At 64.4% G+C, this 56,198-nt stretch carries 56 protein-coding genes and 2 pseudogenes (2 of these 58 only partly in view); 30 read left to right on the forward strand and 28 right to left on the reverse strand.

Going from position 1 to position 56,198, the window contains the following annotated elements; all coding sequences use genetic code 11:
- Positions 1-366: pseudogene (locus IVA74_RS17340) on the forward strand (TetR/AcrR family transcriptional regulator); its annotated part reaches 177 nt to the left of the window's first position; the annotation flags it as partial.
- 37 nt (positions 367-403) lie between these two features.
- Here IVA74_RS17340 and rplI read toward each other — a convergent pair.
- The 4 genes from rplI to rpsF form a co-directional block, all read right to left on the reverse strand.
- Positions 404-1,009: a 50S ribosomal protein L9 gene (gene rplI, locus IVA74_RS17345; RefSeq protein WP_247346287.1), complete on the reverse strand. Its 606-nt coding sequence runs from the start codon at positions 1,007-1,009 to the stop codon at positions 404-406.
- Between the two features lie 49 nt (positions 1,010-1,058).
- Positions 1,059-2,036, reverse strand: a complete 978-nt coding sequence (locus IVA74_RS17350) for a DUF2232 domain-containing protein (protein WP_247346290.1) — start codon at positions 2,034-2,036, stop codon at positions 1,059-1,061.
- A 129-nt stretch (positions 2,037-2,165) separates the two neighbouring features.
- Positions 2,166-2,405, reverse strand: coding sequence for a 30S ribosomal protein S18 (gene rpsR / locus IVA74_RS17355; RefSeq protein WP_007592020.1), 240 nt, complete (start codon positions 2,403-2,405; stop codon positions 2,166-2,168).
- A gap of 5 nt (positions 2,406-2,410) precedes the next feature.
- Complete coding sequence (rpsF, locus tag IVA74_RS17360) at positions 2,411-2,941, reverse strand: 30S ribosomal protein S6 (RefSeq protein ID WP_247346293.1); 531 nt, start codon at positions 2,939-2,941, stop codon at positions 2,411-2,413.
- Between the two features lie 344 nt (positions 2,942-3,285).
- Here rpsF and IVA74_RS17365 point away from each other — a divergent pair, with 344 nt between their 5' ends.
- The 9 genes from IVA74_RS17365 to gmk all read left to right on the forward strand — a co-directional run bounded on the left by IVA74_RS17365 (position 3,286) and on the right by gmk (position 11,984).
- Positions 3,286-3,990 carry a TetR/AcrR family transcriptional regulator C-terminal domain-containing protein gene (locus tag IVA74_RS17365; RefSeq protein WP_247346295.1) on the forward strand — a complete coding sequence of 235 codons (705 nt, stop codon included), beginning with the start codon at positions 3,286-3,288 and terminating at the stop codon, positions 3,988-3,990.
- Between the two features lie 3 nt (positions 3,991-3,993).
- Entirely contained in the window at positions 3,994-5,019 is a 1,026-nt protein-coding gene (locus IVA74_RS17370; protein WP_247346297.1) for a fatty acid desaturase family protein, read from the forward strand.
- 172 nt (positions 5,020-5,191) lie between these two features.
- Entirely contained in the window at positions 5,192-6,151 is a 960-nt protein-coding gene (gene fabD, locus IVA74_RS17375; RefSeq protein WP_247346300.1) for an ACP S-malonyltransferase, read from the forward strand.
- Positions 6,152-6,253: 102 nt separating this feature from the next.
- The gene (gene fabG, locus IVA74_RS17380; protein WP_247346302.1) at positions 6,254-6,991 is read left to right on the forward strand and encodes a 3-oxoacyl-[acyl-carrier-protein] reductase; all 738 of its coding nucleotides are present in this window, start codon (positions 6,254-6,256) and stop codon (positions 6,989-6,991) included.
- Between the two features lie 311 nt (positions 6,992-7,302).
- Entirely contained in the window at positions 7,303-7,542 is a 240-nt protein-coding gene (locus IVA74_RS17385; protein ID WP_006020277.1) for an acyl carrier protein, read from the forward strand.
- A 108-nt stretch (positions 7,543-7,650) separates the two neighbouring features.
- The gene (fabF, locus tag IVA74_RS17390) at positions 7,651-8,916 is read left to right on the forward strand and encodes a beta-ketoacyl-ACP synthase II (protein ID WP_247346305.1); all 1,266 of its coding nucleotides are present in this window, start codon (positions 7,651-7,653) and stop codon (positions 8,914-8,916) included.
- Between the two features lie 125 nt (positions 8,917-9,041).
- Complete coding sequence (mltG, locus tag IVA74_RS17395; RefSeq protein WP_247346308.1) at positions 9,042-10,316, forward strand: endolytic transglycosylase MltG; 1,275 nt, start codon at positions 9,042-9,044, stop codon at positions 10,314-10,316.
- Positions 10,317-10,433: 117 nt separating this feature from the next.
- A complete protein-coding gene (locus IVA74_RS17400) occupies positions 10,434-11,321 on the forward strand; it encodes a YicC/YloC family endoribonuclease (protein WP_247346310.1) in 888 nt (295 codons plus the stop codon).
- A gap of 3 nt (positions 11,322-11,324) precedes the next feature.
- Entirely contained in the window at positions 11,325-11,984 is a 660-nt protein-coding gene (gene gmk / locus IVA74_RS17405; RefSeq protein ID WP_247346312.1) for a guanylate kinase, read from the forward strand.
- On the opposite strand, the gene IVA74_RS17410 is transcribed toward gmk, so the two are convergent.
- The 3 genes from IVA74_RS17410 to IVA74_RS17420 all read right to left on the reverse strand — a co-directional run bounded on the left by IVA74_RS17410 (position 11,917) and on the right by IVA74_RS17420 (position 15,640).
- Positions 11,917-13,110, reverse strand: a complete 1,194-nt coding sequence (locus IVA74_RS17410) for a hypothetical protein (RefSeq protein WP_247346314.1) — start codon at positions 13,108-13,110, stop codon at positions 11,917-11,919. The genes gmk and IVA74_RS17410 overlap by 68 nt on opposite strands.
- A gap of 938 nt (positions 13,111-14,048) precedes the next feature.
- Positions 14,049-14,660, reverse strand: coding sequence for a protocatechuate 3,4-dioxygenase (locus tag IVA74_RS17415; protein WP_247346317.1), 612 nt, complete (start codon positions 14,658-14,660; stop codon positions 14,049-14,051).
- Positions 14,660-15,640, reverse strand: a complete 981-nt coding sequence (locus tag IVA74_RS17420) for a tripartite tricarboxylate transporter substrate-binding protein (protein ID WP_247346319.1) — start codon at positions 15,638-15,640, stop codon at positions 14,660-14,662. Before IVA74_RS17420 ends, IVA74_RS17415 begins: the two co-directional genes overlap by 1 nt.
- A 113-nt stretch (positions 15,641-15,753) precedes the next feature.
- Here IVA74_RS17420 and IVA74_RS17425 point away from each other — a divergent pair, with 113 nt between their 5' ends.
- Positions 15,754-16,722, forward strand: a complete 969-nt coding sequence (locus IVA74_RS17425) for a LysR family transcriptional regulator (protein WP_247346321.1) — start codon at positions 15,754-15,756, stop codon at positions 16,720-16,722.
- Positions 16,719-16,982, forward strand: coding sequence for a low affinity iron permease family protein (locus IVA74_RS40970; protein WP_256467597.1), 264 nt, complete (start codon positions 16,719-16,721; stop codon positions 16,980-16,982). Before IVA74_RS17425 ends, IVA74_RS40970 begins: the two co-directional genes overlap by 4 nt.
- A 42-nt stretch (positions 16,983-17,024) precedes the next feature.
- Here IVA74_RS40970 and IVA74_RS17435 read toward each other — a convergent pair whose 3' ends face one another.
- Entirely contained in the window at positions 17,025-17,276 is a 252-nt protein-coding gene (locus IVA74_RS17435; protein ID WP_247346325.1) for a helix-turn-helix domain-containing protein, read from the reverse strand.
- A gap of 480 nt (positions 17,277-17,756) precedes the next feature.
- Here IVA74_RS17435 and IVA74_RS17440 point away from each other — a divergent pair, with 480 nt between their 5' ends.
- Complete coding sequence (locus IVA74_RS17440) at positions 17,757-18,494, forward strand: Crp/Fnr family transcriptional regulator (RefSeq protein ID WP_247346327.1); 738 nt, start codon at positions 17,757-17,759, stop codon at positions 18,492-18,494.
- Here the strand turns inward: IVA74_RS17440 and IVA74_RS17445 are convergent.
- From IVA74_RS17445 to lptF, 10 genes are all read right to left on the reverse strand, one after another.
- Positions 18,473-19,225: a Crp/Fnr family transcriptional regulator gene (locus IVA74_RS17445; protein ID WP_247346329.1), complete on the reverse strand. Its 753-nt coding sequence runs from the start codon at positions 19,223-19,225 to the stop codon at positions 18,473-18,475. The genes IVA74_RS17440 and IVA74_RS17445 overlap by 22 nt on opposite strands.
- A gap of 333 nt (positions 19,226-19,558) precedes the next feature.
- Positions 19,559-19,795: a hypothetical protein gene (locus IVA74_RS17450; protein ID WP_247346331.1), complete on the reverse strand. Its 237-nt coding sequence runs from the start codon at positions 19,793-19,795 to the stop codon at positions 19,559-19,561.
- Between the two features lie 75 nt (positions 19,796-19,870).
- On the reverse strand, positions 19,871-19,984 hold the full coding sequence (locus IVA74_RS17455) for a Flp family type IVb pilin (RefSeq protein WP_247346784.1): 114 nt from the start codon (positions 19,982-19,984) through the stop codon (positions 19,871-19,873).
- 214 nt (positions 19,985-20,198) lie between these two features.
- On the reverse strand, positions 20,199-21,257 hold the full coding sequence (locus IVA74_RS17460) for an alcohol dehydrogenase (RefSeq protein WP_247346333.1): 1,059 nt from the start codon (positions 21,255-21,257) through the stop codon (positions 20,199-20,201).
- 24 nt (positions 21,258-21,281) lie between these two features.
- Complete coding sequence (gene rsmA, locus IVA74_RS17465; RefSeq protein WP_247346335.1) at positions 21,282-22,136, reverse strand: 16S rRNA (adenine(1518)-N(6)/adenine(1519)-N(6))-dimethyltransferase RsmA; 855 nt, start codon at positions 22,134-22,136, stop codon at positions 21,282-21,284.
- Positions 22,133-23,149, reverse strand: coding sequence for a 4-hydroxythreonine-4-phosphate dehydrogenase PdxA (pdxA, locus tag IVA74_RS17470; protein WP_247346337.1), 1,017 nt, complete (start codon positions 23,147-23,149; stop codon positions 22,133-22,135). The genes rsmA and pdxA overlap by 4 nt, the downstream gene beginning before the upstream one ends.
- Complete coding sequence (locus tag IVA74_RS17475; RefSeq protein ID WP_247346339.1) at positions 23,149-24,075, reverse strand: SurA N-terminal domain-containing protein; 927 nt, start codon at positions 24,073-24,075, stop codon at positions 23,149-23,151. Before IVA74_RS17475 ends, pdxA begins: the two co-directional genes overlap by 1 nt.
- Before the next feature lie 68 nt (positions 24,076-24,143).
- Positions 24,144-26,633 (reverse strand): LPS-assembly protein LptD, encoded by a 2,490-nt coding sequence (locus tag IVA74_RS17480; RefSeq protein ID WP_247346341.1) that lies wholly within the window; start codon positions 26,631-26,633, stop codon positions 24,144-24,146.
- Positions 26,633-27,730: an LPS export ABC transporter permease LptG gene (lptG, locus tag IVA74_RS17485; protein WP_247346343.1), complete on the reverse strand. Its 1,098-nt coding sequence runs from the start codon at positions 27,728-27,730 to the stop codon at positions 26,633-26,635. The genes IVA74_RS17480 and lptG overlap by 1 nt, the downstream gene beginning before the upstream one ends.
- Complete coding sequence (lptF, locus tag IVA74_RS17490) at positions 27,727-28,896, reverse strand: LPS export ABC transporter permease LptF (RefSeq protein WP_247346345.1); 1,170 nt, start codon at positions 28,894-28,896, stop codon at positions 27,727-27,729. Before lptF ends, lptG begins: the two co-directional genes overlap by 4 nt.
- Before the next feature lie 339 nt (positions 28,897-29,235).
- Between lptF and IVA74_RS17495 the strand changes: the two genes are divergently transcribed.
- From IVA74_RS17495 to IVA74_RS40975, 4 genes are all read left to right on the forward strand, one after another.
- Entirely contained in the window at positions 29,236-30,735 is a 1,500-nt protein-coding gene (locus IVA74_RS17495) for a leucyl aminopeptidase (RefSeq protein ID WP_247346347.1), read from the forward strand.
- Between the two features lie 6 nt (positions 30,736-30,741).
- A complete protein-coding gene (locus tag IVA74_RS17500; RefSeq protein ID WP_247346350.1) occupies positions 30,742-31,194 on the forward strand; it encodes a DNA polymerase III subunit chi in 453 nt (150 codons plus the stop codon).
- Between the two features lie 166 nt (positions 31,195-31,360).
- Entirely contained in the window at positions 31,361-31,852 is a 492-nt protein-coding gene (locus IVA74_RS17505; protein ID WP_247346352.1) for a hypothetical protein, read from the forward strand.
- A 119-nt stretch (positions 31,853-31,971) separates the two neighbouring features.
- Positions 31,972-32,097: a hypothetical protein gene (locus tag IVA74_RS40975; protein WP_256467596.1), complete on the forward strand. Its 126-nt coding sequence runs from the start codon at positions 31,972-31,974 to the stop codon at positions 32,095-32,097.
- 247 nt (positions 32,098-32,344) lie between these two features.
- Here the strand turns inward: IVA74_RS40975 and IVA74_RS41175 are convergent.
- A pseudogene (locus IVA74_RS41175) lies at positions 32,345-32,647 on the reverse strand (class I SAM-dependent methyltransferase); the annotation flags it as partial.
- A 198-nt stretch (positions 32,648-32,845) separates the two neighbouring features.
- Between IVA74_RS41175 and IVA74_RS17515 the strand changes: the two are divergent.
- Genes IVA74_RS17515 through IVA74_RS17525 form a run of 3 tightly spaced genes read left to right on the forward strand, consistent with a single transcriptional unit; the run spans position 32,846 to position 39,298 of the window.
- Complete coding sequence (locus tag IVA74_RS17515) at positions 32,846-35,695, forward strand: calcium-binding protein (RefSeq protein WP_247346354.1); 2,850 nt, start codon at positions 32,846-32,848, stop codon at positions 35,693-35,695.
- 29 nt (positions 35,696-35,724) lie between these two features.
- Positions 35,725-37,857, forward strand: a complete 2,133-nt coding sequence (locus tag IVA74_RS17520) for a type I secretion system permease/ATPase (RefSeq protein WP_247346357.1) — start codon at positions 35,725-35,727, stop codon at positions 37,855-37,857.
- Positions 37,844-39,298, forward strand: a complete 1,455-nt coding sequence (locus IVA74_RS17525) for an HlyD family type I secretion periplasmic adaptor subunit (RefSeq protein WP_247346359.1) — start codon at positions 37,844-37,846, stop codon at positions 39,296-39,298. Before IVA74_RS17520 ends, IVA74_RS17525 begins: the two co-directional genes overlap by 14 nt.
- A 100-nt stretch (positions 39,299-39,398) precedes the next feature.
- On the opposite strand, the gene IVA74_RS17530 is transcribed toward IVA74_RS17525, so the two are convergent.
- The 3 genes from IVA74_RS17530 to IVA74_RS17540 all read right to left on the reverse strand — a co-directional run bounded on the left by IVA74_RS17530 (position 39,399) and on the right by IVA74_RS17540 (position 41,972).
- Positions 39,399-41,264, reverse strand: coding sequence for an ABC-F family ATP-binding cassette domain-containing protein (locus IVA74_RS17530; RefSeq protein ID WP_247346361.1), 1,866 nt, complete (start codon positions 41,262-41,264; stop codon positions 39,399-39,401).
- Between the two features lie 57 nt (positions 41,265-41,321).
- Positions 41,322-41,495, reverse strand: a complete 174-nt coding sequence (locus IVA74_RS17535) for a hypothetical protein (protein WP_247346363.1) — start codon at positions 41,493-41,495, stop codon at positions 41,322-41,324.
- Between the two features lie 219 nt (positions 41,496-41,714).
- On the reverse strand, positions 41,715-41,972 hold the full coding sequence (locus IVA74_RS17540) for a sulfur globule protein precursor (RefSeq protein WP_247346365.1): 258 nt from the start codon (positions 41,970-41,972) through the stop codon (positions 41,715-41,717).
- A gap of 310 nt (positions 41,973-42,282) precedes the next feature.
- Between IVA74_RS17540 and ndk the strand changes: the two genes are divergently transcribed.
- Positions 42,283-42,705, forward strand: a complete 423-nt coding sequence (gene ndk, locus IVA74_RS17545; RefSeq protein WP_106943663.1) for a nucleoside-diphosphate kinase — start codon at positions 42,283-42,285, stop codon at positions 42,703-42,705.
- 44 nt (positions 42,706-42,749) lie between these two features.
- A complete protein-coding gene (locus IVA74_RS17550; protein ID WP_247346367.1) occupies positions 42,750-43,610 on the forward strand; it encodes a TerC family protein in 861 nt (286 codons plus the stop codon).
- Positions 43,611-43,670: 60 nt separating this feature from the next.
- On the opposite strand, the gene ppx is transcribed toward IVA74_RS17550, so the two are convergent.
- The 4 genes from ppx to IVA74_RS17570 all read right to left on the reverse strand — a co-directional run bounded on the left by ppx (position 43,671) and on the right by IVA74_RS17570 (position 48,854).
- Entirely contained in the window at positions 43,671-45,173 is a 1,503-nt protein-coding gene (ppx, locus tag IVA74_RS17555; RefSeq protein ID WP_247346370.1) for an exopolyphosphatase, read from the reverse strand.
- A 15-nt stretch (positions 45,174-45,188) separates the two neighbouring features.
- Positions 45,189-47,381 carry an RNA degradosome polyphosphate kinase gene (locus IVA74_RS17560; protein WP_247346786.1) on the reverse strand — a complete coding sequence of 731 codons (2,193 nt, stop codon included), beginning with the start codon at positions 47,379-47,381 and terminating at the stop codon, positions 45,189-45,191.
- Between the two features lie 128 nt (positions 47,382-47,509).
- Entirely contained in the window at positions 47,510-48,187 is a 678-nt protein-coding gene (locus tag IVA74_RS17565) for a DnaA/Hda family protein (RefSeq protein WP_247346372.1), read from the reverse strand.
- A 124-nt stretch (positions 48,188-48,311) separates the two neighbouring features.
- Positions 48,312-48,854: a CDP-alcohol phosphatidyltransferase family protein gene (locus IVA74_RS17570; RefSeq protein ID WP_247346374.1), complete on the reverse strand. Its 543-nt coding sequence runs from the start codon at positions 48,852-48,854 to the stop codon at positions 48,312-48,314.
- Between the two features lie 155 nt (positions 48,855-49,009).
- On the opposite strand from IVA74_RS17570, the gene purM reads away from it, so the two are divergent.
- Together purM and purN are read left to right on the forward strand one after the other, a co-directional pair.
- On the forward strand, positions 49,010-50,083 hold the full coding sequence (purM, locus tag IVA74_RS17575) for a phosphoribosylformylglycinamidine cyclo-ligase (RefSeq protein ID WP_247346376.1): 1,074 nt from the start codon (positions 49,010-49,012) through the stop codon (positions 50,081-50,083).
- Positions 50,083-50,736: a phosphoribosylglycinamide formyltransferase gene (gene purN, locus IVA74_RS17580; protein ID WP_247346379.1), complete on the forward strand. Its 654-nt coding sequence runs from the start codon at positions 50,083-50,085 to the stop codon at positions 50,734-50,736. The genes purM and purN overlap by 1 nt, the downstream gene beginning before the upstream one ends.
- Before the next feature lie 87 nt (positions 50,737-50,823).
- On the opposite strand, the gene IVA74_RS17585 is transcribed toward purN, so the two are convergent.
- Positions 50,824-51,030: a cold-shock protein gene (locus tag IVA74_RS17585; RefSeq protein ID WP_148752975.1), complete on the reverse strand. Its 207-nt coding sequence runs from the start codon at positions 51,028-51,030 to the stop codon at positions 50,824-50,826.
- Between the two features lie 378 nt (positions 51,031-51,408).
- On the opposite strand from IVA74_RS17585, the gene IVA74_RS17590 reads away from it, so the two are divergent.
- Entirely contained in the window at positions 51,409-52,560 is a 1,152-nt protein-coding gene (locus IVA74_RS17590; RefSeq protein ID WP_247346382.1) for an autotransporter outer membrane beta-barrel domain-containing protein, read from the forward strand.
- A 77-nt stretch (positions 52,561-52,637) separates the two neighbouring features.
- Here IVA74_RS17590 and IVA74_RS17595 read toward each other — a convergent pair whose 3' ends face one another.
- A complete protein-coding gene (locus tag IVA74_RS17595) occupies positions 52,638-53,678 on the reverse strand; it encodes a LysR family transcriptional regulator (protein ID WP_247346384.1) in 1,041 nt (346 codons plus the stop codon).
- A gap of 71 nt (positions 53,679-53,749) precedes the next feature.
- Between IVA74_RS17595 and IVA74_RS17600 the strand changes: the two genes are divergently transcribed.
- The 5 genes from IVA74_RS17600 to IVA74_RS17620 form a co-directional block, all read left to right on the forward strand.
- Positions 53,750-54,367 carry a hypothetical protein gene (locus tag IVA74_RS17600; RefSeq protein ID WP_247346386.1) on the forward strand — a complete coding sequence of 206 codons (618 nt, stop codon included), beginning with the start codon at positions 53,750-53,752 and terminating at the stop codon, positions 54,365-54,367.
- A complete protein-coding gene (locus IVA74_RS17605) occupies positions 54,354-54,974 on the forward strand; it encodes a GNAT family N-acetyltransferase (protein ID WP_247346388.1) in 621 nt (206 codons plus the stop codon). The genes IVA74_RS17600 and IVA74_RS17605 overlap by 14 nt, the downstream gene beginning before the upstream one ends.
- A gap of 25 nt (positions 54,975-54,999) precedes the next feature.
- Positions 55,000-55,563, forward strand: a complete 564-nt coding sequence (locus IVA74_RS17610) for an isochorismatase family protein (protein WP_247346391.1) — start codon at positions 55,000-55,002, stop codon at positions 55,561-55,563.
- A gap of 30 nt (positions 55,564-55,593) precedes the next feature.
- The gene (locus IVA74_RS17615) at positions 55,594-55,764 is read left to right on the forward strand and encodes a hypothetical protein (RefSeq protein ID WP_247346393.1); all 171 of its coding nucleotides are present in this window, start codon (positions 55,594-55,596) and stop codon (positions 55,762-55,764) included.
- 171 nt (positions 55,765-55,935) lie between these two features.
- Positions 55,936-56,198 carry the start of an aspartate aminotransferase family protein gene (locus IVA74_RS17620; protein WP_247346405.1) on the forward strand. It continues 1,120 nt past the right edge of the window, so 263 of the gene's 1,383 nt are visible here — the first part of the coding sequence; its start codon is at positions 55,936-55,938; its stop codon lies off the right edge, out of view.

Raw genomic sequence — 56,198 nt, forward strand, 5'->3', positions numbered from 1 at the left:
ATCAGCCGCCGCGAGGCGCGCTATCTTTTGGAGATCTCGCGCAGCGAATGGGGCGGGAGCGTTCGCGACGCCCAGCGCGCGCAGAATGCGCGCCTTGCCGAAGGCATCGAGTGCTGGCGCGCACCGCTGGTCACGCGCGGAGAGCTTTTGCCGATGACGCCGGTGATGTTCGTCAGCCAGCTCATCGGTCCGGCGCAGATTCTTTGCCGCGCCTTCCTGTCGGGACGCGACCGCGCCGATCCGCGCGCCGAGACCGATACGTTGATCGCTTGCAATGGCGTCGAGAAGCATACGGCAACGGCGCTCGCCTCGATCGCGATGCTGAGCGAGGACGTCGTCGCGAAAACGAAAAGCCCGGCCGACTGAGGCGGCCGGGCTTCGAAAGCCTGCGCGAACGCGAGGCTTACTTTTCGGTCTCTTCCGCTGCCGGCGCCGGCTCGGCGTCGTCCTGCTGGGCTTCCGGATCGAAGAACTCGCCGGCGGCGGCGATCGCTTCGGCGGCAGCATCCCGGTCTTCGTTGCGGGTCGAGATGTCTTCGCCGCGGTTGATGCGCTCGGCCTCGTCCTGGCTGCGCGCCACAGTGACACTGATCTCGACCTCGACCTCGGGGTGGACGGCAACTTTGATGGTGTGCTTGCCGATGGTCTTGATCGGCGCGTCGAGCTGAACCTGCGGGCGGGACAGCGAAACGCCGTCGGCTTCGAACGCCACGACGATGTCGCGCACGTTGACCGAGCCGAACAGTTGGCCGGCTTCCGAAGCCTGACGGATCACGATGATGTTCTTGCCCTGGATCTTCTCGGCGACCTTGGACGCCTCGCCCTTGGACTCAAGGTTGCGAGCCTCGAGGTCGGCCTTCATGCCGTCGTACTTGGCGCGGTTGTCGGCAGTGGCGCGCAGCGCCTTGCCGCGCTTGAGCAGGAAGTTGCGGCCATAGCCGTCGCGAACCTTCACGACTTCGCCCATGTGACCGAGCTTGTTGACGCGTTCCAGCAAAATGACTTCCATATTCGTTCTCCTTCGAAGTGTTGAGTGGGTTGGATTTTCGGACTTGAACTTAAGGGACCGGCAGCGGCGGTGGCTGGCGCGTACGCAGGAAGCGTTCGCGGAGGCCGAACACGGCATCCGCAAGGCCGAGGATCACCATCGCGATGACGGGCCATCCGAACACGACGACGACGGCGTAGGTCGAGCCGAGCCAGAAAGTGCGGCTCTTCAGCGCCAGCGTCAGCGTATGCAGCACCGCAAAGCCGGTCAGCGCATATCCCATCATTAGCGCCGCCGTGGCGATCTGCGCCACGATCGCAAGCAGTCCGCCGGTGAAGCTGAAGGCAAGCGCGATGCAGAGCGCCACGAGCGTCATCGGCGGCAGCTCCGCCGTCATCAGGTCCGGCCAGGGGCGCCGCAGCCGGCCCGACGTCGCCGTCACCTTGGTGCTGAGCCAGAGATTGAGGGTCAGCGTCATCATCGCGACGATGGTGGCGCCGGCCGGCGCGATCCGCACCAGCGCGTCGACAAATTGGTCGGTCTCGCCGGAGGTCTGCGGGTCGGCGGCGCGGAGGAGGCGCATCAGGCCACGACGCAGCGTGCCGATGATGGTTTCGGCGTCGGTGCCGAGGGTGAGCAGGGCGGCGATCGTGGTCAGCGTGGCGAAGCCCGCGATCCATAGCAGGATGCGGCCGACCGGATACCACTCGAGCGCAGGTTCGGCCGACGGCTCGGCGGCGGCTCCCGGGGCGACGGGTTCCCCCTGCCGGCTGAGCAGGACAAGGTGGCCGAGCCACCAGGCCGGCAGTGCGACGGTGACGGCGAAGGCGATGCCGTAGGGCAGGCCGAACAGGGCGCCGAGACCAAGCGCGGCGGCGATGCCGCCGAGGGTCGCGCAAAGCGGTCCCCAGCCGATCGAGGCGACCATCAGCGGCAGCGGTGCGAGATAGAACAGGACGAGCGAGATCAGCGCGCCCGAGACGATCGAGGCGAACATTACGGCCGACGCAGCGCCGGCGATCAGGGCTATCAGTCCAAAGGCCATCATCAGCTGTCCCGCTCCCTTCGAGCGGTTAGAGGCATCTCGCCCCAACCATCGGCGACCGGACGACCCGGAAGCCTTATGAGAAACTAGGTAATACGGCCGGCGGCGATGTCACCGCCGGCCGAATTCGTCTTAGCGAATGACGTAGGGCAGCAGGCCCAGGAACCGCGCGCGCTTGATGGCGCGGGCGAGCTCACGCTGCTTCTTCGCGGACACCGCGGTGATGCGGCTCGGCACGATCTTGCCGCGCTCGGAGACGTAACGCATCAGCAGCTTGGAGTCCTTGTAGTCGATCTTCGGAGCATTCGCGCCCGTGAACGGGCAGCTCTTGCGACGACGGAAAAACGGGCGGCGTGCACCAGCTTCAGCCATTGTTCTTACTCCCCATCCGTCGTGGTGGTGGTGGTGGTGGCAGTAGTCGTGGTTTCAGCGTCGTCGCGCGGACGGCGCGGACCGCGGTCACCGCGGAAGCCGCCACCTTCACGATCGCCGCCACGGAAACCACCCTCGCGGTCGCCACGGAAGCCACCGCCTTCGCGATCGCCACGGAAGCCGCCGCCACGGTCGTCACGCTCGCGGTCACGGTCGGCCTTGCGCATCATCGCGGACGGACCTTCCTCGAGCTCCTCGACGCGGACGCTGAGATAGCGGATCACGTCTTCGCTGATGCGCTCCTGGCGCTCGATCTCGGCGATCGCCGCGGACGGCGCGTCGATGTTGAGCAGCACGAAGTGCGCCTTGCGATTCTTGTTCATGCGGTAGGTGAGGGAGCGCACGCCCCAATTCTCGGTCTTGACAACCTTGCCGCCGAGACCCTCGACAATGCCGGTCATCTGCGCAGTCAGTTCTTCGACCTGCTGCGTGCTCGCGTCTTGGCGCGCGAGAAAAACATGCTCATAGAGAGCCATGGAAGTCCTTTCCTCATGTTGGCGCATCGCCCGGCGTCAAGCCCTTAAGAGGCCTTCGGAAAGGACTCTGGGATTAAGCTCAGAAGGCGGAAACACGGGACGACGGGCCGACTGGCCCTGCCACACCAAGATCACGAATGATTTGCTGAGACCGTCCGTTCAGCTCCCGGCCGGGGTCTGCGGATGCGCGCCTTATACGGATTTTGGCTGACTTGGCAAGGTTGAGGGCGGCATTTTCGGCGCGGATGGTCCCGATGCGGGCGGCCTGACCCACCGCAGAGTAACATGCCGGCTTGATTTATTTGTTTGTATGTCATACAAATAAATCAACGGAGCGGACCCCAATGGCAGAAAACTTGTCCCAGGAGCCGTTTGAGGCGGCTGGCGACCCCAAGCACGCCGCCCGCGCTACGCGCTCGGCCGGCCGCAGAATGCGCTCGCTGCTGCTGGATGCCGCGAGCCCGCTATTTCGGGAGCGGGGGCTATCGGGCACGGCAATCACCGACATCGCAGCCGCCGCGAACGCGTTCCCGAGCCAGATCACTTACTATTTCCGCACCAAAGAGGCGCTGTTCGTCGAATGCGCCTGCCGCGAGCTGCTGTATCTGGCGCGGGCGACCGAGCGGGCGGCGCTGCAGGCGCGCACGGCACGGGACTACACCCATGCGCTGGCCGAGACCGTGACGGCAAACGATTCGGTGGCCTTCTTCGCCGAGGCGCTGACGCTGACGCGGCGGCGCCAGGATCTCGCACCGCTGGTGGAGCGCACCATCGAGCGCCTGCACAGCGAAGGCGCGCGGGCCTATGCAAGCCAGGTTGAGCGGCACGGCTGGCGCTCCCTGCGCGCGCCCGACGAAAGCTCGCGGCGATTCTGGGCCGTCGCCATCGGCGTCATTCTCGAAGGCTACGCCATGGGCCGTTCGCCCGAGGCTCTGTGCGCCGAGATGCTGCGCGTGCTCGGCGAGCAGGCGAAATCCACGGGCGACACGGCGCGCCTTCGTCTCGTCGACGAGCGGGACGCATCAAGCAATTCGAATGAGGAGGGTTAGGCCATGACCGCGCTTCGCATGCGTGCCCGCGATTTCCTGACCGACGATCAACTCGCCGACGTGCGCCAGCGCGTGACCTGGAAAGGCGTCGCGCTGATCGCGCACGCCTGGGCGCTCATCATCGCCGCAATCGCCTTGGTCGCGTGGTGGCCCAATCCGATCACCTATATCTTCGCCGTCGCCATCATCGGCTCGCGCCAACTCGGGCTCGCGATCCTCATGCATGACGGCGCACATGGCTGCCTGTCCGCCGACGAGAAAGCCAATCTGACCCTGAGCCAGTGGTTCTGCGCCTATCCTCTGTTCGCAGAGACGCGTAGCTACCGGCGCTATCACCTTCAGCATCATGCGCGTACCCAGCAGGAGGATGATCCTGACCTCGTGCTGTCGGCGCCGTTTCCGATCACGAAGCTGAGCTATCGCCGCAAGTTCATTCGCGACATCACCGGACAGACCGGCTTCCAACAGCGCAAGGCGCAACTGCTCAACGCGCTCGGGCCGAAGGACTGGCCGTTGCGGCAGCGCGCAGCGCATTTTTGGGAGAAGCTCGGCCCGCAATGCCTCGTCAATGGCGCGATGTTCGCAGCGCTCACCGTGGCCGGCGTGTGGTGGGCCTATCCGCTGCTATGGCTGGTGCCGCTCGTAAGCTGGATGATGGTCATCACCCGCATCCGCAATATCGCCGAGCACGCGGTCGTGCCTGACAGCAGCGATCCCTTGCGCAACACCCGCACCACCTACGCCAATTTTCTCGAGCGCCTGTTCATCGCGCCGTACTACGTGAACTATCATCTCGAACATCATCTCTTGTTCTACGTGCCCTGCTACAATCTGCCGAAGGTTCATCGCCTGCTGAGCGAAAGCCGGCACGCGGGCCGCATGGAGGTGCAACCGAGTTACGCCGCGGTACTGCGGCTTGCGACCGCGAAGCCGAACCGCGACGACCGGCCGGGTCAACTGGTGAACAGCGCGCGCCGCGCGCAGGCGGGGTCGGAGGTCGACGCCAACCAGACCGCCGGCGGATTCTAGGGACCCGCATCTCCGGTTGAATGCCGGCCGATGCTCCCCCTGGCTTGACATTCCGGCCTCGGACAGTGTCTACGGCCCCCTTTGGGGCATGATCGGGAACCAAGGCTCGGGCCGGACGTAGTCGGCTGCCGGTTCTCGAAGACAACTGCTCGAGCGATCCAGGGGAGCGCCGATGACGGCAGCATTCACATTTCCGGGGCAGGGTTCCCAGGCGGTCGGTATGGGCAAGGCTCTGGCTGACGCCTTTCCGGTGGCACGCGCCGTGTTCGACGAGGTCGATGCCGCGCTGGGAGAGAAGCTGACGGCAATCATCTGGGATGGTCCGGCCGAAACCCTCCAGCTCACCCAAAACGCCCAGCCGGCCCTGATGGCTGTGTCCATCGCCACTCTGCGCGTGCTGGAGGTCGAAGCCGGGTTTTCCGTGGGGCGGGATGCTGCCTTCGTCGCCGGCCATTCCCTCGGTGAATATTCAGCGCTCGCTGCGGCCGGCAGCCTGACGATTTCCGACACCGCGCGGCTGCTTCGCACCCGCGGTCTCGCAATGCAAAAAGCCGTGCCGGTTGGCGCCGGCGCGATGGCCGCTCTGCTTGGCCTCGACTACGAGGCCGCCCTGGAGGTCGCCAAGGAGGCGGCGCAGGGGCAGGTCTGCCAGGCTGCGAACGACAATGGCGGCGGACAAGTGGTCGTCTCCGGCGACAAGGCCGCGGTCGATCGCGCCGTCGAGATCGCCAAAACCAAGGGCGCCAAGCGCGCGATGTTGCTGCCAGTGTCGGCGCCGTTCCATTGCACGCTGATGCAGCCGGCTGCGGAGGCGATGGCGGCGGCGCTGGCCACGGTCACGATCAAGGCGCCGGCGGCGGCGCTGGTGTCGAACGTGCTGGCGAGCGCGATTACCGACCCTGATGAGATCCGACGCCGCCTTGTCGAGCAGGTCACCGGCACCGTGCGCTGGCGCGAGTCGGTTGCCTATATGGCAGGGCAGGGCGTCAACTGTTTCTTCGAGATCGGCGCCGGCAAGGTGCTGACCGGCCTCGTCAAGCGTATTGCTGACGGTGCGGTCGGCGTTGCGGTCAGCGGGCCCAACGACATTGCTGCCGCCAGGGATGCATTGGCCGCTTCGAAGCAGGCCTGAAGCGCGATGATTCCTGGTCGCGCTTGCGTTCTTTAGTTTACGCTCGATCTTTTCGGAAAACCGCTGCGCACTTTTCCGGATCGTGCTTTGGAGGAGTTATCGATGTTCGATCTGACTGGCAAAAAGGCGCTCGTCACCGGCGCAACCGGCGGCATCGGCGGTGCGATCGCACAGGCGCTGCACGCGCAGGGCGCCACCGTCGCGATATCAGGGACGCGCAAGGAAGCGCTGGATGAGCTTGCCGGCAAGCTCGGCGAGCGCACCCATGTGCTGCCCTGCAATCTCTCCAAGGCCGACGAGGTCGAGGCGCTGGTGCCCGCGGCGGAAGCGGCAATGGGACAGGTCGACATCCTCGTCGCCAATGCCGGCATCACCCGCGACAATCTCTTCGTGCAGCTCCGTGACGAGGACTGGGAGGAGGTCATCAACATCAATTTGACCTCGACCTTCCGGCTTGCCCGCGCCGCCACGAAATTGATGATGCGCAAGCGCTTCGGCCGCATCATCGCCATCACCTCGGTGGTCGGCGTCACCGGCAATCCGGGGCAGGGCAATTATACCGCGTCGAAGGCGGGCCTGATCGGCATGATCAAGACGTTGGGTGCCGAATACGCCAAACGCGGCGTCACTGCGAACTGCATTGCGCCCGGCTTCATCAAGACGCCGATGACCGATGCGCTCAACGACAAGCAGCGCGAAACGATTCTGACCAAGGTTCCGGCCAATCGCCTGGGGACGCCAGAGGACATCGCGGCGGCTGCCGTCTACCTGAGTTCGAACGAAGCGGCCTACGTGACCGGCCAAACCATCCACGTCAACGGCGGCATGGCCATGATCTGACGCCTGATGCCGCTCCGCCCCCCTCAGGCGGCGCCGGATACGGCAAACGGCCGTTTCCGGAGCGAAATGAGGCTTGTAGTCAAGGCAATTGAAGTATGATAACCGGACCTTCAACGGATGGGCAAAGAACGCCATTGCAGGTTTTTGAAACCCTGTATATTGGCGATGCGGAGCCTTGGCCGTCATTCGCCGGGCCTGCATCGGTTAGGATGGGGCCAAATCAAAGTTTGTAAGCGAAGGCAGTCAACGACCACGACGGCTCGTATCGTCCCGGGGGGTCGGGTCTACAGGGAACAACACGAGGTTATGCAATGAGTGAGATTGGCGAGCGGGTTAAGAAGATCGTGGTCGAACACCTTGGTGTTGAACCCGAGAAGGTTGTCGACGCTGCGAGCTTCATCGACGACCTCGGCGCCGACAGTCTGGACACCGTCGAGCTGGTGATGGCATTCGAAGAAGAATTCGGCTGCGAGATTCCGGACGACGCCGCGGAGACGATTCTCACCGTCGGCGACGCCACGAAGTTTCTCGAGAAGAACGCGAAGAGCTAAGGCTCTTCATTTTCGCGGGGAAAACATTGAAACCGGACGGGCCGCCCAACAGCGGTCAGCCGGTTTCTTGTTATTGGCCGTGAATGTTTCGATGCGGAGTTTTCGGATATGAGGCGGGTTGTCGTCACGGGTCTTGGCATGGTTTCGCCACTCGGCTGCGGTGTCGAGCCGACCTGGAAGCGCATCCTCAACGGCGAAAGCGGCGCACGCAGGATCGAGAGCTTCGATGTCTCCGATCTTCAGACCAAATACGCCTGCACCGTCGTGCGCGGCGACGGGACGAACGACACTTTCGATCCCGATATCTGGATGGAGCCGAAGGACCAGCGCAAGGTCGACGACTTCATCATCTTCGGCATGGCCGCGGCCGGCCAGGCGCTCGACGATGCCAATTGGCATCCCGCGACCGAAGAGGACAAATGCGCGACCGGCACAATGATCGGTTCCGGCATCGGCGGCCTCAACGGCATCGCGGACACCGCGATCCTCCTGAATGAGCGCGGGCCGCGCCGGGTGTCGCCATTCTTCATTCCGGGCCGCCTGATCAATCTCGCCTCCGGCTATGTCTCGATCAAGCACGGGCTGAAGGGGCCGAACCACTCGGTGGTCACGGCCTGCTCGACCGGTGCACATGCGGTCGGCGATGCCGCCCGCCTGATTGCGCTCGGCGATGCCGACGTCATGGTCGCCGGCGGTGCCGAATCGCCGATCGGCCGCATCGGCATTGCCGGCTTCAACGCCGCGCGCGCGCTCTCCACCGGCTTCAACGAGACACCCGAGAAGGCCTCGCGTCCCTATGACAAGGACCGCGACGGCTTTGTGATGGGCGAGGGCGCCGGCGTCCTGGTCCTGGAAGAGCTCGAGCACGCCCGGCGCCGCGGCGCGAAGATCTATGCCGAGGTGGTCGGCTACGGTCTCTCCGGCGACGCCTATCATATCACCTCGCCGTCGCCCGATGGCGATGGCGCCTTTCGCAGCATGGCGGCAGCGCTCAAGCGCGCCGGCCTCACGGCGTCCGATCTCGATTACATCAACGCGCACGGCACCTCGACACCGCTCGGCGACGAGATCGAGCTCGGTGCGGTGGAGCGCCTGCTCGGCAACGCCGCCTCCAAGGTCGCGATGTCCTCGACCAAATCGTCGACCGGCCATCTCCTCGGTGCAGCCGGCGCGATCGAGGCGATCTTCGCCATTCTCGCGATTCGCGATAATGTCGTGCCGCCGACCATCAATCTGGACAATCCGTCGGTCGAGACTGCGATCGATCTCGTGCCGCATAAGTCGAAGAAGCGCGAGGTCAACGTCGCGTTGTCGAATTCTTTCGGTTTTGGCGGTACCAACGCGTCGGTAATCTTCCGGCGTCCGGTCCAATAGTTTGTGTTTTCGACGAATCCACCGATTTGCCGTATTCGGCGATAGTCATACAAGTGGGCGCGTGTACTTGGCCGGACAAGCGTTTGTCAGGCTGCAATTGAACCGGCAGGATTCAGGTTGCTTCGATGAGTGAAAGGCCGCCCATTTCGCCCCGGAGTCCGCGGGCAGCGCTCGAGCCCGAGCAGGTCCCGCCGCCGCCGAAGCGATCGGACCGCGCGCGCAATCCCTTCGTGATCGTCGGCAACGCCATCATCACCCTGCTGCTGATCGCGATGATCGGTGCGGGCGGCGTGTACTATTACGGCCGGCAAGTGCTCGAGGCGCCGGGACCGCTGAAGGACGACAAGATCGTCAACATCCCGCAGCGCGCCGGCAAGCGCGACATCGCCGAGACGTTGAACCGGGAAGGCGTGACCGACGTCAATCCGTGGGTATTCATCGCCAGTGTCGCTGCGCTGAAGGCGAGTTCGGATCTCAAGCCCGGTGAGTATTCGTTCCAGAAAAACGCATCCTTGCGCGACGTCGTCGCCACCATCGTCGAAGGCAAGGTGGTGCAGCATGCCGTGACGGTACCGGAGGGCCTGACCTCCGAGCAGATCGTGGCGCGGCTGTCCGACAACGACATCTTCACCGGCAGCGTGCGTGAGCTGCCGCGCGAAGGCACGCTGTTGCCCGAGACCTACAAATTCCCGCGCGGGACGCCACGTGATCAGGTGGTCCAGCGTATGCAGCAGGCGCACAAGCGCGTGCTGACCGAGATCTGGGAGCGCCGCAATCAGGACATTCCGGTCAAGAGTCCGGAGCAACTGGTGACGCTGGCCTCGATCGTCGAAAAGGAAACCGGCAAGCCCGACGAGCGCAGCCGCGTCGCCGCGGTGTTCGTCAACCGCCTGAAGCAGCGGATCAAGCTGCAGTCCGATCCCACGATCATCTATGGCCTCGTCGGCGGCAAGGGCACGCTCGGCCGTCCGATCAAGCGCAGCGAGATCACGCAGCCCTCGCCCTACAACACCTATGTGATCGAGGGCCTGCCGCCGGGGCCGATCTCCAATCCCGGCCGGGCCTCGCTCGAGGCCGCCGCCAACCCGGCCCGCACCCGCGACCTCTATTTCGTCGCCGACGGGACCGGCGGCCATGCGTTCACCGAGACTTACGACGCGCATCAGAAGAACGTCGCCAAGCTGCGTGCGATGGAAAAGCAAATCCAGAACGACACGGTCGAGCCGGCCGAGGACGCGCAGCCGCCGGCCGCCGCCGCGCCCGGCGCCGCCGATACGCCGACGGCGACCACGCCGGCGCGCCCCAACCAGCAGAAAAAGCCGCCGGCGGTTCGTCCCGCCAGTCCAGCGCCGGCCCGGCAAGGCGCGGTGCAGCCCTCGCCCCCGGTGGTCCAGCGCTAGGCCTGCGCGCAGACCTGCCCACGGGACTTTGCGCATTCCACTTTCCTGCAAAATAGTCTTAAGATTCGCGTGGCTTGATGGCCCCGCGAATCCCGTGCTTCTGGAGAAATTGACCTGATGGCGTTGTCGTCCATGACCGGCTTTGCCCGAAGCCACGGCGCGAGCGGGCCGTATACGTTCGAATGGGAATTGAAGTCGGTCAACGCCAAGGGCTTTGACCTGCGCGTGCGGCTGCCGCAGGGGTTTGACGAGCTGGAGGCCCACGCCAAGAAACGCGCCGCCGAGCTGCTCTCGCGCGGCACCGTCTACGCCAATCTGACCGTCAAGCGCGCCAATGCCGCCACCACGGTCCGCGTCAACGACGACGTGCTGAACGCCGTCCTGAAGGCCGCCGCCGTGATCGCCGGCAAGGTCGATGCAGTCGCACCAAGCGTCGACGGGCTTTTGTCCATCAAGGGTGTCATTGAGGTCGCCGAGCCCGAGGGCGACGAGGAGGAGGACAAGGCCGCGCGCGCCGCGGCCGCCGACGCCTTCGACAAGGCGCTCGCCGAACTTGTCGGGATGCGCAAGCGCGAAGGGACTTCGCTGGGGCAGATCCTGATCCAGCGGGTGGACGAGGTCGAGCAGCTTGCGAAAAAAGCCGAGGCCGCGCCCGGCCGCAAGCCCGAGGCGATCAAGGCCAGGCTCGCCGAGCAGATCGCGACGCTGCTCGACACTTCAGACCGTTTCGATTCCGACCGCCTGATGCAGGAGGCGATCCTGATCGCGACCAGGGCCGACATCCGCGAGGAGCTCGACCGCATCGCCTCGCACATCGCGCAGGCGCGCGAGCTGATCGGCAAGGGCGGCCCGGTGGGGCGCAAGCTCGACTTCCTGGCGCAGGAGTTTCACCGCGAGGTCAACACCTGCTGCTCGAAGTCGAACGACATCGAACTGACCAATACGGGGCTCGCCATGAAGAACGTGGTCGAGCAGTTCCGCGAGCAGGTCCAGAATCTGGAGTGATCGATGACGATTGGCGGTCACGGAACTGACGGTGTCGAGCGGCGTGGATTGATGTTCGTGCTGTCCTCGCCGTCGGGCGCGGGCAAGACGACGCTGTCGCGCATGCTGATTGCGGAGACTCCAGGTCTCCAGATGTCGGTGTCCGCAACAACACGGCCGATGCGGCCGGGCGAGGTCGATGGGAAGGACTATTTCTTCGTCGATCAAAAACGCTTCGAAACGATGGTGCAGGCTGGTGAGCTACTGGAATCGGCTCACGTCTTCGGGAATCGTTATGGCACCCCGCGAGGTCCGGTCGATGCTGCGCTAGCGTCTGGGAACGATGTGTTGTTTGACATCGATTGGCAAGGGACCCAGCAACTCCGCGATCGTTCAGGAAAGGATGTCGTTAGCGTTTTTATCCTTCCGCCGTCGGTTGCTGCACTTGAGCAGCGCCTGCATACGCGTGCGCAGGATTCAGATGAGGTCATTCGCGGCCGCATGAAAAAAGCGGGCGACGAAATGAGCCACTTCGACGCTTACGACTATATCGTTGTCAACGACAACATTGGCCTCGCATTCGAGGCTGTGCGTTCGATCCTTCGCGCCGAGCAGCTTAAGCGCGAACGCCAGGTCGGACTTGAAGGCTTCGTGCGGGGTCTACGTAATCAGCTCGAGAAATAGCTGGCTGCCTCAGCCGCGGCCCTTCCTGCGCCAGCCGTTCCAGCATCGCCGTGATCACGTCGACGTCGACAGCGTCCTCGATTTGCACACCATCATCGCGAACGGCCGGCTCTTCGTCAGTGACGTCGTTGGCCGCGAGCCGCGGCGTTGCGGCCTCGATCTCGAATTCTCCGTTGAACATGTCGGCGTCGTCGAACGCTGCGGCCTCGTCGCGGGCCTGCGGTGCTCGTGCGTGGATCACATCGATCTCGCGATCGATCGCGGCGAGCTGTACCGTCTTGAGCGGCGCGGCCTGCGGACGCACGGCATCGAAATCGACCGGGCGCGGCTGCTGCGCGCGCGGCGCGCCGGCCGGCGCTGCGTTGAGCCAGGGCGCGCGGCCGTCGTCGTGATCGTGCGGCTCAAAATTGTCCCAGTTGACGCGGCGATGGTCGGCGGCCTGGACGCGTCCGCGTCCGCCGGCGAACCGATAGATGATGCTGGCGAGGATGCCGGCAAGTGCCAGCGCGCCGCCGATCGCGAGCAGAAGCATCTGAAGTGAGCCGGTCGGCTTGTCGGCGGAGCTGTCGGCCGCAGCCAGAGCCATCGGAGCAGGGGATTTCGCCGGCTTCGCGCTCGGCTGCGCGGCAGCCGCGACAGGGGCGGGCGATGGCTGCACTGCGGGCGTGACGGACGCCGCGGAGGCATCGGGCCAGCGCGCGTCGACGGCGGGCTGCTGCGCGTTGGTGTCAGCGGAGGGGCTCGCAGCTTGTTGCATCGGCGCCGCCGGCGTCTTCGGCGCGGCAATGCTCTGCGGCGTCAGATATTCGGCGCGCGCATCCTGCACCGGGTGTTGCTGCGGCGCGGCTGAATCTGCTGTCGGCGTATCGGCCGCAACCCGTGCGGTTTGTGTGGCCTTGCCGCCTTCGGCGCGCAGATACCAGCACTGCCGCTTGGTCCCGCGCTCGCGGCGATAATGCCAATGCTGGCCCTGCGGCGCGGCGCCCTTTGGCGAGGCAAGGCAGTCGCTCGCGGCATTTGCCGTGCTCGGTGCCGTCGGTGCATTCTGCGATACGGCGGCCAGAGGCGCGCCGGCAATGATGCTGCCCGCGAGGGCGGATATGAACTTTGCGGTGCGGTTGCCCATCCTGGTCTCCCGATTACGCCTGACGCAACTCGTTACCTTCCCTTTGTCGTCAAAGACTTGGGTGGCAATGAGCCGCGAATCCGGAGAGGATGTGGCTTGAATCGGGCCTGCGCGGCATTCGTTCCGCCGCGGAATCACACTTTTTCGCTGCGACTGCTTGCTCAAGGTCTCGGTTCCGCCGCAGCCGTCCGAGCGGCGGACGGTTCCAGAGCCGCTGCAGGCACCGAGGGGGCGGGAGCCCGGGAAGGGAGCATGGTTGCACGTTCCCGCGGCAGGTTTTGCCCGAGTCTTGCTTTTGTTCATCGCCCAATGGAGGCCAAAGGGCGCAGGGAAGGCCGGGCGCCGGCGGCACCCGTTGGTCCGTGCGCGACAAGAGTGCACACGGGGTGGACCGATGGGTGGCCGATCGCCCGGCCTTCCCTGCGCGGATGGTTTTAACGGTGTCCTTCGTGCTCTCCCCGGGGAGCGATGCACTATTGCCCCCGTCGCCCTGCGGATGACTGATGCGCACGCCCGGTCGGGCCGCGACATCACCGCTGGACTTGACGCACAGACCCCGGGCGTCAGGACCACACGACTTCTCCGTCCGCGGACGGTCCCGCCTGATCGTCAAGGGCTTGCGTGTGCTCACCCCTGACAATCGACCAGCCCGCTCTCCAGCGCCGTGTCGTACCGCGTCGCGTGAGGACTCACGGTTGCCCGCCCTGTCATCACGCCGCCCGCGCCGACGCTGCCGCGTCCACCGCCATCCGGCCCGCATGTCGTGACGATCGCGAACGCCCCTTTGGCAGGGCCAGGATCAGTGCTGTATGCCACAAATCCGAAATTCGGAAAAGTGAAATCTTTTTACGCGGAGGGCTTGACCGGGTGTTTTGCCCGACGCGTCAGCCCGGTCGCGAATGACCCAAATCGGGCTTGGAGCCACCTGAAACCGCTTGTCATCCGCTGGCAAGAACAATGTCAAAATGCGCGACCAACGCATGCCTCTCAAGGCGTGATGGCGAATCTTGCAGAGTAACGATCAACCTTTCCGGATGCGGAGCCGCATTGAGCCAGCGGTCGGTCACGTTTTCTCCTTCGCCAGCGAAATACAGCTGGGTTACCAGGCAATCGAACCGCCCCTCGACGGCGAGGTGAATGTGCGGTGGCCTGACGTCGCCTTCTGCCGTCGGATAGCGACCCGGTTTGACCGTACGAAAGCTGTAGTGCCCGGCCGCATCCGTTGTGAGACGCGCGAAGCCTTTGAAATTGGGATCGAGCGGCGCCGGGTTGATGTCACTCGGATGACGATATTTCCCCGCTGCGTTGGCTTGCCAGATGTCGATGCGTACATGCGGCACCGGCGCCCCCCAACGCGTGAGCACACGTCCGCTGACATGGATGAGCTGGCCCAGTGCCTCAGCGGTGCTGCCGCTTGGACGCGCCAGATCGGTTGCCAGATCGGGGCACTGCGAGACCGGATAGAACGGGCCGACAATCTGCGGCGGCGTGATCGCCAATGCTGCTGCATCGCGGCCACTCGTTTGGGTTTTGGATGTGGTCTGGCTCATCAAGGTAGCTTGATATCCGCATCCTTCACGACCTTCGCCCAGTGGGCGATGTCAGTCCGGATTCCCTCACCAAATTCTGCAGCGGTGCCACCCACGGCTACGGCTCCTATTTTGTCGAGCGCGGCGTGGATCTTCGGTTCGACAAGGACCTTGTTAATTGCCTTGTTGAGCTGCGACGTTATTTCTGCAGCCGTACCACGCTTGGCTGCAAAGCCGATCCAATCGGCTGTCACCAGATCGGGAAGGCCTGCCTCGACCACAGTGGGAACGTTGCCCAGGGCAGCGATCCTGGTGGGGGCTGTGACGGCAAGCGCTCGCAACTTGCCGGTCGCAATGAGGTCAATAACTGGAAGCGTGGTGACAAACATGTATTGGACGTTGCCGCTCATCAGATCGGTGATTGCTTGGGAGAACTGCTGGTAGGGCACGTGGGTGGCGTGCACGCCCGCCTGCAATGCAAACATTTCGCCGATGAGATGCGACGGAGTGCCGAAGCCGGCGGAACAGAAATTGAGCTTCCCCGGCTTGCTCTTGAGCAGCGCCACCAGATCGGACAGCGAGCCGACCGGCAAGGAAGGCGTTGTAACGAGCACAGTGTAGGATTTCGATATCTTGATCACCGGATCGAAATCCACATCCGGCCGTACATCCGCCTTCGGAAGCAGAGACGGAGTGACTGTCATCGGAAGGCTCATGGTCAGCAGTGCATAGCCGTCCGCCGGACGGCCGCTCACGTCGTTCATGGCAATGGTCTGCAACCCACCCGGGCGATCTTCCACCACAAGCCGCCAGCCTTCATTGGCCGCGAGCTCGTCGGCGACCATGCGGCTGATAATGTCGGGCGGTGTGCCCGCACCGGTAGGAACGACAATCCGTATGAGATTGGACGGATAAGGTTGCGCGACGACCTTCCCGGGCAGCAACAATCCCGCGAGGCTGCCGAGCAAGAAGGTGCGACGGGCTACATAAATGTTCGACATGGCTGCTCCAAACCTTGGCGGTGGAGGTGACCGCGGATTGGAGCTTGTCCTGCAGACCTATATATGAAAAGTTCTATTTTCCGATACTTCTATTCCATTTTAGAAAGGATCGCATGCTCAATGCATCCCAGATTAGCCATCGGATCAAGCTGCGGCAGCTGAACGTGTTTATCGCCGTCGTGGAATACGGGAGCATGGCGAAAGCGGCCGAGCACCTTGCCATTTCACAGCCTGTCATATCCAAGATGATCGCGAGCCTGGAGCAAACGATCGGCCTTCCTCTTCTAGAGCGCAGCCGGCTCGGTGTTGAGCCGACGCTTTATGGCAAGGCCTTACTCAAGCGTAGCATTGCGTTGTGCAACGATTTGCGGAGCGGTGTGGACGAGCTGCAATCGCTCGCTGATCCCGCGATGGGTGAATTGCGCATTGGCAGCACCGAGCCCGTCATGGCTGGATTACTGCCCGCCATTATTGACCGGCTGTCCCGGCAATACCCGAGGCTCGCGCTTCACATCATCGAGGGCGAACCGCCTGAGCTTCAGGATCGCCATCTGCGCAATCACGACATCGACCTCATGATAGGGCGCCTGCCGAGCTCGACGCCGGCTGCCGATACCGATGTTGAGGTGCTGCTGCACGAAAGCGGTGTCGTTGTTGCAGGCTTGCACAGTCCGTGGGTGCGGCGGCGCAAGATCCGCCTCGACGAGCTGGTCAACGAGCGTTGGTGCCTGCCGCCGCGCGAAAGTTTTCCGGGCGGTTGGATTGCCCGCGCATTTCACGCCTCCGGACTGGAGGTGCCACGTGCCAGCGTAACCGTGTATTCGATCCTTATGCAGTCAGCGTTGCTTTCGTCGGAACGATTCCTGAGTTTCCTTCCGGCATCGATGTTGCACTTCAGCGCGAAGCGGCTGTCGATGAAGGTCTTACCCGTCGAAATGCCTATTCAGATGTGGCCGGTAGGGATCGTTGCGCTTAATGGCAGAACGCCAAACCCTGCTCAGCGGCTGCTCGTCGAGTGCGCTCGAGAGGTAGCGAAGCCGCTCGCAGGTAAGCGAAACGCCTCGCCCAATCGACGAAATTGACCGATTGTTCTTCTGCTTCTGCCACATCGCGTCGCCTGGGCGCGCTGGGCAACGGGCTTGAATGGCACTCGTTCGCGACGCTGGCGACATGGGGCATGACGCTGGTGATCCAGCGGACCGAGCACCGCGATACCCAGGCGACTCACGCCAAGCTCGACGAGCTGCTCAAGGCCAGCGGCCGCGCCGATCTGATGAAGGTCGATGACAAAGACGCCGAGCGGGTCGAGAAGGAGCGGGAGGAGATTCGACGGAGCGGGTAGCGCGTGCGGCGCCCCAGCTGGCGGCGCATTCACCCGCCTCGGTCAGGCCAGATAATCCGGCGTGAAATCCGCGAGCGTGCGGAGTTGGTCGGGTTGCAGCAGCTCGATCTCGCTTCCCTCCCAGGCAATCAATCGGCGCTGTCTCAGTTCCTGGATGGTACGATTGACGTGGACGATCGACAATCCGCTGGCATCGGCAACGTGCCGCTGCGTCATCGGTATCTGGAAGCAGCCTTCCGCCGCAAGCCCAACCGTCTCCAGTCGTGTCGCCAGTTCGCAGATCAGGTGCGCCACCCTTGAGAGCGCCGCCTGCCCGCCGAGACGCGCGACCCACTGCCGCGAGATCGCCGTCAGAGAGGTCCGCGATCGCCTGGAGCCGCTGGATGAATTTGGCGTGGCGTGTGTTGGCCGTGGGTGCAGTCATTCGTCCTTCGATGCTGGCGCGGAACGGAACTCGCGGATGGCGCGGGCCAATTCCCAGTCCGACATCGGCCGGCTCGGCTCCTCGTGCGCGGCCTCCCGCGAGATGTCCCTGATCCTGCCCGAAGCTTTGCTTGGGCCCCAGCTGAGCAATCCGCAAATGCGCTCCAGTACGGTCGTGTAACTCATGAGAGGAGGCGGCCCATTCCGCATTCGGGATTGATGAGAGTCAGGATCCAGACCGTTGCCGACGCACTTAGCAACCAGTCCCGTCGATGCGAGTTCTAGTCCGCGAGATTCTTGCCAGATGTATCAATTGATACAGTGGGCACCTTTTTTTCGCGGACCCTGTGCATGGAAAAAGCATATGACGTGCTGATCCGGAACCTGTGCGAGCACACCGCGCTCGCGCTGGAGGACATCGCCGAGATCCGCGCGCTCACCTTCATGCTGCGCGAGGTCGCGCCGAACGAGGATTTCATCCGTCAGGGCGATGAGCCCGAACATTCGGCACTGGTCGTCACAGGCATGATCGCGCGCTACCATCTGCTCGGCAGCGGGCGGCGGCAATATCTTGCGTTCCATCTGGCCGGCGACCTGCCCGATGCGCAGGGTCTGTTCATCGACCAGATGGATCACGGCTTGAGTGCGTTGGGGCCAGCCTCGATCGCCTTTATTCCGCATCGCCAATTGTTCGCTGCCTTCCGGCGGCGGCCGACCTTTGCTCTGGCGGTCTGGCGCGAAACGCTGCGCGATGCCTCGATATTTCGCGAGGCCATCACCAACAACAGTGCGCGGCCGATGCAGGCGCGCATGGCGCACCTGTTCTGCGAGCTGTTCTACCGCGCCCGCGCCGCGCAGCTCGTCCGCGGGAATCGCTGCCGCCTGCCGATCAGCTTGGCGCAGCTCGGCGAGACGCTGGGCATGGCGATCGCGACGGTGAACCGGACGCTCGCCGACCTCAGGCGGAGTGGGACCGTGGACTTGCGCGACAGCGAGCTGATCGTCCTGAAATGGCGCGAATTGCAGCGGCTCGGAGACTTCAGTCCGATCTATCTGCACCTCAAGCGTCAGTCGCCGCCGTTAGCGTGAGGCCGCAAAGTGTCAGCCGTCGGCAGATGCCGCCCGCCCAGCACTTCGTCGAAATGCTTCTTCACCCAATCGTTGCAACGGCAGGCTCTGGCTTCGAGCGCCGGCGCGTCGAGGATCAGGATGGCGCCACGGCGGGTCGCGAGGATCCGCCTCGCCTTGAACATCTGGATGACGCGGCTGGCATAGCTGCGGGACACGCCGAGCATGCCGGCGAGCTGCTCGTGGGTGAGGGGGATCTCGGGGCCGCCGATGTGCTCCTGCGCCGAGATGATCCACTTGGCGGCACGCTGCTCGATCGAATGGGCGGCGTTGCAGGCCGCGGTCTGGAGCAGCTGCGCGAACTGGCAGTCGGCATAGCGCGAGAACACCTGATGGAGCGTGGCCGACCTCTGCTGGGCCTGCTCGAGCCCGCGCAGCGGCAGCCGCATCAGGGTGCCGCCCAGCTTCACGACGATGCGCGAATAGGCGAGCGAGGCGCTGCGGCCGGCGGCAATGCCCACCGCGCCCTCGTGCCCCACCAGCAGGCTTTCGACCTCGCGATCGTCCTCGACCGGCACCGCGAACGACACCAGAGTGGAGCCGCAAGGAAAATGAACCGCCGTCATCTCGTCGCCGGCGTGATGCAGGATGTGGCTTGCCTCGAGTTCGACCGGCTGGAGGTGAGGCGCGAGCAGCTCGAAATCCGGATAACTGAGCCGCTGGAGAAGATCGTTCTGGGGCCAACCGGTCACATGACTTGCTCTGGCCGGGAATCGGCACCAGCCAGAACCCTACGTTTCCGTAACGAGGCCGACGGTTCCAAAGTGCACACAAAGCGTTTTTCGGGCGTTGAAAAGTTGGCCTCTCACTTGCGGAATCCGGAAGTCGGTAGGGCCGCGTGGCGCGGCCGAACCGGAGGCATTCAACTTCATGAACTCTGTGCAGGAGTGCACACAGCAGGCACGCGGATCGGCGTAGCGTCCTCGTCGCGGGAGCGACGCACCCCGCGCGCTCCGCCCGACGGACCGCCGGCCTATACCTGTACGCCGCGGAGCCGGCGGTCCCGAGTGCGGCGGCGACGTTCGTCACCCGAAGCGGGCTTCGCAGTCGTGCGCGGACCGCACTTTGGCTGCATGCGCGCGATAGGCATCGATCGCCTTGTTGGCGAGCATCAACTGCCGGCGTTCGCCGGTCCTGAGCTGGGCTTCGATGGCGTCGAGAAGGACGTTCGCGGACTCGTCCGGAGGGCCGAGCTCTCCGCTCTGCTCCAGGAAGCTCCAGGCGATGAAGAATGCGCTTTCGACGGTGCAACGAATGGACATGCGCTGCCAACGCAAGGCGGCCGCCGACGTTCCGCGCCCAAGGCGAGGTGCCGCGAACTAACGCGGGTGTCCGCGCTAGTTCAGCGAGGTGCTGATCGCGCTGAACTTCTTGTTCAGTGTCGAGCCAAGGTTGTTGACGACGGCGATGATCGCGAGCGCGATGCCGGCGGCGATCAGGCCGTACTCGATCGCGGTGGCGCCGGATTCGCCGGCGAGAGGTGGCGAATGGTCTGCATGGTCTTGCGAGAATTGTCTTGCGAGAATTCCAGGAAGGAGCTGGCGAGGACCATATCCGCGGGCGGTGGGTTCCCCAATTCGGAACCGCACCTTGCGTCAATCGCGATCATCGAAGCGGGCGGCGGGAGATCGATCCCGCCGCCACGACCGCTCGATCCTTGCGTCGCTAATTCTTCAGCACTATGCGGCCGACGACCTTGCCGGCGCGCAATTCGTCGATCCATGTCTGGACGTCGCCCATCGGCTCCTCGCGCATCGGCGTCGGCTTGATCTTGCCGGCGCGGGCGAGCGCCATCAGCTCCTGGGCCTCGGTGAGCGTGCCGACCATGAAGCCCTCGATGGTCATGCGCTTGTAGACCCACTGCACCATCGGCAGCGTGAACTGGCCGCCCATAAGGCCGGAGACTACAATCTTGCCGCCGCGCGCCGCGACGGCGACCGCGAAGGCCATCGACTTCTCGTTGCCGGCGAAATCGACGATCTCGTCGAAGCCGCCCTCGGTCTCCTTGAGGATGCGCTTGACCACGTCGGGCTCGGCCGGATCGTAAGCCACCGCCGCGCCGTTCTTCAGCGCGGTCTCGCGCGCGGCGCTGCTGAGGTCGGCGACCGAGATCGGCTGCTTGAACATGGCCTCCGCAAAGGAAAGGCCCATCATGCCGACACCGCCGAGGCCGATCAGCAGGAGGTTGCGCTGGCGCGGACGGTCGACCAGGCGCTTGAGCGCACCGTAGGCGGTGACGCCGGAGCACATCAGGGTCGCAGCCTGGTTGACGGGCAGGGGGTCGTAGTCGAGCAGATATTTCGCGTCGGGCACCAGCACGTGGGTGGCGAAGCCACCGTCGATGGAGACGCCGAGAAAGCGCTGTTTGGCGCAGAGGTTCTCGTCGCCATTGGCGCAGTCGCGGCACTGGCCGCAGCCGATCCACGGAAACACCGCCTTCTTCTGACCTAGGAGGCCGGTCGCTACCTCCGGACCAACTTCGTCGACCACGCCGGCGATCTCGTGGCCGAGCGTGAAGGGCAGCGTCATGCCGCGCGTGGTATCGAGCTTCTTGCCGCCGCCGAGATCGGCATAACCGTCCTGGATGTGCAGATCGGAGTGGCAGAGGCCGCAGCGCTCGATCCGCACCAGCACCTCGCGCCCTGTCGGCTTTGGCGTGTCAACGATGGTCTCGCACAGCGGCGCATCGAACTTGACCAGGGACTGCCGACGCATCAACGCCATATTTCTTCCTCCGGAATTTCTGTCTTAGTTTTCGTTTCGTATATCCGCCAATTCACGCGCCATGGCAACAAAGCCGGAAATCGGAATGGTCTCCGCGCGCCGCGTCGCATCGACGCCGGCCGCTGCGGCGAGCCGCGCGGGATCGGCGCCGAGCGACTTCAGGCTCTGGCGCAGCATCTTGCGGCGCTGGCCGAAGGCGGCGGCCGCGACCTGTTCGAGCAGCTTGCGGTCGCAGGCGAGAGGCTGTTCGCGCGGTGTCAGTCGTACGACCGAAGACGTGACCTTCGGCGGCGGCACGAAGGCGGTCGGCGCGATGTCGAACAGGATCTTGGTCTCGCAGCGCCAGTTGGCGAGCACGCCAAGGCGGCCAAAGGCCTCCTCGTCCTCGCGCGCCACGATGCGTTCGCCGACCTCGCGCTGGAACATCAAGACCATCATGTCGTACCAGGGCGGCCAGGGCTCGGTGGTGAGCCAGCCGATCAGAAGGTGGGTCGCGATGTTGTAGGGCAGGTTGGCGATAATCTTTGCTCGTTCGCCTGATAGCAGCGGGCGCGGGTCGAAGGTTGTGGCGTCGCCATGCACGATCTCCAGACGGCCGGGATAGCGCGCGGAAATATCCTGCAAGGCAGGAATAGCACGCTCGTCATGCTCGATGGCGATGACGCGTCTGGCGCCGAGCGCGAGCAGCGCGCGCGTCAGTCCGCCCGGGCCGGGACCGATCTCGACGACGGTGGAGTCCTCGAGCGGAGCCGCCGCACGGGCGATGCGCGCGGTGAGATTGAGGTCGAGGAGGAAATTCTGGCCGAGCGATTTGCGTGCCGACAGATCGTGCTGGCGAATGACCTCGCGAAGCGGCGGGAGGTCGTCGATCGCGCTCATCGGATTTTCGCAGCCGCCATCCGGCTCGCAAGCCTCAACGCCGCGATCAGGCTTGCCGGATTGGCTTTGCCGGTGCCGGCGATGTCGAAGGCGGTGCCGTGGTCGGGCGAGGTGCGGATGAAGGGCAGGCCGAGCGTGACGTTGACCGCGTCGTCGAATGCCACCGTCTTGATCGGGATCAGCGCCTGGTCGTGGTACATGCAGACGGCGCAGTCATAGCTGTTTCGCGCGGCTTCGTGAAACATGGTGTCGGCAGGAAGCGGTCCCTTCGCCTCGATGCCCTCGCTGCGCAACGCCTTGAGCGCCGGCGCGATCACGGTCTGCTCCTCGTGGCCGAGCGAACCGTCCTCGCCCGCATGCGGATTGAGGCCGGAGATCGCGATGCGCGGATTCGAGATGCCGAAGCGGGATTTCAGTTCGGTTGCGACGATGCGCACGGTCGAGACGATCAGCTCGCTGGTGAGCTGGGCCAGCGCATCGCGCAAGGAGACGTGGATGGTCACGGGCACCACGGCGAGCCGCGGCGACCACAGCATCATCACCGGCTGCGGCACGCGGCCGTCTTCCGCGGCGAGTTCGGCGAGGAATTCGGTGTGGCCGGGATGGCGGAATCCGGCGCGGTAGAGCACGCTCTTGGCGATCGGGTTGGTGACGACGGCGCCGGCGCGACCCTCGCGGACGTCAGTGACCGCCTGGCGGATCGAGGCGAGCGCGGCCGGGGCGCTCGATGCGTCGGGCTTGCCGGGCTCGGCGCTCGCGGGCTCGCCGGTCGCAACCACGGGCAGGGCCTCGGCGAAGACGGATAAGGCCCCGCTGGCGCTCACCGAGGCGATCCTGACGTCGGCGCCGAGCGCCTTGGCGCGGCGGGCGATCAGCGCCTCGTCGCCGAGTAGGTAGAAGGCGGGCAGGTCCAGTTCGCGGCGCTTGAGCCAGGCTGCGATGGTGATGTCGGGGCCGATGCCGGCAGGCTCTCCCAGCGTCAGGGCGAGGGGCTTGGCTGGCTGCCTGGCCATCAGCGGTTGCGATATTCGATCATTGCGGCCCTGCGGAGGTCATCGAGATAGGTCTTCTGGGTCTTCTCGTACTTCTCCTGATACATCTTCTCGCGGACCTCGCGCTTCTTCGGCGTGTCGATCATGGTCGGCTTGCGCGAGCACAGCACCACCATCTCGATGCCCGCCTTGGTCGCCTCGGGCGCGGTCAGGTGGCCGATCGGCGTGTCGTCGAGCACCTTGCGTAGCGCCTCGGGCAGTTCCGCCGTGGTCTTGGTGACGGTGTCGCGGATGGTGGCGTTCGGCGTGGAACGGAACAAGGAATTGGCTTCTTCGCAGCTTCCGACGCGCAAGCGATATTGCTCTGCTTCCTTGTGCCGCGTCTCCAGGAATGCCGGCGACGAGCCGCGCGGCACGATCAGCACGATCGGCTGCATCTTGTATTCGGTGCCCTCGATCTGAAGCTTGTCGCCGGTCTGGGCCTGCACGGCCTGCGCGACGTCCTTCTCGCCGACCATCAGCTTCTCCTTGAAGCGGCCGCGCACGAGGCTTGTCCAGACCATCTCGGCCTTCATGCGGGTCTTCAGGGTTTCGGGGCGGACGCCCTTGATTTCGAGCGATTTGGTGAGCTGGTCCGGCGAGATGCGCATGCGCTGCGCCATGCCCTCGTAGGACTGGTTGATGTCGGAGACGCCGGGGTCGACGCCGTATTTCTTGCCTTCCTTCAGCTTCACCCGGTCGTCGATCAGCTCGTTGATGACGTCCTGACGGGCCGGCATCTTCTGCGTCGTCAGCTGGTCGAGCTTGGAGCGCTGCTCGATGTCGAAGTCGGTGATCGGATCGCCGTTGACCATCACGACGATGTTCTGCGCGCCCGAGGGCGTGCCGGCCAGGAGCAGGGCGGCGAGAACGAGGAGCAGGCGGAAGACAGGCAATGGCATCGTCATATTTGTCGCTCGCATGTCAGCCGCGGTGATCCTGCGATCGGGAACACGCGGCCGTCACTTCAAACCGTTCACTGGAGGCCGCCGCCGGAACTGCTGGCCGTCGATGTATTCGCCAGCGTGCGCAGGCCGATCTGGAACATGATCGCGTGGTTCAGCACGGGCGGCGTCGAGCCCGCGGAATAGCTATACGCAGTTACGTAGTTCAAGCCGAGCACAAAACAATCGTCGACATAGCCGGCACCGAGCACATACTGGTTGATCTTGTTGGCCTCCAGGTCCCAGCGCGCCGAGCCCGTGACCACCCAATTGGCCGCGACCTTGATCGAGCCCGACGTCAGGATGCCCTCGCGGCGGGTCAGATAGCCGAGTTCCGGCTGCGCCGCGTAATTGCCGTACAGCATGCTGATCGACCAGCGATTGAAGTTGGCGCGGCCTTCCGCCTCGAAGCGCTGGACGTTCCAGGTCTGCTCGTCCATGCGGGAGCGGACGCTGAACGTATAGGTGCTGTTGGGCGAGTAGGCGGCGCTCGCCACATAGTCGGAGCGCGGCCTTTGCAGGCCGGAATCCACGCCGGTATTGATGGAGTCCTGGACCGCGAAGGAGTTCATGCCGAACAGCTGGTAGGACTGGCCGAACAGCACCTTGACGGCGCCGCCCTTGTCGAACTGCGTGGTGGACTGCACGCCGACATTGGCGCGGCCGCCGCCCTCGACGCGGTCATAGCCGGAAAACTTGTCGACGCTGAACAGGTTCGAGGCGTCGAACACCATGCTCTGGGCGTCCTCGTTGGGGAGCTTGCCGGCATAGGTCTCGTTCGGCCGGATGATGACCTGCGCGATCGGTTCGATGGTGGTCGAGCCCCAGGGCTGAATGTTGATGAAGGGGTAGCGGTATTCGAGACCGACAGTCGGCATCAGGCGGAATGCCTGAGTGTCGCCGACGGGAAGATAGTTCGACACGCCCGGCTGGTTGGAGACCGAGGAGTTGATCGCATCGGCGCGGAGAATGGCGAACGGAGTCCAGATTTCACCGAACGGATCGGTGTAGGATTTGCGCCACTGCGCTTCGGCCGTCAGGCGGGTGTAGGTGCCCGGGAAGCCGCGTAGCAGGCACTGCGACGGCGTGCGCGCGAGCGGATCGGCCGACGTCGTCGTGCACAGGCTGTTGGTGTTGGCGAGCGTCGTGATCGGATCGAACACCGCGGTGTCACGCGACAGGTTCACGAAATTGGTCTTGTAGCTGAACTCGCCGCCGAACACCGGATAGTTCAGCACGTTCGAGTAATCGATCACGGGGTAGACGACCGGGACCTGGCTCTGGTTGCCCGAGTAACTCAGCCAGTACATCGTGCGCGCGTCGAAGAAGCTGCGATTGCCGACACCGGTCAGATAAAGCTGCGAGAGCGCATCCGTCGGCAGATACAGGAACGAGCCCAACGGATCGCGATATTGCGACAACCGGTAGTCCGAGAAGAAGTAATAGTCGGACATGAGGACGCCGTCCCAGCCCCAGACCCACTTGTCGTTCAGCGCGAACTGACCCTTGGTGTCGACGGCGCCGCGGAACTGCTTGTCGCCGGGCTGGCCGGCGAGCGCGCTCGGATCGAGCTGGTCGATGCCGTAGACGCGGATCTGATAGGCGCCGTCCATCAGGCGCTGGCGGAACTCGGCCTGGAACAGCACGCCCTGCTTGGACGTGATGCGCGGGTTGAAGGTCGCGTCCATGTCGGGCGCGATCGCCCAGTAGAACGGAACCTCGACGCCGTAGCCGAACGGCGTGTTCGACGTGAAGCCCGGCATCAGGAAGCCGGACTTGCGCTTCACGGTCGGGTCGGGCGTCGAGAAATAGGGCATATAGGCGATCGGCACGCCGAAGAATTCGAGCTGCGCCGTCTCGAAATACAGCATCTTCTCCTGCTGGTCGTGGATGATGCGCGCACCCTTGACCTGCCACAGCGGCGGCTTCTTCGGATCGTTCTTGCACGGCGCGCAGGCGGTGTAGACGCCGTTCTCGAACACCGTGTAGTTGCCGCTGGAGCGATCGGAGCGGCTCGCCGCCATGCGGGTCTGGTCGGCCGTGTCCACGCGCAGCGAATCGACGAAACCGTCACGGTAATCGTCGGAGAGATCCAGGATCTCGGCATAGGTGATCTTGCCGTCGGCATCCGTCATGCGGATGTTGCCTTCGGCATGGAGCCGCTTGGTCTTCTGGTCGTAGATGACCTTGTCCGCCTCGACGCTGGTGCCGTTATAGAACAGCTGGACGTTACCGACCGCGGAGACGCGCGAATTGTTGTAGTCGTAGTCGACCTCGGTCGCCTGAACCAGCATCTGGTTGTCGTTGGCGACCTTCGGCGGCTTCGGACGCGGCGGCAGCGGATTGTAGGTGAAGCCCTGGGCGGAGGCCGGCGCCACGACGGCAACGTCGATCAGGCCACCGAGCGATGCCACGGCGGCGACAGCAAGCAGGAACCTGCGAATGGACAAGCCAAACCCGTTCGCGCGCACCAATGTGCGCCGCGTCCAACGAGACACGGGTCCTTGGTGGACGGCCGTCACTATCCGTCCTCCTGATACAGCAAGGCCAAAAAGCCGGTGAGGCCGCCCACCACCACGGGCAACCACGCCGCAGCGATCGGATGCATCAACTCAGCCTTGCTCAAATCTTCAGTCACTTTCGACAAAACGTAGAGCAGAAAGCCTGCGCCCACGCCACTCAAAACCATCTTCTGTACGCCGCCCATCCGGAAGAAGCGCAACGACACGGAGGCCGCTAGCATCACCATTGCTGCAAGCAAAAACGGCTGCGCCAGAAGCTTCTGATACTGGAGTCGGTATCCGGCTGTCGCGAAGCCCGAGCTTTCGGAGGAGCGGATGTAGCTCGGTAGTTGCCAAAAGGACACAGTCTCGGGTGTGGAAAAACTGTTGCGGACCTGTGCCTCGGTCAGCGTCGTCGGAATCTCCAGGCTGGCCTGGTCGATCGGCGGCGAATCCAGCGAGAAGCGGCGGACGCCCTTGAACAGCCAACGGCCGGACTCGAGCGTCGCCTCGCGCGCCTCGACGCGTTCCTTGAAGTGCTGCTCCGTGTCGAACCGGAACAGCGTGAGCCCCGTGAGCCGGATGCCCTGCTGCTCGCTGCGCGCCGCGTTGATGATGGTCTGGCCGTCATTGGTGACTTGATTGAGCCAGAAACCGGAGGCGTCCTGAATGCCGCCGCCGGGCGCAGAGCCGAACAGCTCGGCTTCCATGCGCTTGGAGAGTTCGCGCAGATTGGCCGACATCGGATTGTAGGCGACGGTGGCGATCACTCCGATCAGCAGCGCACTGCCGAGCGCCGGCGAGATGAATTGCCATGCGGAGACGCCAGCGGCGCGCGCGACCACGAGCTCGAGCCGGCGGGAGAGGGCGAGATAGCAGGTCATGGCGCCGATCAGCATGCAGAACGGCGTCAGCTTCTCCAACAGCTGCGGCACGCGGAACAGCGAGGTCTCGGCCACCATGACCGCGGAGGCGGATGCAAGGCCCGAGGTCTTGCGCACCATCTCGATGTAGTCGACCAGCACCAGCAGCAGGAAAATGCTGGCGAACACGCCGAGCGCTGCGACCACGAAACGGCCGGCGAAATAGCGCCCGAGTGTGTTGGTGAGCATGCTCATGCGGTAGCCGGCCGTCCGAACAGCCGCGCGATGCGCGCGTTCGACCTGTTGATGGCCTCCATGAGGCGCGGCGGCGGTTCGACCACGAGGCCGCCGATGATGATCGCCAGCCCGATGCCGATGGCACCAAAGACCATCGCATATTGGACCAGCACCGCGCCCGGCGATTTCACGGCCACCACCGAGCAGGCGAAGCCGGCCATGCGCAGGCCGAACACGGCGAGGATCGAGGAGCCGATCGAGAAATTGCGGCTCTGGCGGGTGGTGCGTGGCGCCCCCAGGAACGCAAAGGTCAGCACGGCAAAGGCGAACGGATAGATCGGCGCCAACAGGCTGTCATGCAAGGCCGAGCGGAACTGGCCGGGAATCTGCTTGTAGACAGGGTCGTCTTCGGATGGTGAGAGCAGCTCCCAGAGATAACGCTCGCGGATGCCGAGGGCGACGTCGCGGCCCTGGCCCGAGAACTTCGACATGTCGAAGCCGTAGCGGCCGAACGCCACCAGCGCGGGATCGCGCTTGCCGGCCTCGAAGCGCTGGAGATTGCCGGTCTCCAGCACCAGGAACGATCCGGTGTCGTTCTTCACGACTTCGCCGTGCTCGGCGACGATCGAGACGCGCTCGTTCGGATCGCGGCGGTCGTCGATGAAGATGCCGGCGAGGATGCCGCCGGGCTGACGTTCGCGAATCCGGATCGTCAGGTTCTTGTCGAGCTGGGCGAAGCGGCCGGGCTGGAGGATGTTTGTGAGCACGTCGGCAGTGATCTCGGCGTCCCACTGCTTGATCCGCCGCATGCCGTCGGGGGCGAGATAGGCCGCGATGAAGGCGACCAGCAGCGCCACCACGCAGGTGGCGTAGAAGAACGGATAGAACAGCCGGAACGGCGAGAAGCCGGCGGCATTCATCACGATGATCTCGGAATCGGTCGCGAGCTTGTTCAGCGTATGCGAGATCGCGATCATCAGCGCGATCGGCGAGATGATCAGGACCAACGCGGGCACGACGAGGCTGGTGATGCCGAGGAAGGTCAGGATGGTCTGACCCTGGCTCGTCATCAGGTCGATGCCGCGCAACGCCTGCGTAATCCAGATCACGCCCGTCAGGCTGACCAAGACCAGCGCAAACGACGCGAGCGTCGTGCGGAAGATATACCTGTCGATTGACCCCATGCGCTACCGCACGAATCCCACCAAGTCCCCAACGTCGGCCGTAATTTCGGCTGTCCAACCAATCCCCGCGAGGGGATCCCCAAGGTCGGCCAACCGTCTCTTCCAGCAGCTTACTCTCTCACTACCATCCCTTTGATCCGTCAACAAAATGGCCGCCCCGTGGCACCCTCAACATATGGTTAACATTTCCCTCGTTGTGGCCTCGCGGCCACGGGGGTGCTTGGCATCTGCCGGGCCCCTAGCCCATAGTACGGCAGACTCAGTGAATCGCCGTTCAGCTCCGGCCCGTGGCCGGGACCGCCGATCGGCAAAAAGCCCCATGTTTTGGAGGAGTTACCTATGTCCGATGCCATCAAGGTCGGCATTGTCCCGTTGTCTACCGCCGTCCGTAACATCATGGTCGTGTTCTGCGACGACGGTCTGAAGCTCGGCCCGGCGACCGTCAAGGCGCTCGGCGGGGCAATCGAACTCGTGAAGCGGGCCGCCTCCGCCGCCGCCTTCAAAGGCAAAAGCGGCGCCGCGCTGGACATCCTGGCGCCGGAGGGGGTGAGGGCCACCCGGCTGATCGTGATCGGTGCCGGCAAGGTGGCCGGCCTGAAGGCGAACGACTTCCTCAAATTCGGCGGCGTGGCGGCGAGCAAGCTTCCCGCCGGAGCCGCGGCCATGACCATCATGGCGGAACTGCCCAATGGCGCCATGACGAGCGAGCAGGCGGTTGCGATCGCCTCGGGCCTGCGGCTGCGCAGCTACAAGTTCGACCGCTACAAGACCAAGAAGAAGGACGGCGAGGAGGACGGCTCCAGCGCCGACATCTCGCTTGCCGTTGGCGATGCCGCCGCCGCGAAGAAGGCGTTTGCATCGGCCGGTGCGATCGTGGACGGCGTGATCATTGCGCGCGACCTTGTCAACGAGCCGCCGAACGTTCTTTTTCCTGAGGAGTTCGCGCGCCGCGCGGGCTTGCTCCGCAAGCTCGACGTCAAGATCGAGGTGCTCGACGTCAAGGCGATGGACAAGCTCGGCATGGGCGCGCTGCTCGGCGTCGGTCAGGGCTCGTCGCGGCCGAGCCGGACCGTGATCATGCGCTGGGACGGCGGCAAGAAGGGTGAGGCACCGGTTGCCTTCGTCGGCAAGGGCGTCTGCTTCGACACCGGCGGCATTTCGATCAAGCCGGCCGGCAGCATGGAGGACATGAAGGGCGACATGGGAGGCGCGGCCTGCGTCGTCGGCCTGATGCATGCGCTCGCGGCACGCAAGGCCAAGGTCAACGTCGTCGGCGCCATCGGCCTCGTCGAGAACATGCCCGACGGCAACGCCCAGCGCCCGGGCGACATCGTCACCTCGATGTCGGGCCAGACCATCGAGATCATCAACACCGACGCGGAAGGCCGCCTAGTGCTTGCCGATGTGCTCTGGTACGTCGCCAAGAAAACCAAGCCGAAATTCATGGTGGATCTGGCGACGCTGACCGGTGCGATCGTGGTCGCGCTCGGCACCGACCATGCCGGCATGTTCTCCAACAATGACGAGCTTGCCGAGCGGCTGCTGGCGGCCGGGATCGAGAGCGGCGAAAAGGTCTGGCGCCTGCCGCTCGGCCCCGAATACGACAAGCTGATTGATTCCCAGTTCGCCGACATGAAGAACACCGGCGGCCGCCACGGCGGCTCGATCACCGCGGCGCAGTTCCTCCAGCGTTTTGTCGACGGCACGCCCTGGGCGCATCTCGACATCGCCGGCACCGCCATGGGCGCGCCGAAGACCGACATCAACCAGAGCTGGGGAAGCGGGTATGGCGTCCGTCTGCTCGACCGTCTGGTCGCCGACCATTACGAGCGCAAATGATCCAAGATGACTGAAGTGCTGTTCTATCATCTGCAAAACATGACGGTGGAGAACGTATTGCCACCGCTTCTCGAGAAATCGCTCGAGCGCGGCTGGCGCGTCGTGGTGCAGTCGAATTCGCCGGAGCGCGCCGATGCGCTCGACGCGCACTTGTGGACCTACCGCGACGACTCCTTCTTGCCGCACGCGACATGGCGGGTGGGCGACGCCGCCGATCAGCCGATCGTGCTGGCGATCGAGGAGGACAATCCGAACGGCGCCAATGTCCGCTTCCTCGTCGACAACGCCGCGCTGCCGCAGGACGCCCAGGGCTATGAGCGCATGGTGCTGCTGTTCAACGGCGACGATCCGGACGCGCTTGCATTTGCCCGCAGCGCCTGGACGGATTGCAAGGCGCGGGGATTTGATGTCACCTATTGGCAGGCCGACGAACGGGGCCGGTGGCAGAAGCGGAATTAGCGGTCGCGCGCAATTAATGATAATTTGCACTTTTCGGACGATGATGGCTTTGGTCACCTTCGTGCCGCAAAGTGATGTTGGGACAAACGCTTAGGGTCGATCCTTCACACGGGGAATTTAGTTTATCGTGCGACATCAAAAGCTTCCCAGCTCGCTCATAGTTGCGTTGGCTGCCGTAGCCCCGCTGGTCGCGGGCTGCTCTGGGACCGATGTGTTCTCCAGGGACGCCCAGTGGTTCAACACGCCCAGCCGCATGTTCATCCGGAACATCTCGATTGAGTCGCCGCCGCTGACCCCCGACAGGGCGGTTGGGGCCGAGGATCTGGTCAGTGCAGACGGAGGCTGTGCCGGCATGGCGCCGCAGCCCGGGCCGGCTGATGCCAATGCGTCCACGACGGCGCCGGCGCCCATGGGGGGCACCGTTGCGCTCGGCCACACCGAATGCGACGTGGTGCGCGGCATCGGCGCGCCCTCGAACGTCAACCTCTCCGCTGATGCCGCCGGCAGGCGCGTCGCGGTCGTGACGTGGACGACCGGTCCGCGCGCGGGCATCTACACCTTCACGGCCGGCCGCCTGTCCTCGATCGAGGGCACGCCGGAGGCGCCGGTTGTGCCGAAGGGTGCCAAGCCGAAGCCGAAGAAGAAATCGGCGGCGTAACACGGGTCGGCCTTCTGCCCTGAAGCTGGTTGCGGCTGTCGATGCGATCAGCCGCCCATGCTCGTTCCCATCGTCAAGCGGCTTTGCATCCCTTGATTGCGGTGGCCGAGGCGTGAACGGTGATCTCTCCGTTCGCGCTCGCCGGCAATCTGGCCTGTAGCCGGCGTTTGAGTTCCGCGCTCCCTGTCTCCGACAGCCTTCCCAATACGCCGGCCGGGCTGCTGACGACCATCGACAGCCAGTAGTCATCGAATTCGCAAACGTTCGCTCGACGACCAGTTCGCGAGTTTCGACATCGCGGATGCCGAGCTTCGCCCAAAGCGCCTTCAGTGCCTCGTGTCGCGATACATCCGCACTCGGTGGGCGCTGTGCAGGTTTGCCGAGAGCGTCCATCTCCTCCCATAAGGGCTGCGTGGGCGAGCCACTCCGCAAGATGTCCCAGGTGTAGGATGCGACCATGCCGCCGGGCTTGGTGACGCGGACCATTTCCGAGGCACCTTTGTGCGCGTCGGGGACGAAGAACAGCACCAGCGCCATCACCGCGACGTCGAAGCGGTTGACGTCGTAGGGAAGTGCCATCGCATCGCCAATCGAAAACTCGACCTGCTTTGCTGATAATTTCCGGCGTGCAGTCGCAATCTGTCCGTCGGACGGATCGATCGCGCAAACGGACGAAGGGGCGGACTTCGCAACAAGGAGCTCAGTGAACGCGCCGTTGCCGCAACCGACATCCACCCAGGTCAAACTGCGCGCTTGTCTCGAGCCGCGGTTCTTCCGCGCGCGTTTGAAAATCACGGGGTCGTTACGCGTGATCCGTGATCAGGCCATTCGTGATGAGAGAGCCTTCGCATCCGCTGTCGAAAACTGCCCCGAAGCAAATCTGGACGAAATCTCCAGAATAATCACGCGCGTCTCAAGCAATGGTTCAAGAATGTCATGTTCGCGGCTGTTACGTGGAGGGGTGGGGCTAGATCGACCGAAGGATCATTTTGAATGTCTACTACCTCTGTTTTTTCCCCGGTTACGGGCCAACTCACCATTTTCGGCGATAGCGCCAATAACGGCGTCGTGATCAGCCGCAATAACGCAGGCCGCATTCTCATCAATAACGGGTCTGTGACACCAATCGGTGGCGCCCCCACCGTCGCCAACACCAGCGAGATCGACATCTTCGGTCAAGGCGGCGACGACACGATCACCGTTAACGAATGCCATGGCCCGATGCCCGCGGTGCACATTTTCGGCGGTGACGGCAATGACAGGATCACGGGCGGCTCGGGGGCCGACCTTCTGTTTGGTCAGGCCGGCAACGATGTGATCAACGGCGGCGGCGGCAACGATCTGCTGTTCGGCGGCGCGGGTAACGACACGCTGGACGGCGGCAGCGGCGACAACCAGTTGTTTGGCGAGACCGGCGACGATCTCATGATCTGGAATCCCGGTGGCGGCACCAACCTGTTCGAGGGCGGTGAGGGCAATGATACGGCTAAGGTCAACGGAAGCAACGGCGACGAGACGTTCACGATCACGGCGAACGGCACGCGGGTGCGGTTCGACGGGACGGGCGCGGCGCCATTTTCGCTCGACATCGGCACGACGGAGAATCTCGTCCTGCACGCCGGCGGCGGCGACGATGTCATCACCGCGGGCAACGGGCTCGGCAGCCTGATTTCGCTGACGCTCGATGGCGGCGCCGGCAACGACAGGATTACCGGCGGCGACGGCAACGATCTCCTGATCGGCGGTAGCGGCGACGACATCGTCAATGGCGGACGCGGCAACGACGTCGCCGAGCTTGGATCGGGCGACGATACCTTCATCTGGAATCCCGGCGACGGCAGCGACACGGTCGAGGGCGGATCGGGCAACGACAAGCTGTTGTTCAACGGTGCCAATATCAACGAGACCATCAACATATCGGCCAATGGCGGTCGGGTGCGCTTCACCCGCGACGTTGCCAACATCACGATGGACCTCAACAGCATCGAGCAGATCGAATTCGATGCGCGCGGCGGCGCTGACAACATCCTTGTCGGCGATCTCACCGGCACCGGCGTCAAGCAGGTGGTGGTCGATCTCGGAGCCACGCCCGGAGGGACGCAAGGCGACGGTGCGGCTGATACGGTGACCATCAGCGGCACCGGCGGCAATCAGCACATCGAAGTCACAGCCACGGGCACAACGGTAACCGTCACGGGGATGCCGGAGGCCGTGACGATCGCAAATGCAGAGGCTGCCAACGACCGGCTGGTGATCCAGGCGCTCGGCGGCAACGATGTCATTGATGCATCCCTGCTCGCCGCGGCGATCGGGCTGACCATCGACGGCGGCGCGGGCAACGACACCATCACCGGCAGTCAGGGGGCCGACACCCTGATCGGTGGCGATGGCAACGACAAGATCACCGGCGGCCGCGGCAACGACGTCGCTCTTCTCGGCGCAGGCGACGACATCTTCACGTGGGACCCCGGCGACGGCAGCGACACCGTCTTCGGTGACGCGGGAACGGACACGCTGGTGTTCAACGGCTCGAATGTCGCCGAGAACATGTCGATCTCGGCAAATGGCGGCCATGCACTGCTCACCCGCGACGTCGCCGCCATCGTCATGGATCTCGACGGCATCGAGCGCGTGCAGATCGCGGCGGCCGGCGGCGCCGACAACATCACCGTCAACGACCTGACCGGGACCGGCATCGCGCAGGTCGCCATCGACCTCAGCGCTGGCCCCGGCAGCCAGAGCGGGGACGGTGCGGCCGACCGCGTGACCGTGAACGGCAGCGCCGGTGATGATCATATCACGGTTGCCACCAGCGGCGGATCGATCGTGGTCAATGGCGTCGCGGCGCAGGTGACGATCGCCCACGCGGATTCCGGTGACGTGTTCAGTGTCAATGGCGGAGGCGGCAACGACGTCATCAATGCCTCCGCGATCAAGGCGGGACAGCTGTTCAGCCTCAACATCAACGGCGGCGATGGCAACGACACCATCACCGGCAGCGCCGGCAATGATATCGTCAATGGCGGACGCGGCAACGACGTGGCCAGTCTTGGCGCGGGCGACGACACCTTCGTCTGGAATCCCGGCGACGGCAGCGACACCGTCGAAGGCGGCAACGGCACCGACACGCTGGCGTTCAACGGTGCCAACATCAACGAGAACATCAACATCTCGGCCAACGGCGGCCGGGTGCTGTTCACGCGCGACGTTGCCGCCATCGCGATGGACCTGAACGGCGTCGAACATGTCGACTTCAACGCCCTCGGCGGTGCCGACAACATCACCGTCAATGACCTCTCCGGGACGGGCGTGAGCGAGGTCAATCTCGACCTCGGCGCCAATGACGGCGCTGCCGATACGGTGACCATCAACGCGACCGGCGGCAACGATGTCATCACGGTGACTGAGCACGACGGCATCATCACGGTCTCGGGGCTTGGCCAGGACATCAACATCACCGATGCCGGCGCCGGCGACAGGATCGTCATCAACGGCCTCGATGGGGACGACGTCATCACGGCCTCCGGTTTGCACGGCGGCATCCAGCTCGTTGCCAACGGCGGCAATGGCGACGACATCCTGATCGGCAGCCCCGGCAACGACACCCTTACGGGCGGCGCGGGTGACGACGTGCTGATCGGTAGCGGGGGCTTCGACGTTCTCGATGGCGGCAGCGGAAACAACGTCGTCATTCAGGGCGGCGCGGCGATGGCGGCCACGATGCTGCTCAACCAGGCAATGGCGGCCAGCTTCGTCCCGGCAGGTGACGGCCACGGCGAGATGCCGTTGCCCGATCCGCACGCTGGCCAAAGCCAGACGCTCGCTCCGCCGCAGCACGCCTGACGTTAGCCGCTGCGGCCTGGAGAACGCTCATGACGACGAACGCTGGCGTGGCCGATACGGGGCTCGACGCGCTGCTGACGCTTCTGCATTTGAAGGGCGTTGCGGCCGATCGCGACCAGCTCAGGCACCGGACCGGAGCGGCAGTCTTCGGCGCAGCGGACATCGTCCGCTGCGCCAGGTCTCTCGGACTGAAAGCACGAACCTATCGAACGCAGTGGAGCCGTTTGCCGGACAGCCCGCTGCCTGCGATTGCGATGCTGCGTGACGGCAGCTTCATGGTCATCGCCAAAGCTTCCCCCGACAAGGTGCTGGTGCAGTCGCCGGGGGTGCAGCGGCCTGTATTGATGGAGCGCGAGGAGCTGTGCGCGAACTGGGACGGCGGGTTGATCCTGATGGCGCGGCGCGCCGGGCTATCCGACCTCGGGCGCCACTTCGACGTTACCTGGTTCATCGGCGCGATCGGCAAATACCGGCGACTGCTCTGCGAGGTGGTGGCTGCCTCGTTCTTCCTCCAGCTCTTTGCATTGGTCTCACCGCTGTTCTTCCAGGTCGTGATCGACAAGGTACTGGTTCACCGCTCGCTGTCCACGCTCGACGTTCTCGTCATTGGGCTCGTGGTCGTCTCCCTGTTCGACACCGTGCTCGGAATCCTGCGCAACTATCTGTTCTCGCATACGACCAACCGCATCGACGTCGAACTCGGCGCGCGCCTGTTCCACCATCTGCTGGCGCTGCCGATGGCCTGGTTTCAGGCCCGGCGCGTCGGCGATTCCGTGGCCCGTGTCCGCGAGCTCGAGAACATCCGCAATTTCATCACCAGCTCCTCGCTGACGCTTCTCATCGACCTGTTCTTCACCTCGGTGTTCCTGGCGGTGATGTTCGCCTATTCGCCGTTGATGAGCTGTATCGTGCTGGCATCGTTCCCGTTTTACATCGCGATTTCGGCGGTGGCGACGCCGCTGTTCCGCCGCAGGCTGGACGAGAAATTCCGCCGCGGCGCTGAGAACCAGGCGTTCCTGGTCGAGAGCGTCAGCGGCATCGAAACGCTGAAGGCAATGGCGGTCGAACCGCAGATGCAGCGCCGCTGGGAAGAGCAGCTCGCCGGCTATGTCTCCGCGAGTTTTGGCGTCACCAGCCTCGGCAACACGGCGAGCCAGCTGGTGCAATTCGTCAGCAAAATCGTCACTGCCGCCATCCTCTATGTCGGCGCGCGACTCGTGATCGGGGACGCATTAACGGTCGGCGAGCTCGTGGCCTTCAACATTTTCGCAGGGAGAGTTTCGGCCCCGGTGCTGCGGCTGGCCCAGGTCTGGCAGGATTTTCATCAGGCGCGGCTGTCGATCGCGCGGCTCGGCGATATCCTCAACAGCGCGGCGGAGCCGGCTCACTCCGCGGCACGCGCGGGGCTGCCGCCGCTCCGGGGTAATATCAGGTTCGAGCACGTGGGCTTTCGGTACAGGCTCGACGGGCCGGAAATCCTGCATGACGTCTCGTTCGATATTCCGGCAGGCCAAACCGTCGGCATCGTGGGATCATCGGGCTCGGGCAAGAGCACGTTTGCAAAACTGGTGCAGCGGCTCTATGTGCCGCAAGGCGGCCGCGTGCTGATCGACGGCATGGATCTGGTGATGACCGACCCGGCCTGGCTGCGGCGGCAGATCGGCGTGGTGCTCCAGGACAACATGCTGTTCAACCGCTCGGTGCGCGACAATATCGCGCTGGCCGATCCGACCCTGCCGATGGCGCGCATCATGGACGCTGCAAAGCTTGCGGGCGCGCATGATTTCATTCTGGAGCTTCCTGAGGGCTACGACACGGTGGTCGGCGAGCGCGGCTCGACGCTCTCCGGCGGACAGCGCCAGCGCATCGCGATCGCCCGCGCGCTGGTGACCGATCCGCGTATCCTGATCTTCGACGAGGCGACCAGCGCGCTCGACTATGAGAGCGAGCGGATCATCCACGACAACATGAAGGAGATCGCCAGCGGTCGCACGGTCCTGATCATCGCCCACCGCCTGTCCACCGTCCGCGGCGCCGACCGCATCTTCACGCTGGAGCGAGGCCGGCTGGTCGAGGACGGCACGCATGACGCCTTGATCAAGACCGGCGGCCGCTACGCGGCGCTGCATCGTCTTCAGGGAGGGATCTATGAGGTCGGCTAGGGCTGTGCCGGCTGCGCGGCCGCAGCAGACGGTGGTTCCTTTCCGGAAAGCGAAAGGGCAACGCGCCGAGGAAATCGCTTTCCTGCCGGCGGCGCTGGAGATCACCGAAACACCGCCGTCGCCGACCGGCCGCGCCATCGTCATGGCCCTGATGCTGCTTGTCTGTGCGGCGCTCGCATGGTCGGCATGGGGCACGATCGACATTGTCGCTTCCGCAACCGGGAAGGTCGTTTCGAGCGGGCGAAGCAAGGTGGTGCAACCGTTCGAGACCGGCGTGGTACGGGCCATCCACGTGCAGGATGGGCAGGCGGTCAAATCAGGCGATTTGCTGATCGAGCTTGATCCGACCGTCAACGCCGCGGAGCGCGATCGTCTTCATGACGATCTCATGGCTGAACGGCTCAATATCGCGCGCCTTCGTGCCGCGCTGACAGCTGGCGAGGAGGCTTCTGCCGATCTGACCCCGCCCGCGGACGCCGATCCGATGCTGATCGCGACGCAGCGGCAGATTCTCGCCAATCAGGTCAGCGAGAACAGGGCCAAGCTCGCGGCGCTTGCGCGCCAGGAGGCGCAGAAGGACGCCGAGCATCAGACGATCGCGGCCACGATTCATAAGCTCGACGCGCTGCTCCCGGTCACGCAGCAACGTGTCGAGATCCGCAAGACGCTGATGGAGAAGGAGATCGGCTCGAAGCTGACCTACTACGAGACCCTTCAGCTCCAGATCGAGCAGCAGGAGGAGCTTCGCGTCCAAAGCAGCCGCTTGAAGGAGGCCGAGTCCGCCGTTGCCGCGATCCGGGAGACCCGTAACCAGGCCGTAGCCGAGTACAGGAAGAACCTGTCCGACGAACTCGCCAAGAGCGAGCAGAAAGCCAACGGCGTCGCGCGCGATCTGATCAAGGCGCAGCAGAGGACGAGGCTTCAGCAACTGACGTCGCCGGTCGACGGCGTCGTGCAGCAGCTTGCGATCCACACCGTCGGCGGCGTGGTCACGCCCGCGCAATCGCTGCTCGTGATCGTGCCATCAGATACGCGGCTCGAGATCGAGGCGATGATCTCCAACCGCGATATAGGCTTTGTCGAGGCCGGGCAGGGCGCCGCCGTCAAGATCGACACCTTCAACTTCACCCGCTACGGCTTGTTGGAAGGCCGGGTGCTGAGCGTCTCGCATGATGCCATCATTCACGACCGTCCGCCGGAGCGCGGAAGCGACCGTGCGTTCGGGACGCCGCGCGACAGCAGTGAGCCCAACGGGCAGGAGCTGAGCTACAGCGCACGCATCTCGCTGGATCGCACGCAGATGCAGGTGGACGACCGCCTCGTCAGCCTGGCGCCGGGCATGGCGGTGACGGTGGAGATCAGAACCGGCTCGCGCACCATCCTGAGCTATTTGTTGTCGCCGCTGCAGCGCTACCGGCACGACATCATGCGGGAGCGGTAGTTCCGACCCCGCTGCCGACGACCGCTGGGCGCCCATGATCACGGCAACCGGCCAGTTTGCCGACTGAGCCATTTCCTGCAAGCGCGGGTAGGCGAAGACGTTACCCCGCCGCCTCGTCAAACTGCGTGCTCGCCTCCAGCCACTGCTCCTCGGCGCGCGCCAGCGCGCCGGCGGCGTTGGCGCGTGCTTTTGACAGTTGCGCGGCCTGCTTGGGATCGCGGGTGAAGATGTCGGGGAGGGCGAGCGCCGTGTCGATCTTGGTGATGATCTCGCTGACGCGGGCGATCTCGGACTCGGCTTCCGCGATGCGCTTCTTCAGCGGGCCGCGGTTGTCCGACCTCGGACGCTGCGGCTTCTCGCTTGCCGCGCTGCGCTCGCGCGGGGCGGGCTCGCCGTTGCGCGCGGACAGCACCAGGCGGCGGTATTCGTCGAGGTCGCCGTCGTAGTTGGTCACGGTGCGGTCGGCGACGATCCAGAGCCGGTCGGCGCAGGCCTCGATCAGATAGCGATCGTGCGAGACCATGATGACGGCGCCGGGGAATTCGTTGATGGCTTCGGCGAGCGCGGCGCGGCTGTCGATGTCGAGATGGTTGGTCGGCTCATCCAGAATGATCATGTTGGGGCCGAAGAAGGTCGCGAGTCCCAGCAGAAGCCGCGCCTTCTCGCCGCCCGACAGTTTTCCAACCTTGGTGTCGGCCGCCTTGCCGGAAAAACCGATCGCGCCGGCGCGGGCGCGCACCTTGGCCTCGGGCGCTTCGCCGCCCATCAGCTTGCGGACGTGGTCATAGGCGGAGCCGTCCTCGTTCAATTCGTCGAGCTGGTGCTGCGCGAAATAGGCGATCGATAGCTTGTCCGCTCGCGTCACCTTGCCCGAGAATGGCGCGAGGCGGCCGGCGAGCAGTTTGACCAGTGTCGATTTGCCGTTGCCGTTGGAGCCGAGCAGCGCAATGCGGTCGTCATTGTCGATCCGCAAGGTGACGCGGCCCAGCACCGGCGTTGCCGGATCGTAGCCGACCGCGGCGTTGTCGACGGCGATGATCGGCGGCGACAGGATTTTCTCGGGCGCCGGAAAGCTGATCTCGCGCACATCCTGGGTGACCAGCGCCGTGATCGGCTTCAGCCGCTCCAGCATTTTGACGCGTGATTGGGCCTGCCGGGCTTTCGAGGCCTTGGCCTTGAAGCGATCGACGAAGGCTTGCAGGCGCGCGCGTTCGGCTTCCTGGCGCTTGACCTGTTTGGCATCGAGCATCTCGCGCATGGCGCGCTGCTCCTCGAAGGAGGAGTAGGTGCCTTTGTAAAGCGTGAGCTTGCTGCGCTCCAGATGCAGGATCTGGTCGACCGAGCTTTCGAGGAGATCGCGGTCATGGCTGATCACGATCACTGTGCGCGGATAATGCGCGAGGTGATCCTCCAGCCACAGCGTGCCTTCGAGGTCGAGATAGTTGGTGGGCTCGTCGAGCAGCAACAGGTCGGGAGCCGCGAACAGCGTTGCGGCGAGCGCAACGCGCATGCGCCAGCCGCCGGAGAATTCGGCGCAGGGGCGGAGCTGGTCGGTGGCCGAGAAGCCCAGGCCGGAGAGGATCGCGGCCGCGCGTGACGGGGCGGAATGCGCGTCGATGTCGACCAACCGGGTCTGGATCTCGGCGATCCGGTGCGGATCGGTCGCGCTCTCGGCCTCGGCAAGCAAAGCGTCGCGTTCGAGGTCGGCCTTGAGCACCACGGAGATCAGGCTTTCGGGGCCGTTCGGGGCTTCCTGCGCGAGGCTGCCGACGCGCCAGCGGGGCGGCAATGTGACCGTGCCGTGCTCGGCCGCGAGCTCGCCGCGGATCACCTTGAACAGGGTCGATTTGCCGGTGCCGTTGCGACCGACCATGCCGACGCGGGATCCGGGCGTGATCTGCACGGAACTCTGGTCAATCAGAAGGCGTCCGGCGAGGCGGATGGAGAGGTCGGTGATAGCAAGCATGCGGCCTTGTCACCGCAGCCGGGATCAAACGCAACCCGTTTTTCCGTGAGGTTGAAGTCAGTGCGAATCGCGCTCGCGCTGCTTCAGCTCGTTGAGGAGCTGCTCGAGGTGCGTCGGGAGCCTAGCTTCGGGGCGCAGGCTCTGCCGGAGCCGTTCGCCCACGGCATCGGAGATCGAGCGGCTGGTGCGCCGATCGATTTGTTCGCCGTCATTGGCAGAAAGGCCGGACATCGCAGGGTTCCGTGTTTTCAAAGAAGCGACACGGTATCAAGTCCTTGGCCCCCAAATGGTTTCGCCACTCGCGGAGATTGCCCGTCATTCTAGCAAAAATTGTATGAGAGCGCGCGATACCCCAACCCGAATACAAAGCCCCGGCGCAGGGGAACGCCGGGGCTTCGCTTGAAAGGTACCTGGGGGCTTAGGTACCCTTTTGGGAAGGTGCTGTCGGGCTCAGTAGCAGCGGTTGGTCAGGCGCCAGCGGGGGCCCCAGGGAGTCGGGACCAGCCGCCGCACATAGCAGCCGCCGCCATAACCGTAGGAGACGGGGCCGCCGGCATAGAAGCGCGGTCCACCCCAGCCGTGATGCCAGCCACCACCGCCGCCGTGGCCCCAGCCGCCGCCATGCCAGTGAGCGGACGCGGAGGTCGGCGCCAGCGCGGCACCCAGCGCGACCGCGGCAACAGCGGCAAGCGAAAGTTTCCTCAACATGGTGATCTCCTCAAAACTGCCGGCGCGGGGCTATCGCGTCGATGGAAAGGCCGCCGAAACGGTCTGCCTGATCATCAGGTTTCGGTTTCGATAGACCTGACGTTACGCCGGCGAAGCTGAACCGAATCCTGACGGGGGCTTCAGATTGGGTTCATCTGGGTGAAATTGTTGTAAGCCATGCTGAAATCGGCCGTTCGCTCCTGCGGCGAAGCGCCTGTGAGACATTCGGGCGGTCGCTTGCCGTCCGGCGAAGGCGCCGATATAAGCCCGGCAACTCCGAACCACCGCATTCTTCCCCAAGGACAAGATTATGGCCATCGAACGCACTTTCTCGATCATCAAGCCCGACGCCACCGCGCGTAACCTGACCGGTGCGGTTAACGCCGTGATCGAGAAGGCGGGCCTGCGCATCGTCGCGCAGAAGCGCATCCGCATGACCAAGGAACAGGCCGAGACGTTCTATGCGGTCCACAAGGCGCGGCCGTTCTTCGGTGAGCTCGTGGAATTCATGACCTCGGGCCCGGTGGTGGTCCAAGTGCTGGAAGGCGAGGGCGCCGTCGCCAAGTACCGCGATGCGATGGGTGCGACCGATCCGTCCAAGGCGGCCGACGGCACCATCCGCAAGCTCTACGCAAAGTCGATCGGCGAGAACTCTGCGCACGGTTCGGACGCGCCGGAGACCGCCGCGATCGAGATCGCGCAGTTCTTCTCGGGCAACGAGATCGTCGGCTGATCCGTCAGCCGATAAGTTAAAGAGACACGGCGAAAGGACGTAGTGTGAACTGGCTCTGGCAGATCTTCGATCCCGCTACGATCGGGGCATTCTTCACCCAGTTTCGCAACGAGATGGCCGAACCGACCTTCTGGGTTGCGGTCGGCAAGATCATCTGGATCAATATCCTTTTGTCCGGCGACAATGCGCTGGTGATCGCGCTCGCCTGCCGCGGCCTCAAGCCGCGGCATCGGCTCTGGGGCATGATCTTCGGTGCTGGCGCAGCGGTGCTGCTGCGGATTATCTTCACGGGCATCGTCGCGAGCCTGATGGAGCTGCCGTACCTCAAGCTCGTCGGCGGTCTCGCGCTGATCGTGATTGCAGCCAAACTGCTGGTGCCGGAACAAGAGGACGAGGACGGCGTCGAGTCGGCCTCGCATCTGTGGCAGGCCGTGCAGATCGTCGTCGTCGCCGACATCGTCATGAGTCTGGACAACGTCATTGCGGTGGCCGCCGCCGCCAATGGCAGCGTGCCCTTGCTGGTGCTCGGTCTTGCCATCAGCGTGCCGCTGATCGTCGCCGGTGCGGCGCTGATCATGGCGCTGCTTACAAAGCTGCCGGTTTTGGTGTGGGCCGGCGCGGCGCTGCTCGGCTGGATCGCGGGCGAAGTGATTGCCACCGATCCCGCCATTGCGCCGCGGCTGCACACGCTGTTCGACGGTCCGTTCGGCGCCTCGCTGGACAACTTGCTCGGCGCGTTGCGCATCCCGCCGCAGTTCGCCCATGGTGGCGGGGGCGGCGAATATTTTTGCGCGATCCTCGGCGTCGTCGTTGTGCTGGTCGTCGGCACCATCTGGCGCCGACGCAGCCTCAGCGCGACCGCGCTGGAGTCCTCCGAGCGCCACGCCAAGGCTTCGGCGGAGTAGCCAAGGCATCGGCTGAGTAAAAGGCTTCGGCGGAGTAAAAGGCTTCGGCTGAGTAATTCTCTAGCGCCGGACGATCGAGCCGGCGCGGTTGATCAGCCGGGCGAGCGCACGGAAGCGGCTGCCGACGCGGTCCGCGACGAGATCCCCGAGGCGATGCTCGAACACCAGCAACAGCTTGCGGCCCACGCTGCGGAAATGCGTCGCGGGCAAGACGCCCGGACGCGCCGCCGAGATCAGATGCGCGACGCGGAAGGCCGCGCCCAGCAGGCGGGCGCGTTCAAGCTGCGCCGGCGTCAGCAGCTCCTGCATGGCGACGGGCGGCTGGTTCTCTTCACTGAGGCCCGCGTAGCGATAGAACACGGATAGGCCGACGAACGCGCGTTCGGTGTGGGTGATCGCGCCGAAATTGCCGTTGACGACGAGGCTCAGCGTCTGCTCGCCGCGATGATCGGGATGCACGCGCCAGCCGATGTCGGACAGCAGGCACGCGGCGTGGCGCAGGCGGCGGTCCTCCTCGGTCTCGTGCAGCTTCACCACGCGTGCGAGGCGGTCGGTCCAGGCAATCAGCTCGCGGGCGTGCTTCGCCGAACGCGACAGCAGCTGGTTCAGCTCCTCCGCCGCGCAAATCAGCCCGTCCTTGTTGCGCTCGGTTTCCGACAGCTTCTCGTGCAGCAGGCCCTCGCGCACGCCGAAGGTCGAGAACACGATCGTCTTCGGCTTCGCCACGCGGATGATGTGCTCGAGCACCAGCGCTGCATAGGTCAGGAGAGGGCGACGCGCATCCGCGACGATCTCGATGTCGGCGAGCATGTCGACAGCCGCAAGACGACGCAGACGACGCGAGAAGTCGAGCGCCTCGGCAGCCGAAATCGAATAGCCGTGCATCACCTGGAGCGGATAGCCGCTCTGGATGATGTGGATGCGCGCGAGCGCGCGCCAGGTGCCGCCGACCGCGTAGAAGCTCCGGCCGCTACCTGCCTTGAGTTGCGGCACCCCGTCGAGCGCCTCGCGGACGATGCGGTCGGCGCGTTTGAGAGATTTATGCGCGAGATCCTGCAGCGCGAGGCCGCCGAGCGGCAGCGTCACGCCGCTGCGCACGCTGTTCTTGCGCACGTCGATCAGTTCGAGCGAACCGCCGCCGAGATCGCCGACGATGCCGTCGGGGTGATGGATGCCGGAGATCACGCCCAGCGCCGACAACCGCGCCTCGCGCGGGCCCGACAGGATCTCGATCTTCACGGCGCAGATGCGCTCGGCTTTGGCGATGAAGTCGGGGCCGTTGGAGGCATCGCGGCAGGCGGCGGTCGCAATCGCAAACACCCGTCCGACCTGCATCACCCGGCACAGCGCACGGAAGCGCTTGAGCGAGGTCAGCGCCTTTTCGACGGCGTCGGGTGCGAGCAGGCCCGTGCTCTGCACCTCGCGCCCGAGGCCGCACAGCGTCTTCTCGTTGAAGATCGGAATGAGGCTCCGCGCCAGTCCCTCGTACACGACGAGGCGGACCGAGTTGGAGCCGATATCGATGACCGCGACGCTCGAGCCGCGCTTGCGCGGCCGCTTCACGTCAGAGATCCGGGATCAGGATTGATGACGTTCATTACGGCGCGTGAGGCGGCGCGGCGAGGATTCCTTGAGCGACTTACCACGGCCAGACAGACTCGGATTTGTCATGAAGTAGTTGTGAGCGTTGAAAGGCTCCTCGCCCTTCGCGGTCTTCATACGCGTTGAGGACCCGTCCGGCAACAACTGCCAGCTCTGCTCGTTGTCCTTGAGATTCGCGACCATGATCTGTTCGAGAACCTGCTGATGCACCGTGGGATTTTGCAGCGGACACAGCACCTCGACGCGGCGGTCGAGGTTGCGCGGCATCATGTCGGCCGAGGAGATATACACAGCCGCTTTCGCGCTCGGCAGGCCCTGGCCCATGCCGAAGCAGTAGATTCGGCCGTGTTCCAGGAAGCGTCCGATGATCGACTTGACGCGGATGTTCTCCGACAGGCCGGGGATGCCGGGCCGCAGGCAACAGATGCCGCGCACCACGAGCTCGACCTGCACGCCCGCCTGTGAGGCCTCGTAGAGTGCGTCGATGATGTCGGGGTCGACCAGCGCGTTCATCTTCATCCAGACCGCACCGGGCCGGCCGTGCCGCGTGTGCGCGGTCTCGCCCTGGATGTGCTCGATGATGCGTTTGCGCAAGGTCAGCGGCGACACCGCCATCTTTTCCAGATCGCTCGGCGCCGCATAGCCGGTGATGAAGTTGAACACGCGCGCAGCGTCGCGGCCGATGGTCGGCTCCGAGGTGAAGTAGGAGAGGTCGGTGTAGATGCGCGCGGTCACCGGGTGGTAATTGCCGGTGCCGGTGTGGACGTAGGTTGTCAGGCTGCCGCCCTCGCGGCGCACCACCATCGACAGCTTCGCGTGCGTCTTCAGTTCGAGGAAGCCATAGACGACCTGGACGCCGGCGCGTTCGAGATCGCGCGCCCAGCGGATGTTGGCCTCTTCGTCGAAGCGCGCCTTCAGCTCGATCAGCGCGGTGACGGATTTGCCGGCTTCGGCGGCTTCCACGAGCGCGCGCACGATCGGCGAGTTGCTGGAGGTGCGATAGAGCGTCTGCTTGATGGCGACGACGTCGGGGTCGCGCGTCGCCTGCTGGAGAAACTGCACCACCACGTCGAAGGATTCGTAGGGGTGATGGACGACGAGGTCCTTCTGCCGGATCGCGGCGAAGATGTCGCCGCCGTGCTCGCGCACGCGCTCGGGATGGCGCGGGACGTAAGGGGTGAATTCGAGATCTGGCCGGTCGAGGCGGGTGAGCTGCGAGAGCTCGTTCATGGCCAGTACGCCGTCGACCAGCAACACCTCGTCGTCGGCGGCCGACAGCGCATGCTGCACGAAGCTGCGCAGTTGCTCCGGCATCTTGGCGTCGATCTCGAGCCGGATCACCGACCCGCGGCGGCGGCGCTTCAGCGCGGTCTCGAACAGGCGGACGAGATCCTCGGCCTCTTCCTCGATCTCGAGCTCGGAGTCGCGGATGATGCGGAAAGCGCCCTGGCCTTGAAGATTGTAGCCGGGGAACAGGCGATTGATGAACAGCGCGGTGGCCTGCTCCAGCGAGATCAGCCGGACGACCTTGCCGTCAACCGGCAGGCGGATGAAGCGGTCGATCTTGCCGGGCATGCGGATCAGCGCGTTCATCTGCTTGCCGTCGGCGGCGCGCGTGAGCTGGAGCGCGATGGTGAAGCCGAGGCTCGGAATGAACGGGAAGGGGTGGGCCGGGTCGATCGCGAGCGGCGTCAGCAGCGGAAACACGTTGCTGAGGAAGTAGTCCTCGACCCAGGTTCGCTCCGCCTTGGTGACCTCCTTGCCCTCGACCAGAACGATGCCCTCGTTGGCCAGCGTGCCGCGCAGGTCGCGCCAGATCGCCTGCTGGTCGGAGGCCAGTTGCGAGACGGTCCGGTTGATAAGCGCGAGCTGCTCGGACGGCGTCAGGCCGTCGGGGCTGCGTTCGGCAATGCCCTCGCGCACCTGGGCCTTGATGCCGGCGACGCGGACCATGAAGAACTCGTCGAGATTATTCGCTGAAATCGACAGGAATCGCACCCGCTCCAGCATGGGGTGGCTGGCATTGACCGATTCCTCCAGGACGCGGCGGTTGAAATGCAGCCAGGAGAGCTCGCGATTGATGAATCGCTCGGGGCTCGATGCGATCGCCGGATGGCCCTCTGCTTCCGGAGCTTTTTCTTTAACTTCAACAGCTTGCGCAGAGTCCATCAGAAATCGATCCATCCAGTTCGCCCAAATTTGCGACTTATGCGCAAAACCGTCGGGAGCATGTGTTAGAGCGATGACGTTTCGATGACATTGATGTTCCGCTGCCGGGCCGCGTCAAGCCGCCTTGGTCAGACATCCCGCAGGAGCTCGGCGGCCAGGGCCCGGGTGACGGGACGGCCGAGGCGCAGGGCCTCGCTGTCCAGCAGCTCCACGGCCTGCCGGGCGGCGGCCGAGGACCGCTCCAGGCGGGTGGCGAGGTAGCTGACCACGCTCTCGTCCACGGCGAGCTGGCGGTCGGCGCAGAACTTGACGATCAGGCCGCGGAAGAGCTGATCGTCAGGCGGCAGCAGCGCGATGACAGGCACGGCGCGCAGCCGCGAACGCAGGTCGGGCAGCTCGATCTCGAGCGATGCCGGCATCTGGCGCCCGGCGAAGAGGACGTAGGCCTCGTCCTCGCGGGCCAGGTTCATCAGATGGAACAAGGCGCGCTCGTCAAATTCCCTGGCCTTGGGATCCTCGACCACCAGCGCGCCGGTGACGAGCGCACCCGGGACGGCTTCGGCGGTCAGCGCATTGGCGGTGGTCGAACGGGCGCCCGAAGCTTCGGCCCAGATCGCGGCGAGATGGCTCTTGCCGCTCCCTTCCGGGCCGGCCAGCCACATGATCCGGTTCGGCCATTCCGGCCAGGCGTCGATGAGGGCTACACCGGCGGCGTTAGCGGGGCCTTCGAGGAAATTGTCCCGGCTCAGGCTCTCCGCATGCGGAAGCGAAAACGCCAATTGTCGGGGATGAACGCGGCCTGGCACGCTTGCTTTGCTCCGTGCCGGCGTGCCGGCTTCGTTTGAGGAGATGCGACTAATCGAGCGGGAGTTGGCCTTTTGCGGGGCCGCATCCCAACTCATTGGCCTCGATAGTGCTAGTTGATAAGTGCTACTTGGCCTCGATCGTACTCATGTGCCGCAGCCACTCGACAAGATAGAGCGACACCGAGGAGAGCGTGAAGACCGTGACGAGGCCCATCAGGATTATATCATAAGGACCGGCTTTGAAGCCGAAGGCGAGGGCGGCCAGCACCAGCGCCGCGAATGCCACCTGGGCCACGGTGTTGAGCTTGGATACCCTCGAGGGCTTCATCTCGACAGGGCGGTCGAACAGCCACGAAACGATCACGGCGGCGACGATCATGATGTCGCGCGAGACCACCAGGATGACGATCCAGCGCGGAATCGCGCCCCAGATGCCCAAGGCCATGTAGATCGAGACCAGCAGCGCCTTGTCGGCGAGCGGGTCGAGCAAGGCGCCGAGCTCGCTCGTCATGTTGAAGCGCTTGGCAAGGAAGCCGTCGACCGCGTCGCTGATACCCGCGATCAGGAAGACGGCGAACGCCACCTCCATTTGGCTCGACACGATGGCCCAGACGATGATCGGGACCAGCATGATGCGGCCCAGGGTAATGATATTCGGAATACTCACGAAAGCGCTTCCCGGCACCCGGTCTGACCTCGAATCCGGCCCTTAGAGGCTGAACCGGTTGATATCTCTACATAGTATACGAAGGCGCGCCATGCGAGCCATTGCGCGTCCCCGGAATTCGACGTAACCAGCCGCAAACCCACTGGAAATCGGGCATGACCGACCGCAAAAACGGCCTCACTTACGCCGATTCAGGCGTCGATATCGACGCGGGCAACCGCCTGGTCGACCTGATCAAGCCGATGGTGCGCGCCACCGCGCGGCCCGGCGCCGACGCCGAAATCGGCGGATTCGGCGGCCTGTTCGACCTCAAGGCGGCCGGCTTCAAGGACCCCATCCTGGTGGCCGCGACCGACGGCGTCGGCACCAAGGTCAAGATCGCGATCGAGACCGGCCTGCATGGCGGGATTGGCATCGACCTCGTCGCCATGAGCGTCAACGACCTTGTGGTGCAGGGCGCCGAGCCGCTGTTCTTCCTGGATTATTTTGCCTGCGGCAAGCTCGATCCGGAGGCGACCGCCTCGATCGTCGCCGGTGTCGCCGAAGGCTGCCGCGAATCCGGCTGCGCCCTGATCGGCGGCGAGACGGCCGAGATGCCCGGCCTCTACAAGGACGGCGATTACGATCTCGGCGGCTTTGCCGTCGGCGCCGCGGAGCGTGGCACGCTGTTGCCGCGCAAGGACATCGCCGCCGGCGATGCCGTGATCGGGCTCGCCTCGTCGGGCGTGCACTCCAACGGTTTCTCGCTGGTGCGCAAGATCGTGGAACAATCCGGCCTCGGCTTCGAGGCGCAGGCGCCGTTCTCGCCCGTCATGACGCTCGGCGGCGCATTGCTGACGCCGACGCGGCTCTACGTCAAATCCTGCCTCCGCGCGATCCGCGAGACCGGTGCGGTGAAGGGGCTTGCCCATATCACCGGCGGCGGCTTCACCGACAACATTCCGCGCGTGCTGCCGAACCATCTCGGCGCCGGGATCGATCTGGCGCGTCTGCCAGTGCTGCCGGTGTTCAAATGGCTGGCCGCGCAGGCCGGTATCGCCGAGCTCGAAATGCTGCGGACCTTCAATTGCGGGATCGGCATGATCGCGATCGTCGAGCCGGACAAGGTGAACGAGGTCATGCAGGTCTTCGCTGAGGCCGGTGAGACCGTGGCACAGCTCGGCACCGTGATCCCGGCCGAAGGCGAGCACCGCGTCGTCTATAACGGCCACCTCGACCTGGCGCTGTGATGAAGCGCCGCGTCGCCATCCTGATATCGGGGCGCGGCTCCAACATGGCCGCGCTGATCAAGGGCGCGGCCGCACCGGATTTTCCGGCGGAGATTTCCCTGGTCATCTCGAACAAGGCCGATGCACTGGGGCTGGAAACGGCCAAAGCGCGCGGCGTGAAGACGCTGGTGATCGAAAGCAAGCCGTTCGGCAAGGACCGCGCCGGCTTCGAGACGGTGCTGCAGGCAGCGCTCGATCAGCACGGCATCGAGCTGATCTGTCTCGGCGGCTTCATGCGCCTGTTCACGGCCGAATTCACCAAGGCCTGGTACGGGCGGATGCTCAACATCCATCCCTCGCTGCTGCCGTCTTTCCCCGGTCTCGACCCGCACGGCCAGGCCTTGCGCGCCGGCGTCAAGCTGTCTGGTGCGACGGTGCACTTCGTGATCCCCGAGACCGACGCCGGCCCCATCGTGATGCAGGGCGCGGTGCCTGTGAGCGACCACGATACCGGAGCCACGCTGTCGGAGCGCATCCTCGAGATCGAGCACCGCATCTATCCTGAGGCGCTGCGGCTGCTCGCGGCCGGCAAGATCCGGATCGAGGGCGACGTCTGCAAGACGGCGGGCGGCGGGCCGTCGGAGAATTTTTTGATTGCGCCGGTGGCGAATTGAAGCGCTGTCGCGTTTCGTCGTCATAAATAAAAACCCCCGGCGGAGCCGGGGGCAACGTCATGATCTCTCGCGCAAAATCGAGAGAAATCAGGAAACCTTGAGGTTCTCCGCGGATGCTTTGCCGCGGTTCTCCACGAGGTCGTATTCAACCGCTTGGTTTTCGTTGAGGGTGGAAAGTCCCGCACGCTCGACGGCGGAGATATGGACGAACACGTCCTTGTCGCTGCCGTTCGGCTTGATGAACCCATAGCCCTTGGTCGGGTTGAACCATTTGACGGTGCCCTTTTGCGGCATCCTCAGTCTCCTCCGCTAGATACAAAAAAGACGCGGCCGCTTTTTTCGCGTGCCACGCCACAAACGGGCTTCCGGAAGTCTGTTCGAGTCTTGAATCTCAATGTCGCGAAACGCACAGCCGAGCGCCAATTCCGATTGTGTCCGATATTGCAACATGAAAATCGCGCGTTAGCAAGCCGTGCGCGAATTTCAAGCCAGGGCCGGGCGAACAGGATTGCAATTTGCGACCTGTGGCCGTGGAACCACAATCCCGGGCAATAGCCTCGGCCATAGCGTGCCAACCCGTTGACCCTCCGTGACAGTTCGGAACAAATCGCCGCACGCGCCGCAGCTTGTGTTGCATTCCAGCGCGCCGCCACTCGCTTCGGGAAGGTCGTCATGTGCTGCACCTCGCAGCTCTCCGGGACACGGCAGACGATCGGGCTGGACCGCGTCCGCCGGATTGCGACGGCGATCGCCATGGCCTTTACATTCGTCGTGATGGTATCGGCCGCGACGCCCGGCTTCGCGCAAAGTCCGACGCCCACGCCGACCCCAACGCCGTTGCCGTCACCGGTTCCGATGCCGACCTCGACCAATTACGACCAGTCGGCCGGCAACAGCGCGCTCGATCTCGGCTCGAATTTCCTGGAACGGCTCGGCAACCAGGCATCTGGCGGCGTCAACCGGGCATTTCGGACCAATCCGGGCGGCGGCGGCGCGTCGACGGCCACGGAGGATCCGCGCTACCGCACCTGGTTCGAGGGCTACGGCATCTCGGTTCGGACCGATGCGCAGGGCGATTTCGTCGGCGACAAGCGCAAGACGGTTGGCGGGGTCGCAGGCTTTGGCGCGCGGCTCGCGCCGGGTGTCAATATCGGCTTCTCCGTCGACCAGAGCCACACCGACGTCGACGTGCCGCTTGCGCTTCAGTCAGCGACGCTGGACCTGACGCAGCTCGGCTTCAACGGCTCCGTCGACAAGGGCCCATGGACCTGGGCCTTCGCGGTGGTGCACGGTTTCGGGAAGGTCCGTTCCAGCCGGGATACCGGCCTGGGCTTTGCGATCGCGGGTTATCGCGCCGCAATCGACGGCGCGCTGACCGAGATCAGCTACTACTGGACCCAGGACCAGATGCGCATCGTGCCCAAGGGGGCGCTGGAATATGTCCGCGCCACCAGCGCCGCGTTCCAGGAGGCCGGCGGCCTCGATCCCCTCAATGTCGGCTCGACGGCGCTCTCACGCGCGCGCGTCATGATCGGGGCGGAGATCGGGCGCTACTTCATCTTCGACCAGAAGATCCTGGACCTGTCCGCCTACGGCAAGTTCGTCGACAATTTTTATCAGAACCTGGGATCGGTGCAGGTGAGCCTCGGGACCCAGAGCATTATCGTGCCCGGCATCGGCGAGAGCCGCTACGGCATGGATGCCGGCGCCTCGGCCTCGCTCAGCCTGACCAACACTGCGCGGCTCTACGTCAATTACGACGGCAAGTTCCGCAACGAGCTGACGTCGCACCAGGGCACGCTCGGCTTCGAATATCGGTGGTGAGGCAAAGCCTGCCTGTGTCCGCCCAGAGCGATCCGGAAGAGTGCGGAGCGGTTGTTTGAAAAGGTCATGCCCAAGCTTCAGGTCGGCGTTGCCGCGATATATCCCGTCAATCCAAAGCCCTCGCGCGCGGCCGTCATCATCGGCACCAGCGCGTTCGGGTGGATGAACTCGTCGCGGAAACAGGGATGCATCTTGGGATCGAAGATTTTCTTCAGCCAGTCGACCACGATCTTGTGGCGCTCGGAGGTGCGGAACTCCTTGTGGTAAGTGAGCCAGAGGTCAGCGTGGTGGCTGACGCCGAGATCGACGGGAACGAGCGGGGCGCCGAGCGCGATCGAGACCGTCGGCAGGAACCCGATGCCGGCGCCGCGCTCCACTGCATAGAGCACGCCGACCGACGAGTTGGTCTTGATCCCGACGATGCCCTCGAGCGACTTCAGTCCGAGCACGCGGGCGTAGGCGCCGTCATCGACCTGCGGCGCGTTCTGCTTGATGATGCGGTGGTTCTTCAGCTCGGCCAGGCCCGCCGGGACGCCGTAGAGGTTTTCGTACTCCTTGGAGACGAACGGATAGATGTGCAGACGGCCGAGCTTGGCGACGATCAGATCCGGATTGGTCGGCGGCTCGAGCTGGATCGCGATATCGGATTCGAGCCGCGCGACGTCGGCCTGCTCCATCGCGCAGCGCAGGTCGACGGTGATCTTGCGATAGGTCTTCTGGAAGTCGATCAGTCGCGGCAGGATCCAGAAATTGCCGGGGCCTTCCGTCACCGCGACGCGCACGGTGCCTGACATGTCGTTCGACGATCGCGAGGCACGCCGGAGGACGTTGAAAGCATGACGCTCCATCAGTGCCACGTCGGCGATCATGGCGCTGCCTTCGTCGCTGAGCGTGAGCCCGCTCTGGTCGCGCAGGAACAGCTTGCAGTCGATGCTCTCTTCGAGTCGGTCGATCCTGCGCATCAGGGTGGTGGAGGTGAGCCCGAGCTCCTCAGCGGCGTTGCGGAAGCTTTTATATTTTGCGCAAGCTAAAAATAATTTCAAATCGTCCCAGGACGCATCCAGGGCTTCTTCACGGTGCTGCATCATAGCAGCACCCCGGTGCAATAACTGCTGCATACTCCTGATCCCCAGCCGCTAAGCTCTTCGCGATAGCGGGGCACGAAAGCCGCGGACGATAAAGGGGTGACATGGGTATGGAAAGGGGCTCGTTTGCCGCAAGGCATGATTTCGACGCGCTGCCGCTCAGTCCGGATGTCGACGTCCGTTGCGCCCAATTTTCCGAAATTGCCGCGCTTTCGCAGATGGCGCACCGGCTGGTGCCGGGCGTTCGGATCGGGACGGCTGAGCTTGCAAGATACTTCACCTTCGATCCCGAGAGCATCCTGACTTTCAGCCGGAAGGGCAACCTCGTCGGCGGCATGGCCTTCCTGTTTCTCAACGAACGCGGCCACGATGCGCTGCTGCTCGACGAGATCTGTCTCACCGCGCCGGAAACGCGCCATCTCGCTTCTGCGAAGGAGGACGTTTCTGCCATCTACATCTGGGCGATCGCGGCGACAGGGCGCGGCGTCGCCGGTCTCGGCAAGGCCGCGGCTCATCTAAGACAGCTAAGGTTTCGTAACGCGGATTGCTATGCGCAGCCGTCAACCGTGGCCGGACGCGACATCATGAAGGCGACCGGCTTCGAGCCTGTTCCGAGCTTCCAACCCGACCTCTGGTGCTACGAGCGCCCCTGGCATCGACAACCCATGCGCATGCCCGGCGCGGTCATCCAAGCAAGGAGTTTTGCAGATGCACGGTACTAGGATTCCTCTCGCGAAGCCCGACTCCCGCGCCATCACCATTCGCCTCGCACGCGATCTCAGCGATCTCATGCTGGTCACCTCGATCCGCTCAGCCGTCTATCTCGCCGAGCAGGATTGCCCGTTCGATGAGGAGTTCGACGGCAACGACATGGTCGCCGCGCATTTCATCGGCCATGTCGGCAACGAGCCTGCCGGCTGTCTGCGGGTGCGGTTCTTCGGCGATTTCGCCAAGGTGGAACGGCTTGCGGTGCGGCATCAATATCGGCGCTCGCGCGTCTCGTTCAAACTGGTGCAGGCGAGCGTCGACTATGTGAAGCGCAAGGGCTTTCGCAAGATCTACGGCCAGGCGCAGGACCGCCTGGTCGATTTCTGGGCCCATTTCGGCGCCAAGCCGCTCGGCCACAATCGCAAGGTCACCTTCTCCGACTTCTCCTACACGGAGATGCTGCTGGAGATCGAACCGGGTCCGGACGCGATTACGCTGGACAGCGATCCCTATGTGATCATCCGTCCCGAGGGCGATTGGGACCGGCCGGGCGTGCTCGACGCCTCGGCCGGACGAGCCGTGACGTCGCCGCTGCGGGACGTCGCGCTCGCTGGCCGTTGAAACCAGTGCAGCTGCGCGCAAGATCATGCTGGCTTCCATCACCGACGATCCGCCAATCCTGGTCTGCGCGGATCTCCAGGTCGAATATCTGACCCCTGGACGTCGCCACGTCATCCTCGACGGCGAGGTTGCGACGGCGCGCTGCCTGGAACTGCTGACGCTGTGGCGCGGCAATCTCTGGCCGGTGATGCATTTGAAGCGCATCGCTCAGGCAGCCTGGTTCAATCCGGCATCCAGGCTGACCGATTGGATCGTGGACGCGAAGCCGCGGCCGGGAGAAATGACGTTCGAGCACCCGCTGCCGTCGGCCTACAGTTCGTCGCGGTTCGTGGACTACATGTCCAATATCCGCAATGTGCGTTGCGTGCTCGCAGGCTTTTCCCTAGACGAAACTATCCTGGCCACCGCTGTCGACGGGTTTCACCGCAGCCATCGCTACCAGGTGGCCGCCGATGCGGTGGCCTGCCGCCAGCCGGGAACTGGCGACGCCGCCGCCTACAAGCATGCGGTAGTGAATGTGATCGGGAATTTTGCTACAATCCAGTCCAGCGCCGAACTGATCAGAGCCAGCGGCGCCGTTGCGGTGTAGGCGGCCGCGATCGGCGGATGGAGTGGGACATTGTCACGGGGAGATCAGCTCAAGGAGCTGGCAAGCGACCTGTCGCATGCCGCCGAGGCGGCGCGCCGTCTTGGTCTGTCCACGACGGTATATCTGCTGTCGATGGCGCTGGTGGAAGTGCGGGAAGCCACTGCCGCCGATGGCGATGGGAATGACGACGGCGCGGCGTGAGCGCTGCCCCGTGCAGCTGCCCGATGTGCGGCTTTGTGCAACGCTGCTGAGCGCTTGCCGCCGACGAATTGGCGTTGCAAGTTTTGCGTTGCCGCAATAGCCAAGTGACTGGATCATCGAGTGATGACGCTGGCCGCGCCGGCGACGTGACGCTTTCAAGGATTCTCGCAAATGTCCATGCTGCCCAATTCGCAAGAGGCCCGGGATGTGGCCTACCAGCTCCATTCCTACACCAACGCGCGCGCCCATCAGCAGGCCGGTCCCCTGGTGATCGAACGCGGCGAGGGTCCTTACGTGTTCGACGCGTCGGGCAAGCGCTATTTCGAGGCGATGGCAGGCCTGTGGAGCGTCGGGCTCGGCTTCAACGAGAAGCGGCTGGTCGAGGCCGCGCACAAGCAGATGCTGGCGCTGCCGTTCTACCATACGTTCTCCGC

Origin of the sequence: Bradyrhizobium sp. 132 (genome assembly GCF_023074185.1) — a bacterium.
In the GTDB taxonomy this organism is placed as follows: domain Bacteria; phylum Pseudomonadota; class Alphaproteobacteria; order Rhizobiales; family Xanthobacteraceae; genus Bradyrhizobium.

Bases quoted from the DNA above. Each gene is read 5' to 3' on its own strand.
- IVA74_RS17530 (WP_247346361.1), bottom strand. From the start codon at position 41,264: ATGCTTGCTATCACCGACCTCTCCATCCGCCTCGCCGGACGCCTTCTG.
- IVA74_RS17535 (WP_247346363.1), bottom strand. From the start codon at position 41,495: ATGTCCGGCCTTTCTGCCAATGACGGCGAACAAATCGATCGGCGCACC.
- IVA74_RS17520 (WP_247346357.1), top strand. From the start codon at position 35,725: ATGACGACGAACGCTGGCGTGGCCGATACGGGGCTCGACGCGCTGCTG.
- purN (WP_247346379.1), top strand. From the start codon at position 50,083: ATGAAGCGCCGCGTCGCCATCCTGATATCGGGGCGCGGCTCCAACATG.
- mltG (WP_247346308.1), top strand. From the start codon at position 9,042: ATGAGTGAAAGGCCGCCCATTTCGCCCCGGAGTCCGCGGGCAGCGCTC.
- rsmA (WP_247346335.1), bottom strand. From the start codon at position 22,136: ATGAGCGCGATCGACGACCTCCCGCCGCTTCGCGAGGTCATTCGCCAG.
- fabD (WP_247346300.1), top strand. From the start codon at position 5,192: ATGACGGCAGCATTCACATTTCCGGGGCAGGGTTCCCAGGCGGTCGGT.
- purM (WP_247346376.1), top strand. From the start codon at position 49,010: ATGACCGACCGCAAAAACGGCCTCACTTACGCCGATTCAGGCGTCGAT.
- IVA74_RS17460 (WP_247346333.1), bottom strand. From the start codon at position 21,257: ATGGCGTTGATGCGTCGGCAGTCCCTGGTCAAGTTCGATGCGCCGCTG.
- IVA74_RS17605 (WP_247346388.1), top strand. From the start codon at position 54,354: ATGCACGGTACTAGGATTCCTCTCGCGAAGCCCGACTCCCGCGCCATC.
- IVA74_RS17365 (WP_247346295.1), top strand. From the start codon at position 3,286: ATGGCAGAAAACTTGTCCCAGGAGCCGTTTGAGGCGGCTGGCGACCCC.
- rpsF (WP_247346293.1), bottom strand. From the start codon at position 2,941: ATGGCTCTCTATGAGCATGTTTTTCTCGCGCGCCAAGACGCGAGCACG.
- rplI (WP_247346287.1), bottom strand. From the start codon at position 1,009: ATGGAAGTCATTTTGCTGGAACGCGTCAACAAGCTCGGTCACATGGGC.
- ndk (WP_106943663.1), top strand. From the start codon at position 42,283: ATGGCCATCGAACGCACTTTCTCGATCATCAAGCCCGACGCCACCGCG.
- IVA74_RS17410 (WP_247346314.1), bottom strand. From the start codon at position 13,110: ATGGGCAACCGCACCGCAAAGTTCATATCCGCCCTCGCGGGCAGCATC.
- IVA74_RS17525 (WP_247346359.1), top strand. From the start codon at position 37,844: ATGAGGTCGGCTAGGGCTGTGCCGGCTGCGCGGCCGCAGCAGACGGTG.
- IVA74_RS17440 (WP_247346327.1), top strand. From the start codon at position 17,757: ATGGAAAAAGCATATGACGTGCTGATCCGGAACCTGTGCGAGCACACC.
- IVA74_RS17585 (WP_148752975.1), bottom strand. From the start codon at position 51,030: ATGCCGCAAAAGGGCACCGTCAAATGGTTCAACCCGACCAAGGGCTAT.
- rpsR (WP_007592020.1), bottom strand. From the start codon at position 2,405: ATGGCTGAAGCTGGTGCACGCCGCCCGTTTTTCCGTCGTCGCAAGAGC.
- IVA74_RS17420 (WP_247346319.1), bottom strand. From the start codon at position 15,640: ATGTCGAACATTTATGTAGCCCGTCGCACCTTCTTGCTCGGCAGCCTC.
- IVA74_RS17610 (WP_247346391.1), top strand. From the start codon at position 55,000: ATGCTGGCTTCCATCACCGACGATCCGCCAATCCTGGTCTGCGCGGAT.
- IVA74_RS17500 (WP_247346350.1), top strand. From the start codon at position 30,742: ATGACTGAAGTGCTGTTCTATCATCTGCAAAACATGACGGTGGAGAAC.
- IVA74_RS17400 (WP_247346310.1), top strand. From the start codon at position 10,434: ATGGCGTTGTCGTCCATGACCGGCTTTGCCCGAAGCCACGGCGCGAGC.
- IVA74_RS17450 (WP_247346331.1), bottom strand. From the start codon at position 19,795: ATGTCCATTCGTTGCACCGTCGAAAGCGCATTCTTCATCGCCTGGAGC.
- IVA74_RS17495 (WP_247346347.1), top strand. From the start codon at position 29,236: ATGTCCGATGCCATCAAGGTCGGCATTGTCCCGTTGTCTACCGCCGTC.
- IVA74_RS17595 (WP_247346384.1), bottom strand. From the start codon at position 53,678: ATGCAGCAGTTATTGCACCGGGGTGCTGCTATGATGCAGCACCGTGAA.
- IVA74_RS17515 (WP_247346354.1), top strand. From the start codon at position 32,846: ATGTCTACTACCTCTGTTTTTTCCCCGGTTACGGGCCAACTCACCATT.
- IVA74_RS17350 (WP_247346290.1), bottom strand. From the start codon at position 2,036: ATGATGGCCTTTGGACTGATAGCCCTGATCGCCGGCGCTGCGTCGGCC.
- IVA74_RS17540 (WP_247346365.1), bottom strand. From the start codon at position 41,972: ATGTTGAGGAAACTTTCGCTTGCCGCTGTTGCCGCGGTCGCGCTGGGT.
- lptF (WP_247346345.1), bottom strand. From the start codon at position 28,896: ATGGGGTCAATCGACAGGTATATCTTCCGCACGACGCTCGCGTCGTTT.
- IVA74_RS17370 (WP_247346297.1), top strand. From the start codon at position 3,994: ATGACCGCGCTTCGCATGCGTGCCCGCGATTTCCTGACCGACGATCAA.
- IVA74_RS17600 (WP_247346386.1), top strand. From the start codon at position 53,750: ATGGGTATGGAAAGGGGCTCGTTTGCCGCAAGGCATGATTTCGACGCG.
- lptG (WP_247346343.1), bottom strand. From the start codon at position 27,730: ATGAGCATGCTCACCAACACACTCGGGCGCTATTTCGCCGGCCGTTTC.
- pdxA (WP_247346337.1), bottom strand. From the start codon at position 23,149: ATGGCCAGGCAGCCAGCCAAGCCCCTCGCCCTGACGCTGGGAGAGCCT.
- IVA74_RS17590 (WP_247346382.1), top strand. From the start codon at position 51,409: ATGTGCTGCACCTCGCAGCTCTCCGGGACACGGCAGACGATCGGGCTG.
- IVA74_RS17475 (WP_247346339.1), bottom strand. From the start codon at position 24,075: ATGACGATGCCATTGCCTGTCTTCCGCCTGCTCCTCGTTCTCGCCGCC.
- IVA74_RS17385 (WP_006020277.1), top strand. From the start codon at position 7,303: ATGAGTGAGATTGGCGAGCGGGTTAAGAAGATCGTGGTCGAACACCTT.
- gmk (WP_247346312.1), top strand. From the start codon at position 11,325: ATGACGATTGGCGGTCACGGAACTGACGGTGTCGAGCGGCGTGGATTG.
- IVA74_RS17415 (WP_247346317.1), bottom strand. From the start codon at position 14,660: ATGAGCCAGACCACATCCAAAACCCAAACGAGTGGCCGCGATGCAGCA.
- fabF (WP_247346305.1), top strand. From the start codon at position 7,651: ATGAGGCGGGTTGTCGTCACGGGTCTTGGCATGGTTTCGCCACTCGGC.
- IVA74_RS17560 (WP_247346786.1), bottom strand. From the start codon at position 47,381: ATGGACTCTGCGCAAGCTGTTGAAGTTAAAGAAAAAGCTCCGGAAGCA.
- IVA74_RS17425 (WP_247346321.1), top strand. From the start codon at position 15,754: ATGCTCAATGCATCCCAGATTAGCCATCGGATCAAGCTGCGGCAGCTG.
- fabG (WP_247346302.1), top strand. From the start codon at position 6,254: ATGTTCGATCTGACTGGCAAAAAGGCGCTCGTCACCGGCGCAACCGGC.